Consider the following 41,286-nt stretch of genomic DNA (forward strand, 5'->3'; position numbering starts at 1 on the left):
TGCCCGACCACCTCTCCATCGACGCCAGCAGCCCGCACCACGTGGCCGCCGTGTTCGAACACGACATCGGCATCCACTTCAACGGCAAGGAACGCTTCGACGTGGTCGAGTACTGCGTCAGCGAAGGCTGGGTGAAAGTGCCTTCGGGCAAGACCCTGGACCGCAAAGGCAACCCCTTGCTCCTCAAACTCAAGGGCAAAGTGGAAGCGTTCTACAAATAGAGACGAATCGAGACGACTTGCAGAGAACCTGCGGCGCAAAGCGGGCTCCAATCTCACCATGCGACGCAGAACCTTCTTTGGCATCCTTCCCCTCGCGCTCGGCGGCCCAGGGCTTGCCCTGGCGGCCGAAGACCGCCCCAGTACACCGGCGGGTTACCCGGTGTCCCTGGAACAGCTGCAGGAAGCCGTGGGCAAACGTTTCCCGCGCCGCTACCCGGTGCAAGGCATTCTGGACCTGGACCTGCAAACGCCGCGCCTGCAACTGCTGCCCGAAGAGAACCGCTTGCGCGCCGCCATGGACGTGCAAGCCACCGGCCCTGCGCTCAACCGCACCCACCAGGGCAGCTTCGACGTGGACTTCGGCCTGCGTTACGAAGCCAGCGACCGCACCCTGCGCGCGCACCAGTTGCGCCTGGCCCGGCTCAAGTTCCCCACGCTGCAACCGCGCGTGGAAGAGATGCTCAACCTCTACGCGCCACGGCTGGCCGACCAGTCGCTGCAGGAAGTGGTGTTGCACGAACTCGAGCCCAAAGACCTCGCGATGCTCGACCGCATGGGCATGCAGCCCGGTGACATCACCGTGACGCGCAAGGGCCTGGTGATCGGCCTCGTGCCCAAACCCCTGTAGGGCGCCTGCTCACCCGCGCGGGTGGTGCTGCGCCACGATGGTCTTCAAACGCTCGCGCGCCACGTGGGTGTAGATCGTGGTGGTGGAAATGTCGGCATGGCCGAGCAGCATCTGCACCGCCCGCAAATCGGCGCCGTGGTTGAGCAAATGCGTGGCGAACGCATGGCGCAAGGTATGCGGTGACAACGGGGAGGTGATGCCGGCCTGCAGCGCGTACTTCTTCACCAGTTGCCAGAACATCGCGCGCGTCATGGCCTCGCCCGCGCGCGAGCCGCGCGAGGTGACGAACAGGTCCTCGCTCTGCAACCCATTCAGAATCTCGCCGCGCGCCTGGCCCATGTAGCGCTGCAGCCACTGCCCCGCCAACTGGCCAAACGGCACGAGCCGCTCCTTGTTGCCCTTGCCGGTGATGCGCAGCACGTGTTCGTTCATGCCCACGTGCCAGGTCTTGAGCGTCACCAGTTCGCTCACGCGCAAACCACTGGCGTAGATGAGTTCGAGCATGCAGCGGTCGCGCAGGCCCAGCGGCGTGCCCACGTCGGGCGCGTTCAGCAAGGCCTCCACCTGCGCTTCGGACATGGTCTTGGGCACGCGCAGCGGCTGGCGCGCGGGCGACAGGCGCAGGGTGGGATCGGTCGAGATGAAACGTTCGCGCAACGCCCAACGGAAGTAGCGCTTGAACACCGTGAGCCGCCGGTTGGCGGTGGTGGCGCGGGTTTGCGCGTGGCGTTCGCTGAAGTAGGCGTTGAGGTCGACCTCGCTGGTCTCGGGCAGCGTCTTGCCGCGCCCGGCCAGCCATTGGCCCAGCAACACCAGGTCGCGCCGGTAGGCGTCGAGCGTGTTGCGCGAGAGGCCCTCTTCCAGCCAGAGACTGTCGACAAAGGCCCCAGCGAGGTTCTCGCTGGTCGACGCCAGGGCCTCCTGGTCCATCAATCCAGCTTGAGCTTCTGCTTGGCCACCACTTCCTTGTAGACCTCGAACTCGGCCTTGATCTGCGCGGTGAATTCGGCCGGCGAGTTGCCCACGACCAGCGAGCCGGTGTCTTCGATCTTCTTCTTCACGGCCGGGTCGGTCAGCGCCTGCTTGGTGGCGTTGTAGACCTTGTCCACCACCTCTGGCGGCAGGCCCTTGGGGCCGATCAGGCCGTAGTAGGCCATGCGGTTCACCGGCTCCAGGCCCACTTCCTTGAACGTCGGAATGTCGGGCAGCACGGCCAGGCGCTGCGGTGCGGCCACCACGATGGCGACCAGGCGACCCGACTTGATGAAGGGCAGCGCGGAAGGCAGGTTGTCAAAGATGATCGGCACCTGACCACCCACCGTGTCGTTGAGCGCCGGGCCCGCGCCACGGTACGGAATGTGGGTGATGAAGGTGTTGGTCAGGCTCTTGAACAGCTCGGTCTGCAGGTGGCCGATGCCGCCCGTGCCCGAACTGGCGTAGCTGTACTTGCCGGGGTTCTTCTTGATCTCGGCGACGAAGGACTTGTAGTCTTTCGCCGGGAAGCTCGGGTGCACCGCGATCACGTTGGGCGTGGCGGCGATGTTGATGATGGGCGTGAAGTCCGTGAGCGTGTTGTACGGGATCTTGGCATTGATCGCCGGGTTGGCCGCCGTGGTGGACACCGTGGCCATGCCCAGGATGTAGCCATCGGGCGGCGTGCGCGCGAGTTCGGTGGCGCCCACGACGCCGCCGCCACCGGCCTTGTTCTCCACCACCATGCTCTGGCCCAACGCCTTGCCCAGCGAATCGGACATGACACGCGCAATGATGTCGGTGGTGCCGCCCGGTGCGAACGGCACCTGCAGCCGGATGATTTTGTTCGGGTAGGCCTGCGACCAGGCGCTGCCTGTGGCGACCACCGAAGCGGTGGCCAGACCGATCGCAACCCACTGACGACGAGAAACCATGACGTGTACTCCTTGGCGTTGAAATATTGAAATAAACACGGGGGTAGCCGCATCCTACTGTGTGCGGCGACCACCCATCAGCCCCGCACTTTAGACGGGGTCGCCACCGATGAACATGGGGAGAACACATACGTATTAACCCGGAAACGCCGAGGGCCAGCCGCTATGCTCACGCCGTGAACTTCGCCCAACTCCTCTTCCCCGATTTCTCGCTCATCCTCTGCGGCTACCTGGTCTGCCGTTTCACCCAACTCAACCGAAAAGTGTGGGAGCAGGTGGAGAGCCTGGTGTATTACTTCCTGTTCCCTGTGCTGCTGTTCCACAGCATCGTGAAGAGCCCACTGGATCTGGGGGCTGCCTCCAGCCTGGTGGGCGCTGGCGTCTCGTTGGGGGTCCTGGGCATCGCGCTGAGCTACTCGCTGCCGCACTGGCCTTGGCTGGGCAAGCGGCTGGATGTGCGCCTGCACGCTGCCAGCGCGCAGGTGGCGTTTCGTTTCAACTCGTTCATTGCGCTGGCGCTGGCCGAGAAAGTGGCCGGTCCGCCCGGCTTGCTGATGATCGCGGTGCTCATCGGCGTGTGCGTGCCGCTGTTCAACGTGGGCGCGGTGTGGCCGATGGCGCGGCACGCCAACCGCGGCTTCCTGCGCGAGCTGCTGCGCAACCCGCTGATCGTCGCCACGGCCTCGGGCCTGATCGCCAACCTGCTGGGCTTCACCATCCCGTTCTGGCTGGAGCCCACCGTCAACCGCATCGGCCAGGCGGCACTCGCCTTGGGTTTGCTCGCAGCCGGTGCGGGCATGCAGTTCGGCATGCTGGCCAGCGCCAAGACGCTGGGCGGGTTGATCCTGGCCTGCAAGCACCTGGGCATGCCCCTGATCGCCTTCGGCATGGCCCAGCTGTTCCGGCTGGATGCCACGCAGACCGCCATCCTGCTGATGTTCTCGGCCGTGCCCACCGCGTCGAGTTGTTATGTGCTGGCGGCGCGCATGGGCTACAACGGGCCGTACGTGGCGGGGTTGGTGACGCTGTCGACCTTGTTGGGCGTGGTGAGTCTGCCGTTTGCACTGGGGGTGCTGGCTCCGCTGCGCTGAGCGCGTGCCTTCAGGACCTTGCGGCCGCATGCGGCAGAATTCCAGACCAGTGACACGCCTCGACCCCGACTTTCTGCAAGCGATCCGCAACGAGTTCTCCAGCACTCGACACTGGATCGACCGTGCCATCGTATTGGCCTACGCCGCCGCAGCGGGTTTGGCGGTGGTCGGCTTCACCCTTCTGTCGGAGTGGGCCTTTGGCGGTTTCCACGCATTGCAATCCATCAGCCCGTGGCTGGCGTTGATCTGGACGCCGGCGCTCACTGCCGCCATCGTCTGGACCACGCGGCGCTGGTTCGCGGGTGCCGGCGGCTCAGGAATTCCGCAAGTCATGGCATCGCTCGACCCCCAGATACCACCCGAGAGCGGCCCGCGCTTCGTCTCGCTGCGGCTTTCGCTGAGCAAGATCGCGTTGTCTTCGGCCGGTCTGCTCGCAGGACTCTCGCTCGGCCGCGAAGGGCCTTCGGTGCAGGTTGCCGCCGGTGTGATGCAACACGCTCAACGCTGGCTGGGTCCACGCTCGGGCATCGACCGGCGCGCGCTGCTCGTGGCGGGCGGCGCCGCGGGTATCGCCGCGGCCTTCAACGCACCGCTGGCCGGCGTGGTGTTTGCCATCGAAGAACTCTCGCGCAAGCTCGAGTCGCGCAGCAGCGGCCTGATCATCGCGGCCATCGTGCTCGCGGGCTTGATGGGCGTCTCGGTCTTTGGCAACCTGACCTACTTCGGCCGCATCGCCGTGCCGCGCCTGGGCTGGGACGCGCTGCTGCCCGGTCTGGCGGTCACTTTGCTCTGCGGCTTGCTGGGAGGGCTCTTTTCTCGGCTGCTGATCGCTTCGTTGACCGGTGGCTCGGCCAAACGGGCCACGCGCTGGCGTGCTCGCCGCCCCGTTGCCTTTGCCGCCGTCTGCGGCCTGCTCGTCGCGGTGATCGGACTGGCCAGCGGTGGCGAGACGTTCGGTGCGGAGTCCGAGACCGTCAAGCTCATGATGGCCGGCCAGGCGGAGGTGTCACCGCTCTACGTACCGCTCAAATTCGCCGCCACCTGGCTCACGAGCTGGTCGGGCGTGCCGGCCGGCATCTTCGCGCCATCGCTGTCGATCGGCGCAGGCGTGGGCCACGACATTGCCCGGCTTGCTGGTGGCGATATCGGGCCCGCCTTGATCGCCATGGGCATGGCCGCTTTCCTGGCCGCGGTCACGCAGGCGCCGCTCACGGCCTTCATCATCGTCATGGAGATGGTGGATGGTCACGCCATGGTGCTCAGCCTGATGACGGCGGCCATGATCGCCAGCCTGGTCTCGCGCATGCTAAGCCGTTCGCTCTATGCCACGCTCGCCGAAGCGATGGTCGATGCGGTCATTGGTCAGCCCCTCGCACCGGACCCTCACAGGCGCCCGCACTGAGCGGCATCACCGCTCGCACAAGGCCTTCAACGCCTCCAGCGCCTTGGGCCACTTGTCTTCCATCATCGCCGCGTAATCTTCCAGAATGTCCTGCGTGACGGTGAGCTGCGTGCCGCCGCCCACGGTTTCGAAGCGGTAGTTTTCATAGGCCGGCGCCCATCCGGCGGCAGCCGGGCTTTCGGTATCGTCCTTGCCGTTGGCCACCACGCCCAGGTGCTTGATCGAGATGAACTCGTTCGGCACGTTGCGTTCGATGGTGGACACCATGCCGTCCTGGCCGTCCGGCGACAGGAACCGGATGGTGGCGCCCTCGTCCCATGAGCCCTCGTAGTACGAGCCTTCCATGAACGGGCGCGTCCATTCACGGTAGCTCTGGGAATCCAGCATGGTGTTCCACACCACCTCGCGGGGCGCGCGGATGGTGGTGGTGAAAGTGAGTTGTTTCATGGAATCGCTCCTCTCTGAACCAAAAGAACGGGCACAAGCCCGGGCGGTGTCAGCGCGCGGCGGCGGGGCCCAGCACGAGGTCGATGCGACGCTGCAGTCGCGCGGCCTCTTCCTGAGCGCCCGCTGCCTGCGCGCGCCGGTGTTGCAAGGTCAGCCAGGCCGCCAGCGGCCGGCGCCAACCACGGGCAGACGACGTGCCCACCGCGCGCTCGGCCACGGCATCGCTGGCGCGGCCACTGCGCAGCAACACGCCAGCGGCCACGAGTTGGGACAGCGGATCCTGAATGGCGTTGATTACTGCTGCGTCGGCTGCGCCCCCACCCACCAGCGCGCGGTGCGCCGCGGGCAACAACGCGGCGTCGGCGGGCGTGGCGGTGCCCGCGAGGTAACGCGCATAGGCCTGTTCGGCCGGGGCCGCGTCTTGCGCCAGCGCGTCGAAACCCGTGCAGGGCTCGAACACCAGTGAGGCCACGCGCGTGGCGCAGCGCAGCAGCTCCGCGCGGGCCAGCAGGTCGGCCCGGCCGGTGCTGGTGAGTTCGTGGCGCACGCGCGCGAACTCCGCCGCCTCGATGCGCGAGTCGCCCACCAACCAGGCTTCGGTGGCGCGCTCGGCGCCGCCTTTGGCATTCAACTGCCATTCGGGCGCGGGCGGCGAACTGGAGCAGGCCGACAAGGCTGCCAAGGCAGACAGGAGCAAAGTGGTGCGCAGCTTCATGGAAGTTTGATCTCCGGGTCGCTCTTGAAGGGCCACTTGCGGTTGATGTCGTTGATCATCGTGTCCACCTTGCGCAAGCTGGACTCCACCTCGCCGCGCAGGTAGCCCAGATCGGTCGTGGCCTCGCGCGTATTGCCGGCGATGCCCTGCACTTCCACCAGCACCGCGTCCACCTTCCGCAGGCTGGTGCGCGCCTCCGCCAGCAAGCCGTTGAGCTGCTGCACCGTCACGCGCGCATCGCCCGCCAGACCGGCCTCGCCCGGCTTGCCGCCCTGGCCGAACACCTGGCGATCGGCATTCGCGGCCAGGCTGTCCAGCCGCTTGGCCAGCGCGTCGGCGCGCACCAGCAAGGCGTTGGTGCGGTCGATGGTGAGCACGAGTTTCTTCGCGTCTTCGTCGTTGCCCATCAGCAGGCCCAGGCCGCCCTGCGGTCCCTTGAGGCGATCGGTCGCCACGCCCACGCCGGTGAGCGCGCCGGCCAGCGCACCGTCGCTCTTGGTGAGCGCGGCCAGGTTGTCCAGCACCTCGCGCGCGCTGGCCGTGAGCTTCGGAATCTCGGCCGCCGTGTCGCCGCGCAACACCGTGCGCTCGGCGCCGTCGGGCAGCGGTGGGTCTTCGAGCACGCCGCTGAAGGCGCGGATGCGCGTGCCCCCCACCAGGCCGCGCTCCATGGTGAAGATGCTGGAGGTGCGCAGCCATTTCGCGTCGGTGCGCGGCACGTCGACCAGGATGCGCACATTGCCGTCGGGGGCCAGCTCGATGCGCGCCACACGCCCAATGGGAAAGCCCGCAAAGGTCATGTCCATGCCAACGCCCACCCCCTCGGAGTCGTCGGAAATCAGCACCAGCCGCTGCGTCGGTTCGAGCACGCCGCGCGCGTAGAGGATGTAGGCCACCGAGCCGAGCAGCAACACGGCCATGAGCATCAGCAACAGGCCGGCCTTGAACTCCAGGTTCTTGACCGGTGGCGCGTCGGGCGATGGGGGTGGCGCGGGTGTGGGGCTCATGTTCTTTCAATAGTAGTTGCCGATCAGCGAAACCACTTCGATCAGCAGCACGACGGAAAACAGGCGCGCGAACTCGCTCATGTCGCTGCGCCGGCTGTAGCGGCCATCGCGATCGGGCTGCGCGGCCGCGGCCAGCGGCACCACGGCCACGGCCAGGCTGAAGAAGAAGGTCTTGAGCGAAAAGATCAGCGCCACCGCCGGCGAGAACACGCCGCCGACCGCACGCGTGTAACCCGGCAAGGCCCACGGCGAAAAACCGTAGACGGTGAAGTAGGTCAACACCAGCGCAACCACCGAGCTCAGCCCCGCCAGCAACAGCACCGAGAACATGCTGCCCAGGGCGCGTGGCAGCAACTGGTCCACCAGCAGCCCCTGCCGCTCGGGCAGGTTGCCTTCGCGCTGTTGCAGCGCGAGCTGCTTGCGCACCTCTTGCGCGCCAGGCATGGCGTAGCGCACCGCCACGAACAGCGCCACGTACAGCGGAATGAGTTCGAGCACCAGCGTGCGCACCAACACCTCCAGCGCGTACTGCGACAGGCCGTAGCTGTAGGCCGTGGCCACGACGATGCGGATCAACACCAGGCTCACCAGCGCCGACAGCACGAGGAACCAGGTGAGCAAGGGCGCGGTGGCGCGGTAGAGGCTGGTGAGCACCGCCTGGCGGTGTGTGCCGGCACGGTAGCTCGCGGGCGACAGGGCCAGCACCAGAATCTGCGCGCCCACGAACAGCGTGTGCCACCAGGTGTTCCAGCTCGCGCGCAGCCCATGGCCCCAGCGGCGCAGCGTGTTGTGTGTGGCGTTCACCGGATGCATGGCGCGATGATAGCCCTGGGCCTGCGCGCGGGCATCGGTGCGGCTCCCCGCAAATGTGACAGCATGCAGGCGGTGCAACGGCCAGAATCCGAAGCCACTTTTCCGCCTTTGAGGAGACACACACATGCCGACATCCGTTCACCCGGTGGTGCGCCGCCAGACCATCGCCGACGCCCTGCGCCGCACCGCGCTGCGCCTGCCGGGCAAGACCGCCATCGTCTGCGGCGACACGCAATGGACCTACGCCGAGTTCGACGCCCTGGTGAGCCGCCTCGCCGCGGGCCTGGCGGGCATGGGCGTGGCCCAGGGCGACAAGGTCGCGGTGCTCGCGCGCAATTCGCACGGCTTTGCCGCGCTGCGCTTTGCGCTCGCGCGCCGGGGCGCGGTGATGGTGCCGATCAACTTCATGCTCAAGGCCGACGAGGTCGCCTACATCCTGCGCCACGCAGGGGCGCGCACACTCGCCACCGACAGCGGGCTGGCCGAGCTGGCGCGGGCCGCTTCGGCCCAGGACACCCAGGTGACCCAAACCATCTGGCTGCCTTCGGAAGACCCGAGCGAGCCGGTGGCCGGCATGCACCGCTTCGACGACCTCGCCGCCTGCACCGACCCGCTGCCCGACGTGACGCTGAACAGCTTCGACCTTGCGCAGATCGTCTACACCAGCGGCACCGAGTCGACGCCCAAGGGCGCCATGCTCACGCACGACGCGGTGCTGTGGCAGTACGTGAGCTGCGTGATCAACGCCGAGATTGCCGAGGGCGACCGCGCGCTGCACGCGCTGCCGCTGTACCACTGCGCGCAGCTGGACGTGTTCTTCGGCCCGGCGATCTACATCGGCAGCAGCAACGTGATCACGGCCAAGCCGGTGCCGGACAACCTGATCGCGCTGATCGAAAAACACCGGATCACCAGCTTCTTCGCGCCGCCCACGGTGTGGATCGCCTTGCTGCGCTCACCCGCGTTCGATGCGGAGAAGCTGAAGAGCCTGGCCAAGGGCTACTACGGCGCCTCCATCATGCCGGTGGAGGTGCTCAAGGAACTCGCCGCGCGCCTGCCTTCGGTGCGCCTGTGGAACCTGTACGGCCAGACCGAGATCGCGCCGCTGGCCACCATGCTCGGCCCGGACGATCAGTTGCGCAAGCCCGGCTCCTGCGGCAAGGCGGTGCTCAACGTGGAAACGCGCGTGGTCAACGACGCGATGCAGGACGTGGCCGTGGGCGAGGTCGGCGAGATCGTGCACCGCTCGCCACACCTCATGCTGGGCTACTTCAACGACCCCGAGCGCACAAAGGCCGCGTTCGAGGGCGACTGGTTCCACAGCGGTGACCTGGTCGTGATCGACGGCGAAGGTTTCATCACCGTGGTCGACCGCAAGAAGGACATGATCAAGACCGGCGGCGAAAACGTGGCCAGCCGCGAAGTGGAGGAAATGGTCTACCGCCTGCCGGCCGTGAGCGAGGTGGCCGTGATCGGCCTGCCCGATGCGAAGTGGGTGGAGGCGGTGACCGCCGTGATCGTGGTCAAGGCCGGACAGGCGCTCACCGAAGCCGAGGTGGTGGCGCACTGCAACCAGCACATGGCAGCCTTCAAGAGCCCCAAGCGCGTGGTGTTCACCGACAGCCTGCCGAAGAACCCGAGCGGCAAGCTGCTCAAGCGCGAACTGCGCCAGCGCTACGCGGCCTGAGCATTCCAGCGGCCGGCATCCGGCGCTTCCGATCGGCCTCAGGGGATCGCGTACGGCTGTTCGTCCGGTGTGTTGAGCGCGACATCGCGGTAGAACGCGCGCCACGTGTCCGGCGGATAACTCGCGGGGTCGCGAGCAGCCAGGTAGTCCACCATCGCGAAATGATTGACCCGTCGGCCGACTGCCACATTGTCGAAGCGTGCCGTGCCACGGATGTGCGACATGATCGATCGGCTGAGCAGGCAATACGACCAGGGTGCAGAGCCGATGCCGTCGAGGCCGACGCTGGGGAAATACAGGTTCGGGGCATCGAGGCTGTGAAAGATGTCACCGCAGCGCGCACACAGTGCATCAAGGGTTTGAATGGAGGCGATTTCGGGCGCTTCGAAGTACGACAGGTCCACGCTATAGCCGGTTCCCCAGAGCAACAGGTCCGCTTCGATGCGGCTCCCATCCGAGAGCGTGACGGTACGGTCTGCGATGGATGCCACGCTGCCGCAATGCCGCTCGATGGCGGCAAAGTTGGCCAGCATGCCGGGGCGTCCCGGTATGAGTTGATCCCGCTCCACATCAAAGTCATGCGAGGGCATGATCTCGCTGATGCCGAATTTTTCGTAGCGAGAACGCATGTCGGCGCCTATGGCTGCGCTTTGCTGCGAGGCCGTCATACCGCTGGCTTGCAGCCGCGCAAACCCGCGCACGCTGCCTGCGATGTGTTTCGGCTTGTGTGTCGGCACAAACCAGCGCAAGCCCCGATAGACCCAGACGGCACGGCGCGCGCCGTGATGGAAGCACAGTTCCAGCAGATCGAAAGCCGATGCGCCCCCTCCGACCACGAGAACGTCGCGACCGGCAAGCATTTCGGGGTCGCGGAGCGCACTCGAGTGAAACTCTTGAACGGTGCTTCCCAAGCGAGAAACCCGGGGAACAACAGGTGTGTTGTGCGCCCCCGTCGCGGCGATGAGATGCCGCGCACGGACAGCACCTTGCGGTGTCACCAACTCCCATGCCGAGTCGCCAAAGCGGGCCCGTTGTACGGGAGCGTTCAGCCGAACGCCGTCGGCCAAGCTGAACCGCGTCAACCACGCTTCGATGTTGGCAAGAATGTGCGGCTGCGTCGCACCGTCGAGCGGCAAATCGCCCAACGCCCAGTCCAGCGGGCTGATCTGGATGTCCTGCCATGACGGGAGGTCGCGCCACAGCCCGCCAACGCGACCCTGCCTCTCGAGCACGATCGCTTCCAGGCCGGCTCGACGCGCGTAGGCCAGTGCCAAGATGCCTGCCAAGCCGCCGCCAACGATGGCTACATCAAACGGGCTATTGCGGGGGGGCATGTACGTCTCCCGAGACCGATTGCTGCACCGCGGAGTTTCCGTTGATCGTCAGCCTTCAGTCTGAACCTTGCATTGAGCGACAAATACCGGATGCCCGCAAGTGACCGCGGGCATCAGCCACCCAATGTTTCGTGGTGGCCGACGCTGCCGCGCTTCCAGTAGGCGGAAGCGCGCACACGGCTCTTGTCGAGGCCATGGCCGTTCGGGTCCACCAGCGCCTGCCGCACCGCCGCGATGCTCGCGGCCTCGCCGCCCGCCCAGGCAAAACCCTCGCCGGCAGGCAGCTTCAACGCAGCAACCGCCTTCGCGAGCGCGCCTGTGGCGCCGGTCTCCATCCAGTGCGTCTGCAGACGCGCACGGCTCTCCAATGGGCGGCGGTCCCCCGCGTCGGCGGTCTCGATCACGGTGATGGCCTGCGCGGTTTCGGGCAGCTCTTCGAGCCGCCGCGCGATGGCGGGAATGGCGGACTCGTCGCCCACCAGCAGGTGCCAGTCAAAACCCGTGGGCACCACGAAGGAGCCGCGCGGCCCGCCCAGGCCCACTTCATCCCCGACCTGGGCGGTTTCGGCCCAGAGCGAGGCCACGCCCTCGCCGTGCAACACGAATTCGATGTCGAGCGTGCCGGCGGCCAGGTCAAAGTGGCGCGGCGTGTAGTCGCGCATCGCCGGCTTCTGCGCGCCGGGCGGGAGGGCCAGGCCGTCGGGCCCGGGCTGGGGCAACACCAGGGGCTGGCCGGGCTGGGCCGGCAGCATGAGCTTGGCGTGGTCGTCGAACGAGGCGCTGACGAAATGGCGCAGGGCGTCGCCGGCGAAGCGCATGCGCAGGAAGTGCGGGCTGATCCGGTCGATGCGTTGCACCTGCAGGCGGCGCACGTGGATCTCGTGGCGCACGCGCTCCACGGCGAGGGATGGGGTGGTGCTTGTGTTCATGGCTTCTATTGGTTGATAATGTCATCAATCATGCCCACATTGGATGACACTGTCAACGACATGGATACCCCACGATGAAGAGATCCGCCAACACCGAGGTGCTGGACCACATCCACGCTCTCATGCACAGCCTGCGTCGCCAACTGCAGGAAGGAATGCGCGAAGCCGGCGAAGGCCTCGGCCCGATGGAGGCGCGTTGCCTCGGTTATTTCATGCGCAACGACGGCGCGACGCAGAGCGATCTGGTGCAGCACTCGGGGCGCGACAAGGCGCAGATTGCGCGCATCGTCAAGGCGCTGCACGAACGGGGCTTGTTGCAAAGCTGCCGCGATCCGGACGACGGCCGCAGCCAGCGCGTGAGCGTGACGGCCGAGGGACAGGCGCTGCAGCGCAAGATGCAGCAATTGCGGGTACGGTTCGAGAAGACCATGGTGGCCGGCTTGAGCGAGAGCGACCGCGCCACCCTGCTCGCCCTGCTCGACCGGCTGCAGGAGAACGTGGGCGGGTAGGCTCAGCGCGCCTGCGAGAGCGCCCAGGCCACGTGCTCGCGCACCAGCTCGCCGGGATGGTCCATGCGGCTCTGCAGCGCGCGCAGCACCTCAGCGTCAGGGCCCGCACGCAGCGCATTCCCCATCGCCACCGCAATATTGCGCAACCACCGCTCGTGCCCGATGCGCCGGATCGGGCTGCCTTCGGTGCGGCGCAGGAATTCTTCCTCGCTCCAGCCAAACAGTTCCACCAGCGTGGCGCCACTCAGGCCTTCGCGCGCGTCAAAGTCCGGCAGCGGGCTGCGTTGGGCGAACTTGTTCCAGGGGCAGATCAGCTGGCAATCGTCGCAGCCGTAGATGCGGTTACCGATCAAGGGACGCAAGTCCTCGGGAATCGGCCCCGCGTGTTCGATGGTGAGGTAACTGATGCAACGGCGCGCGTCCAGCCGGTGCGGCGCGGTGATGGCCTGCGTGGGGCAGATGTCGATGCAGGCGCTGCAGCCCCCGCAATGCGCGCTGACGGGCTCTGTCGGCGGCAGTTCCAGGTCGGTGTAGATCTCGCCGAGGAAGAACATCGAGCCCGCCTCCCGGTTCAGCAACAGCGTGTGCTTGCCGCGCCAGCCCTGGCCGCTGCGCTGCGCCAGCTCTTCTTCGAGCACGGGGGCGGAGTCGGTGAACACGCGGTGCCCCAGCGGCCCTACAGCGCCCTGGATGCGCTCGGCCAGTGTTTGCAGGCGGTTGCGCAGCACCTTGTGGTAGTCCCGGCCCCGGGCATACACCGACACGATCGCCTCGCCCGGGCGCTGCAAGCGCTGCAATTCCAGCGCCGGCCAGTCTTCGGGCGTGTCGCGCGGCAGGTAGTCCATGCGCGCGGTGATCACGCTCAAGGTGCCGGGCACCAGCTCGGCGGGGCGGGCACGCTTCATGCCATGCGAGGCCATGTAAGCCATGTCACCGTGCCATCCAGCCGACAACCAGGCCTGCAAACCGGGTTCCGCGGCCGACAAATCCACACCCGCCACGCCAATTTGGGAAAATGCGAGCTCCTGGCCCCAGGCCTGAATCTGCGAGACGAGTTGAGCGGCATCAAAAGCGAACTTCATGTGAAGCCCATTGTAGGAACCGGCCCGGTTCCTGTGGGCACTGCGTCCCCTGTCGAACGCTGGCAGGGCCGCTGGGCCAGTGAAGAGGACACGCAGTCCTTTGCCCGCCAGCTCGCCGCCTCCCCCGCCATCGCGCACGCCACCCTGACGCTGCAAGGCGACCTGGGCGCGGGCAAGACCACGCTGGTGCGCCATCTGTTGCGCGCGCTGGGGGTGCGCGGCCGCATCAAGAGCCCGACCTATGCGGTGGTCGAGCCGCACAGCGCGATCGATTGCGCGGTGATGCCCGAAGGCGAGCCGCTGCAGATCTGGCACTTCGATTTCTACCGCTTCAACGACCCGCGCGAGTGGGAAGACGCGGGCTTTCGCGAACTTTTTGCCAGCCCCGGCCTCAAGCTTGTGGAATGGCCCGAGCGCGCCGGTGATTTTCTGCCGGTGGTCGATCTGCAGATCGACATTCAACCCGACGACATGACACCAGACACTTCCAACGACCCCGACCAGGACACACAGCGCGCCGTGCACGCCACGGCGCTCACCGCCACCGGCCGCCTGCTGCTGGAGGCACTCGCATGAGCGGCACCCTCAACCGTCGCACCTTGCTGCAAACCGGCTCGCTCGTGCTGTTGCTCGGCGCGCAGCAGATCGCGCGCGGCGCGAGCGTGCTGGCCGTGCGCATCTGGCCGGCCGAGGACTACACGCGCGTGACGATCGAGTCCGACGCCCTCCTGCAGGCCAGGCACCAGTTCGTCAACGAACCGCCGCGCCTGGCGGTGGACATCGAAGGCATGGACCTGCTGCCCGGCCTGCGCGAACTCGTGGGCAAGCTCAAGTCGGACGACCCCAACATCGCCGGCATTCGCGTGGCGCAGAACGCGCCCAACGTGGTGCGCCTGGTGATCGACCTGAAGAAGCCGATCAAGCCGCAGGTGTTCAGCCTGCAGCCGGTGGCGGCCTACCAGCACCGCCTGGTGTTCGATCTGTACCCCGCCGCCCCGCCCGACCCGTTGGACCAGTTGATCGCCCAACGCATGAAGGACCTGGACGAAGCCAGCGAACGCGCCGCGCGCCTGCTGGGCCTGGAAGCCGAGAAGGTCACGCGCCCGGCCAACCAGCAAGAAGACCCCTTGGGTGCCCTGATCGCGGGACGCGAACGGCCGTCCAGGCCCGACACCGCGCCGGACACCCCCACGGTCAAGCCCCCACCCAAGGACGAAGACACGGCCGTGGCGGGCGCCGAGCCGAAAGGCAGTCCGTCCAAACAGCCGCCTGCCTCGGGCAAGGGCAAGACCGAGCGGCTCATCATCATCGCGCTCGATCCCGGCCACGGCGGCGAAGACCCGGGCGCGATCGGGCCCAACGGCACGCACGAGAAAAAGGTGGTGCTGCAGATCGCGCAGAAGCTGCGCGACCGCATCAACGACACGCGCGTCAACGGCAACCCCATGCGCGCCTACATGACGCGCGACAAGGACTTTTTCGTGCCGCTGCAGGTCCGCGTGCAGAAGGCCCAACGCGTGCAGGCCGACCTGTTCATCAGCCTGCATGCCGACGCCTTCATGACGCCCAAGCCCCAAGGCGCCAGCGTGTTTGCACTGAGCACGCGCGGCGCCAGCAGTGCGGCCGCGCGCTGGATGGCCGACAAGGAGAACGCGGCCGATCTCGTGGGCGGGCTCAACACCAAGTCGGCCGACGCACATGTGCGCCGTGCCCTGCTCGACATGAGCACCACGGCCCAAATCAACGACAGCCTCAAGCTCGGCACGGCCATGCTGGGCCACGTGAAGAAGATCGGCAAACTGCACAAGCCCAACGTGGAACAGGCCAACTTCGCCGTCCTGCGCGCGCCCGACATCCCCAGCGTGCTGGTGGAAACGGCGTTCATCAGCAACCCGGACGAAGAACGACGCCTGAACGATCCGAAGTACCAGGACGATCTGGCCGAGGCGCTGCTGCGCGGCATCGTCGCGTACTTCGGAAAGAACCCGCCACTGGCGCGGAACCGGCAGATCTGAGCGGAGCGCACTTACTCCGGCTTGATCCCCGCTGCCGTGATGACCGACTCCCATTGTTTGCGGTCGGCATCGAGGAAGGACGAGAACTCCGGCGGCGTGTTGGTCGCCACTTCAACGCCCTGGCCGGTGAAGATCTTCTGCAATTCCGGTTTTGCGGCCACTTGACGCACGGCAGCGGACAGCTGGTCGACGATGGCGGCTGGCGTGCCCGCAGGCGCGAAGAGTCCGTTCCAGCCCGACGCCTCGAAGCCCGGGAAGCCGGCCTCCGCCACGGTGGGAACGTCCGGGAGAATGCTCACACGGCGCGAGGCCGTCTGCGCCAGCGCACGCACGCGGCCCGACTGGATATTGGCCATTTCGATCATCACCGGCGAGAACATGAGTTGAACACGCCCGGCCACCAGATCGGTCGACGCCTCGGCCGGCCCTTTGTAGGTGATGCGGGCCATGTCCAGGCCGGCCCGCTGTTTCAGCATCTCGACCGCCAGGTGCGACGAGCTGCCCGTGGTGCCCACCGCGTAGTTGAGCTTGCCCGGGTGCTTTCTGGCGTAGGCCACAAACTCCTGCAGCGTGCGCGCGGGGAAATCCTTGGGAACGATCACCACGTTGCTCACCTTGGTCAGCAAGGAGATCGGCATGAAGTCCTTGCGCGCGTCGTAAGGCACACGCGCCAACAGGTAAGGGTTGGTGCTGTGCGTGCCAATGGTGCCGAGCAGCAGCGTGTAGCCATCCGCCACGGATTGCTTGACGGCCATGGTGCCGATCACGCCGGCCGCACCGGGCTTGTTCTCCACGATCACCGCGCCACCAAGAACCTTGGGCAATTCGTTGGCGAAGGCGCGCGCGACGGTATCCGTGGCCCCGCCCGCACCCACGGGCACGATGATCCTGATCGGTCTGGCAGGATACGCCTGGGCCGATGCGAGCGGGTGGATGGCAGCGGCCACCAGGCCACCGAGGGTCTGGACGGCGCAACGGCGGCTCATGAAAGTGGTGTGGAACATGGTCAAGCGTCGGAGTTGGAAATGGTGGAGGAAACCCGGGTGAGCGCGTCGGCCGCGCCGGTCAGCGCGTGGGCAATGCGGTTGGCGGCACGGCGCAGCAAGGTCCCGGTTTGCAGGCGATCAGCGTGCGGCATGCCGTGCAGTGACAGCACGGGCGTGAGGCCGGGCAAGAGCCGCAGGCTGGTGGCGCGATCGGGCTGAAATCCGGACGACGTGGCGTAGAGCACCGGCGTGAGCAAGCGCAGCACGTCCAGCACCGCCTGGTTGCCCATGTCGGGCGCCAGCCGTTCGCGCGCCGCGCGGAAGCCGGATGCAGCATGTCGGAAAGTGTCCACCGTCCGCTGGAGGTCGTCGAGCAGCGCCAGTTCCGGCGCCGCTTCGCGCAGTTCGCGCAACGCGGCGTCGAAGTCCGTGGCGATGGGTTCGAGCTCGAACGGCAACATGCTGGCTTGCAACAAGCCGTGCACCAGACCGACGTGGATGCGCGCGTCTTCCAGCAACACGCCTGCATCGACCATGTCCGCGCGATCCTCCACCGCATGCCACCAGCGGGGCAAGCCGCCACCCGCGATGCGGTCGGGATCGTCCTCGAGCAGGAAGCTGCTCACCTGCAGCGATGTGATACCGATACCCAGGAAGCTCTGGTCGGACCCTCGGTGCGGGCGTCGGCGATCCGCGTAGCGGTCGGGCCGCTTGAGCATCTCGCGCGTGCCATCTGTGGCGCCGGGGCGACCTAGCGCCCGATCGATGGCCGATGCCGCGAACGCCTCGGCTTCGGCCGTGACGTTGCGCAGCGCCTTCTTCACCGCACCGCGCGATCCGTTGATGTCGATGTTGAGGTAACCGATGCAGTGCTGGTGCAACTCGAGCCAGAACTGGTCCGCATACCAGGTAGAGCCCGCATAGCGGCCCTGCGAATGGCCCGGCCACCAGGCCATGCGCAGGCCGACTTGCGGCCTGCTGTCCGCGAACACGCGCGCGAGCTCGAGCAGGATCGCGTCGGCCGCCACGTTGTCCGTTGCGCCGTCGAACCAGGTGCAGTAGTGCGCGCCCGCCAGCAGGAACTGTGGTGATGTGCCCGCGATCTCCGCGACCGGCAGCTGGACCGTGCGCCAGCCGGTCTCCACCTCGGCGACCAGGTTCACGCGCACCGGGCCGTCCGCCAGACCGGCTCGCAGCACCTCGAAATCGGGGCGGTTCACCGAGGCCGCGGCGATGTCCGGTATCTGCCGCCGCTCATCTTCACTGGCGGGCGAGCCCCAGATCGGCGAACAGGTCATCTTGTGGCGTTGTGGTCCGCTCGATGCGCCGAGCAAGCCCACGGCGCCCGCACGCCAGGCGGCAGCGCAGGCACCGTACTCCGGTAGCGCGCCGATGAGAACGATCTTGCCGCGCACGTCCCGGCCGTCGTAGTCGGAGGGTTTGCCCTGGCCGACCCAGACGAGCTCCGCCTCGATGCCCTCGGGGCCGGTTTCTCGCGAGAATGCGACCCCCACCGCATCGATGCTGCGCGGCACGTCGCCCAGCCACCGGAGCGCCGTGTGCCTGGGATGGCTGATCAGCGCGTCGAACGCATGCACCTTCCAGGCCACGCCATAGCGGGCGAGCTGGCCCGTGATCCAGTCGCAGGCTTGCAGCTCTTCGGCCGTGCCGGAGACTTTCTCGCCCATGCAGCACAGCGCGCGCACGGTGTTCATCATCCGCTCGGGCTCCAGCCGCTCGAACAAAGCGTCGGGGGTCTGGCAGCGCTGGCTGTCGTTCATGGCATGTCCTTCGCGCGGCGGGTGCTTAAGCGACAGTGGAGGCGGCGGCGGCCATCGCCGGACGCCGCGCCCGAAGCGCCAGTAGCGTCTCGTGGAAAAAATCCTGCACGTGCCTGACGCACTGCAGGCCCGCGTGCGACACGTTGTCCACCACGTCGAGCCGCGCTTGCACGCCGCGCTGGAGCAGCGACTGGCGCAGCGTCTCGATGCGCTCACGGCGCGTGGCGCCGGCATCGTTGGCGCCCGGCATGTAATGGCGACTCGCTTCCGTGTGGGTGATCTCCCAGGTGTCGGTATCGAACTTGCCCACCACGAGTTGCAGCGGCACGCGCCGCAGCGCTTCCACATCCAGCGCCTTGCCAAAGCGCTCCTGCATGCCGCGCACGCCCACCCACCAGTCGCGGTCGTCCTCCAGCAGCGTCACCGAGCCCGGCGCGCCGATGGTGGCCGCCCACAGGTGCTCGGGATGCAGATAGGCAAACCGGTTGACGAACTGACCGCCACCCGAATACCCGAACAGCGCGAACTGGTCGAAGTCGCGCTCGTAACGCTGACCGACGGCGGCCACCATGTCCAGCAACACCTGGTCGTACCGAATGTCCCCCTCGATCAGGTGCTTGAAACCGTCACGGTTGCCGTCGCCCAACACGCCCGCCGGAAACAGCGGGCAGAGGATGACGCAGTCGTGCCAGCGGCCGAATTCGGCGAACGCGTTGCGGTAGTCGACGAACTGTCGGCCGGTGCCATGTACCACCACCACCAGGTCGATGGCGCGTGTGGCATCGGCAATCGATGGCGGCACGTAGAGCGTGTAAGCGAAGCGCGGATCCGCGGCGTGTGCATAGACCGTCGTGGCGCCAAAGTCGTAATAGCGTGTGGCGAGGCGCTGCGAGAGCGGCGCCGCAGATGCGGAAAGAGAGGTGGATGTGGCTGTCATGTTGGCGTGCTCGGGATGCAGGCAATTGTTCGACCGCCGGGCATAAAAAGCTAACGAAATCTATTTGTGTCGTCGTAAAATTTTTCTTTACCACCAGCCAGGCGCCATGACCTCCATCCGCACCCTGAAGACCTTGATCGCCGTGGCGGAAACGGGCTCGTTCGCCGCCGCCGCGCAACGGGTCGCCCTGACGCCCGCCGCCGTGGGCGTGCAGATGAAAGCGCTGGAAGACGAACTGGGCCGCGCCCTGTTCACGCGCGAGGCGCGCGGTGCGGTGCTCGCGCCTGCCGCCCACACTGTCCTGCTGCACGCGAGACGCCTGATCGCGCAGTACGAGGACATGGTGTCGGCGCGCGACGATCAATTGCAGATCGCCGGGTCCTTCGTCGTGGGGTCCATCACCTCGGCCGTTGCGCTGCTGGCGGGCTCGGTGGTCGAACTCAAGGCGCTGCATCCGGCGCTGGACATCACGCTCATCCATGGCCGCCAGGCGGACCTGCGCAACAAGGTGTTGTCTGGCGAGATGGACGCGGCGATCTTCGTGGAGACCGGCGGGCAGCGCGCGCCAGAGATGGACTGGCACCCCCTCTACACCGAGCCGCTCATGCTGGTGTGCAGTTCGCGTCTCCCTTCCTCGGCCGATGCCAGGCAACTGCTGAACGAACAGCCCATGATCCGCTTCGACCACACCGGCTCGACCGGCCCGAAGATCGAGCAGATCCTGCGCCACAGCCGTGTCCAACCCAAGGTCATCCTGGAGATGAACTCCGTCACCAGCATCGTGGAACTGGTGCGCAAGAACCTGGGCGTGAGCATCGTGCCCTTGCTGCACGGCTTCGGCTGGGAGCGCGATCCGGCCCTGCGCCTCCTGAGCCTGCCAGGGCGGCAATACGAAAGGGGCGTGGGCATGTTGGCGAACACCCAACGGGCGCACATCACCGGTGTGCTCTTCAAGCAACTTTTGCGGCAGATCGATGTCGACGCGCAGTGCCGCTGATCACGGGTGGCCGCCGGCGTTCAGTCCAGGTTGAGCACAAGACCATATTTTTAAAATATTGAAACTTGTGATTTCATATATTTGACGCTCACCCTCCCTGTCCCTATCGTCCCGCCCACCAGAGAGCCACCCAGGCATCGCTGGCCGACAACACGGAGACAACGGACATGAGCGATTCGCACCGCACGGGGCATGCCCCCAAGCTTTCCATTCCCCTCGCCCTCCTGGCCGGCAGCGCGCTGTGCCTGCTGCTCGCTGCTTGCGGTGGTGGGGGTTCGAACAACGCATCCAGCAACAACGATGACGACCCGCCCCCCGTGGTTACGCCACCGGTAGACCCGGTAGCGGCCTGCGCCGCGCTCAACGGCTTCACGCTCGCGGCGACGGACCTGTCACTGCCGACCACCGGCGCCTCGGTGACGGCAACCACCTACCTCACGGGCGGCACCCTGGGCGACCACTGCCAGGTGCGCGGCGCGATCCGCCCCGTCGACCCCGGCGCGCCCGACATCACCTTCGCCGTCAACCTGCCCTCCAACTGGAACGGCAAGGCGATCCACTTCGGCGGTGGCGGCTTCAACGGCCGCCTGATCGACGGCACCGAGCAGATCCGTTTCGGCCCACCAGACAAGCCCGCACCGCTGGCGCTGGGCTACGCCACCTTCGGCGACGACAGCGGCCACCAGAGCAGCAGCATCACCGACGGCTCCTTCGCCGCCAACGACGAGGCACTCGCCAACTACGGCGGCCTCGCGCTGAAGAAGACCCACGACGTCGCCCTGAAACTCGTGCAGCAGCGCTACGGCAGCGCGCCCCGGCAAGCCTACTTCCTCGGCACCTCCACGGGCGGGCGCGATGCGCTGGCTCATATCCAGCGCTGGCCAACCGACTACAACGGCGTGATCGCCAACGAGCCCGCGCTCAACTACAGCGGCACGCGGCTGAGCAACCTGGCCGTGGGCCGCGCGCTCTACCGCAACGGCGGCGCGGGCTGGCTCAACGTCACCAAGACGCTGCTGGTGCAGCGCACGGCCCTGAGCGCCTGCGACACGCTGGACGGCGCGGCCGACGGCATCGTCAGCAACGTGGAGAGCTGCCGCATGCTCAACACGCAGGTGCTCAACGCCCTGCGCTGCCCCGGCGGCGTGGACACCGGCAACACCTGCCTGTCGGACGCGCAGATCGACACCGTGCGCGCCATCGAGTCGCCGCTGGACTTCACCACCTACACCCTGGCCAACGGCGTGACACGCGCTGGTGGCTACAACCTGCTCGAAGGCGCGCTGGTGGCCGGCCCCTACACCTCGCGCGACCTCGGCACGCGCGCGGTGCCGGGCAACCCCGCCACCTCGGCCGACGCCAACATGTACGTCACGGGCGACCAGTGGGCCAAGTACTTCGTCACGCGCGTGGCCTCGTTCGACTCGCTCGGTTTCGACCCACTCGACCCTGGCATGTACACGGCGCGCGTGCAGGCGGCCTCGGCACAGACCGATGCCACCAACCCCGACCTGTCGGCCTTTCTCGCGCGCGGTGGCCGCCTGATCCTGCTGCACGGGCTGGCCGACGAGGTCATCAGCCCGAACTCCACCATCGACTACCACCAGCGCGTGGTCGCCACGGTGGGACAGGCCGCCGTGGACGCGGGCATCCGCTTCTACACCGTGCCCGGCATGGGCCACGGCACGGGCGTGTTCATTCCCAACTGGGACTCGCTGGCCGCGCTGGAAAACTGGGTGGAGCGCGGCCTGCCGCCCGCCACCGTGACGGCCTTCGACGCGGTCGCCGGCACCTACGGCCGCACACGCCCGTTGTGCGAGTACCCCGCGTACCCGAAGTACAAGGGCAGCGGCAGCCCGGACGCGGCGGTGAACTTCAGCTGCGTCACCGAGGTGGGAGACCCGCTGGCCTGCAGCCATCTGCCCAGCGCGGTCACCAGCTACAAAGGCGGCAACACGCGCGGCGAAGAGCTGACGCTACAGGTGGACCCGACCACGCTGGCCTACACCATCACCATCGACGCCAGCCTGCAGCGCGCGCCCGGCACGCAGCGCACGGGCACCCTGCTCGCCCAGGGGCAATGCAGTTACGCGAGCGCCGAGAACGGCGCGGCCTTCACCTTCAGCGCGGGTGGTCTGGTGCACGGCGGCGTGGCGGCGGTCAGCGGTGGCGGCCACCTGCCGCTGCTGGCGTTCCGCGACACCTTCGTCAACACCACGGCGGGCAGTGGCTTCAACACCATCGCGGGCGACTTCAATGCGGTGGGCGTGGACACCAACACGGGCGGCACGCTCACGACCTGGGCGGGCACCGGCAAGATCCGCAATGCCGGGACCTGGCAGACCTGCCAGGCCACGGGCACACCTCCGGGCTTCATGCTCTACGAGGCCAACTGCTCACCGGCCACCAAGGGCTACCTGCAATACAGCGCCGCGCGCAACGCCTACGAGCTCATGCTCACGTCCACGTGTGGCGGCGCGGGCTGCCCGTCAACGCCCACCTCGGGCGGCACCGTCACCGGCTCGGTCGTGGCGGGCATGGTCGGCGGCAACCCGGTGCCACTGGTGCTGCTGCGCGCGGCCGATGCCAGCAGCTCGGGCATGCGGCTCTATGCCAAACAGGCCACGGTGCTGCCCGGCACGGGCGATGGCCGCTACGCGATGCTCGGCACCGACGGCGGCGCGGGCGCGGACGCCACCGTGCTGGGCACCAGCCTCACGCGCGGCGCGCAGACCGACGTGCTGGACTTCGACCTGCCCGTGGTGGGCGTGGTGCAGACCCGCGCGGCGCAGCCGGCGTACTTGCTGTTCAACAACGGCGCGATCGGCCAACTGGAGGCCAACCGGTTGTTGCTGGGGGTGCGTCACTGAAAGGGCACGGGCAGGCCCGCGGCCTTGCCCACCGCGTCGAGTTCGCGGGCCAACTCGTCGGAAATCCGAAGGCCCTGTTCCCGCCCGGCGCGCGCCTGTTCGTCCGCGCGTTCACCCGGAATGCGGGCCGCGTCGCCGCCGCGCTGCCGATACGCCTGCGCCCATTCCCGCATGTACTGCGCGAACGTATCGTCACCGGCAAGCGCCGGGTTCACCAGCCAGATCAAGGTGCTCTGATGACCCGCCGCGCCGCTGCGTGGCGTGGCCTGCACCCGTTGCCGCGATTCGGACTCGCCGCCCGCGAGCGCGCCCGCGAGGCACTCGGCGATCATGGCCAGGCCCAGGCCCTTGTGCCCGGCCATCGGCATGAGCGCGCCCTGCAACGCCGCCTCGGCATCGGTCGTCGGGTGGCCATCGGCATCGAGCGCCCAGCCTTCGGGAATGGGCTGGTGTTCGCGTGCCGCGACCAGGATGTGTCCGCGCGCGGCGACGCTGCAAGCCATGTCGAACACCAGCGGCGCTCGCCCGGGAATGGGACAGCCGAACGCGATCGGGTTGTTGCCGATGGCGCGAGACTCGAAGCCGGGCAAGCCCATCAAGGGCGGCGTGCGCTGAAACACCAGCGCCATGTGGCCCGCCTCGGCGGCATGCCATGCGTAGAGGCCCAGCGCGCCGAGGTGGCCGCAATCCCGGATGCGGCAGATCACCGAAGGCGACGACGCCAGCATGTCCATGCCTTCGCGCAGAGCGACCATCGCCGCCACCTGGCCGAGCGCGCCGTCGGCGTCCAGGGTGTAGACGCCGGGCCTGCGCTCGGACGTCATGGCGGGCGAGGCGTTGATCTCGCCAGCGCGGAGCTTCTCCACGTACGAACCCAGCCGCGCCAGGCCATGGGTGCGGACACCGCGCAACTCGGTGCAGACGATGGCGTCGGCGGCGATGCCGGCGTGATCCCCCGGCACGCCGGCTTGTTCGAGCACGGCCCGCACCCAGGCGGTCAACGGCGCGCTGTGAAGAACGGCCGAACTCATGCCGACGTTCCCGCCGCCTGCTCGCGCAGGTGCCGCACAAAACCGAGTTCGACGCGGGAGATGGAGATCTCGGTGTCGTCGAGGATTTCGCTGCGCGTCATGCGCCCGTTGGCCACCGCGAGCATGGCGCCGCGAAGCGCCAGCGCGGCATCGTCCACGCTCTGGCTTCCCTGGAGGATGCCGCTGACGTCGACGTCGATGTTGTCGCCGAAGTGCTGCGCCGTGCGCGGGTTGCCGGTGAGCTTGACGGTCGGCGACAGCGGGTGCCCGATGGGGTTGCCGACACCCGTGTTGAACAGGATCAGGTGCGCCCCACCGGCCGCGAGCGCGGCGATGTTCTCCACACCCGGCGCTGGCGCGTCCATGAAGACCAGCCCGTTTCGGCTCGGCTTCTCGCCGTAGCCGACCACCTGCTGCAGCGCCGAGGTGCCGCCCTTGCGCACCGCGCCAAGCGATTTTTCTTCCACCGTGGTCAGGCCCCCGGCGATGTTGTCCTGCCCGAGCGGCCACAGCTGAATGCCCTGGAACTGCGACAACTGCTCGAGCCGGGCGACGGCGTCGAGCACCTGTCGGGCCACGGCCGGATCGGCCGCGCGTTGCGCCAGCGCGTGCTCGGCGCCGACGATCTCGTCGGTTTCGGACAGGATCACGGTGCCACCCGCCTCGACCAGCCAGTCGGCGACCCGACCGGTGGTGGTGTTGGCCGTGAGACCCGATGTCGCGTCCGAGGCGCCGCATTCGACGCCGACCACGAGCTCACCGGCGGGCACGGGCACCCGAACCATCCCGGAGGTCTCGATCACCAAGGCCGCCGCGGCGCGCGTGCCTTGCGCCACGGCCTGCACCGTGCCGCCCAGTCCCTGCACGTCCAGCGACTGCACGGGCCGTCCCGTTGCCGCCACCGCATCGGCCAGGCGTTGCGTGGTGACGGGTTCAAGGCCGACGATCAGCGCCGCCGCCACATTGGGGTGGGTTGCGTAGCCGAGCAGCACGCGGTCGTGCTGTTCGAGGTCGGCGCCGAACTGGCCCCGGCCGTAGGCGACGCACACGGGAACGGTTCCCTTCACGGCGTCGCAGATGCGGCGCACCACCGGGTTGACGTTGTCCATCGCGGCGATGACCACCACATGGTTGCGGATGCCGAAGCTGCCATCGGCCCGCCGGAAGCCCCAGATGGACTCGGTCATTTTCTGTCTCCTCGGCCGCGCAGGCTTTCCAGGTTGTGAAGATGCACGTGCTCGCCCGCGCGAACGGCGCAGGTCGCTCGGCCGATGGACGCGGCGTACTTGCGGATCGGCGCGCCCGCGGCGACGTCGACGACCGCGAACTTGTGTCCGGCGGGAATGTCCGCCAGCAGCACCACGCAATGGCGCGCTTCGCCGCTGCGCAGCGTGACGGATGCGCCGGCCTTCAGGGGCGCGAACGCGGTCGCGACATCGTCGGCGGGATCGATGAGGATGGCCAGGTTGTTTTCCATCACTGAACCTTGTAGGCAACCACGGCGTGCCGGTAATAGTCGGATTCGGCCTGGAGGGCCGGGCGGAATTTCGCGCCGTTCAGGGCGGTGACGCGCATGCCCAGGTCGTGCAGCCGCTTGCGCACCGCGTCCTGGCGCATCAGCGTGTTGAACGCGTCCTCGATCCGGCTCTTTTCGTCGGCCGACGTCGTCGAGGGTGCGAAGAAGCCGTACCACACCTCGGGCAGGCTCTGGCCGAGGGCGACCTTCTCGGCAACGGCCGGTGTGTTCGGCAACAGGTCCGAGCGCGTCTGGGAAAGGACCGAGACGGGCACCAGCCGCCCGCTCTCGAGCAGGTTGCGCGCGGCGGGAAAGCCCACGGCGCCATAGGGTGTGGCACCCGACAACACGCCGGCCAGCACGTCGGGCGCGCCCTTGTAGGGCACGTGAAGGAACTTGCCGCCGGAGCGGCGCGCCACGTCCTCCAGCGCGATGTGCATGGGCGTGCCCACGCCTGGCGTGCCGATCGCGGCGCTGCCGCCGGCGAGCGCACGAACGAAGGCGTCCTGGTTCGCGTGCGCACCGGCCGCTGCCACGACGACCGAAGGGACGGTGCCGACCTGCAGCAAGGGCGCCAGCGCGTCCATCGGCCGGTAGGCCGGATCGGCCAGCAGGTGCGGTGCGATCGTGATCTCCTGGTTGCCACCGGTCAGCAGGACCGTCTGGTTCTTCGGCGCGCCGATCACGGCCTTGGCGGCGATGGTGCCGCTGCCGCCCGGCCGGTTCTCGATCACGACCGTGCGGCCGAGCGCTTCGCCCAACTGCTGGCCGAGGTAGCGCGCTACCGTGTCGACGCCGCCGCCCGCCGGCAACGAAACAATGATGCGGATCGGCAGGTCCTGCGCCAGTGCCGCACCGGCGGGCGCGAAGCCCGCCAGCACCGCGGCGATCAGCGTCCTGCGCCGCAGCGCGGCACGGGGATCGTCACCCAAGGTCGTGGAAGTCATGAGGTCTCCAGTTAACGTTCCGCGAACGGTCGCGCCGTGCGGTCAAAGAAAGCGGATTCGGATGTCAGCTGTCGCGCAAACGGTTCGGCCGCCAGCGGACTCGGCTCAAGGCCCGCGCGCCGCAGCGCGTCCTGGACCGTGGGCTCGTTGGCCACGGCCTGCAGCTCGGCGGACAGCCTTGCGCGGATCGCGGGCGGCGTGCGCGCGGGGGCGAACCAGGCGAACCACACGGACGGCAGATCGGGCACGTCGCTCCCGGCAGCTTCCTTCCAGGTGGGGACGTCGGGCAGCAACGGGCTGCGCCGTGCCTGCAGCACCGCCAGCGCCTTCAACTGGCCGGACTGCAACTGGCCCATCACCGTCGACAGCGTGATCGCCAGCATGTCGATCTGGCCACCCATCAGGTCGATGGTGGCGCGCGCGCCACCGTTGTAGGGCACGTGGTGCAAGCGCACGCCCGCGGCCCGGGAGACCCCTTCCATCATCAGGTGCATCGGCGTCCCGACACCGGGCGTGGCATAGGACAACCGGTCCGGCGCCGCGCGGGCGCGTTCCAGCAGCTGGTTCAGGTTCGCGGTGGCGGCATCGCCCGCGCGCGTCACGAGCACCACCGGCGCCACGGACGTGCGCAGCAAGGGCACGAGGTCGCTGTCGGCGTCGTAGGGAACGGAGGCGCGCAGGTGCCGCACGATCGTGATCTCAGGGTTGGTCGCGGCCAGCAGGGTGTGGCCATCCGGCGCAGCCCGTGCGACCAGGGTTGCGCCGATGGTGCCCACCGCGCCGGGGTGGTTGTCTGGCACGAGCGGCTGCCCGAGCCGCGCGGCCAACGCCTGGCCGACGATGCGCGCGGCCATGTCCGCGGCGCCGGCCGGTGGATAGGGGATCACGGCGCGCACGGGCTTGGTCGGCCAGGCCGGCGCCGGTGTCTGCGCGTGCACGCTTGCGGCGAGAAGGGTGGCGCAGAGCAGGCCCAGGCCGTGTCGCCCAAGCCCGGTCCATCGCACGCGGGCGGCGCCAGCCCGTGGACCGCTGCGCAAGGGGTGTGGTTCGCTCTTGTTCATGTGCGGGCGGCGGTCACGCCGTTCGTGTCGAAAACCGGTTTGACCGTGCGGTGCACGATCTGCCAGCCACCGTCGTGCCAGGCGAGTTCGTCGTGGTATTCGGCCACCGTTTCAGGTGCACGGGCGGCGACCGGCAGCTGCACGTCCGAACCCGCGGCCCCCAGATGCCGGTAGACGCTCACGTAGCAGAAGGCCTTGGCCCGGCCCTCGCCATTCGGCTCCACCAGCACGTTGGTCACGATGTGGCGCGTCAGCCGATGCGAAGGCCGCGCCTCGAACGACGAGCGCAGCGCCTCGCGGCCGTTGATCTGTTCGTCAGGGCGCCGCAGGACGCCTTCTGCGGCGAAGAGCGCCGCGGCCTCGTCATAGCGGCCGGCGTCCACCAGCACGGAGAAGCGCTGGACAGTCGCCACGCAGGCGATGTGGTCCTGAAGTGAAAGAGCGGGTAGCGACAACGACGATCTCCTGGTGCAACGATGCCCGCATTGTTCATTTGCTTTCGCTAAAACAATGGGCCTTCGTGAATAGAATTACTAATGGCATGTTCACACTGGCTACGGCACCCGCGCCGGCAAACCCGCGGCGCGGAGAGCACTTGATGGGCCGCAACCTCCCACCCCTCAAGGCACTGCGCGCATTCGAGGCGGCGGCGCGCCAGCGCAGCCTGGCGGACGCGGCGCGCGAACTGCACGTCACACCCGCGGCCATCAGTCAGCAGGTGAAGCTGCTGGAAGAGTGGCTCGGTTTTCTCGTCTTCCACCGGTCGCGCCAGGGGGTGGAACTGACCGAGCGCGGCCAGTCCTTGTTGCCCGCGCTCAAGGGTGCGTTCGACCTGATCCAGTCGGTCACCGACGACGTGCGCAGCCCGGAGATCGGTGCCACGCTGGTCGTGAGCGTGCTGCCCAACTTCGCCATGCGCTGGCTGGTACCGCGCCTGCCGGACTTCGTGGCGCGCCACCCGTGGATCGACCTGAAACTGCTGTCCGTCACCGGCGCGCTCGGCGACCTGCACGAGAACTGCGACCTGGCCATCCGGGCCTACGAACACGATCCGAAATTTCATTTCGAACCGATCGCCACGGCCGACATGGTGCCCATGCTGCATCCGCGGCTGCTGCGGCGCGGCAAGCTGAAACAGCCGGATGAACTGCTTCGCTTTCCGCTGCTCCACATCACGACCTCACCCGAGGACTGGCCGCGCTGGTACCGCGAGACCTGGCGCAGCGGCGAGCGCAGGCCCGACCCGCAGCTGCTCGCCCGCGGGCATCGCTTCGATTCGTACGTGGTCGCCATGGAAGCCGCCGTGGCAGGCATGGGGGTTGCGCTGGGCCGCCCGTCCTTCGTCGTGGATGTCGTGCGGCGCAAGGAGCTGGTCATCCCGTTCGAGCGCCCCATTCCAAGCAACAGGAGCTGGTACCTGGTCTACCCGCGGGCCGAACTCCCGCGCAAATGCGAGCTTTTCAGGACATGGCTCATGCAGCAGGCGAGCCTGTGACGGGTGCCGTGCCGCGGGCCGCTCAGACCGCGTTGTGCTTGGCCTCGCGGCTGGCCTTCCAGGCGCCGAAAATCGCGATCAGGCCGGGCACGAGGATCAGGGCCCAGATGATGACGCTCAGGTTTTCCTGCACCCACGGCAAGTTGCCGAACAGGTAACCCGCGCCCGTCAGCCCCACCACCCAGATCAGCGCCCCGATCACGTTGTAGGCGGTGAACTTGGTGCGCGTCATCTCGGCCACACCGGCCACGAAGGGTGCGAAGGTGCGGATGAAGGGCATGAAACGCGCCAGGATGATGGTGATGCCACCGTACTTTTCGTAGAACGCGTGCGCCTGGTTGAAGGCATTGCGGTTGAACAGGCGCGAGTTCTCCCACTGGAACACCTTCGGCCCGAAGTAGCGGCCGATGCTGTAGTTGGTCTGATCGCCCAGGACCGCGGCCACCACCAGCAAGGCCATCGCCAGCGGCAGGCTCATCAGGCCCACGCCGCACAGCGCGCCTACCACGAACAACAGCGAGTCGCCCGGCAGGAACGGCATGACCACCACGCCGGTCTCGGTGAAGATGATCAGGAACAACAGGGCATACACCCATGCTCCATAGTTCTGCACGAAGGTCTGCAGATGCTGGTCGATGTTCAGGATGAAGTCGATGAAAAAGGCAATGAGTTCCATGGGGGCGCATTATCCCTGCCACCTACAATTTGCCCGTGACAAGCCTACCTACCCTCAGCACGCCCCCCCGCCGACCCATTCGCGAACTGCCCGATGAGCTGATCAGCCAGATCGCCGCGGGTGAAGTGGTGGAGCGCCCGGCCTCGGTCGTGCGCGAGCTGGTGGACAACGCGCTGGACGCCGGCGCCACGCAGATCACGCTGCGCCTGCAGGCCGGTGGCGTGCGGCTCATCAGCGTGGAAGACAACGGCTGCGGCATTCTGCGCAGCGAGTTGCCCAACGCCTTGAAGCGCCATGCCACGAGCAAGATCGCGAGCCTGTCGGATCTTGAATCGGTCGGCACCATGGGCTTTCGGGGCGAGGCGCTGGCCGCCATCTGTTCGATTGCCGAGGTCTCGGTGCTCACGCGCGTGGACACGCCCGACGAACCACACGGCTGGTTGTTCGATGGCCGCACCGGCGAGCTGCAACCCACGGCACGCGCCACCGGCACCACAGTGGAAGTGCGCGAGCTGTTCTACGCCACCCCAGCGCGGCGCAAATTCCTCAAGACCGATGCCACCGAACTGGGCCACTGCATCGAGGCGGTGCGCCGCCACGCGCTCGCGCGGCCCGACGTGGGCTTTGCCATCTGGCACGAAGGCAAGCTGGTCGCGCAATGGCGCGCGGTGGCCGGTGGTGGCATGGACGCGCTGCGCCAGCGCCTGGCCGATGTGCTGGGCGAAGACTTCATCGAACAGGCCGTGGCGGTGAGCTGGCCCGTGGACCCACCCGACGACGGCCTGGAGCGCTTGCGCGTCTGGGGCTTCGCCGGCGTGCCCGACGCCGCGCGTTCGCGCGCCGATTGGCAATTTGCCTACGTGAACGGCCGCTACGTGCGCGATAAGGTCATCACCCATGCCGCGCGCAGCGCGTATGAAGACGTGTTGCACGGCCACCGCCAACCGGTGTACGCGCTGTTCGTCTCGCTCGACCCGGCGCGGGTGGACGTGAACGTGCACCCGACCAAGATCGAGGTGCGCTTTCGCAACAGCCGCGAAGTGCACCAGGGCGTGCACCACGCGGTGGAAGGCGCGCTGGCCGTGCCGCGTTCGGGCAGCAATGCCGCTGAAGCCACCACACCCGTGGCTTCACCGGCGGCACCCGCCTGGACACCACCGGCGCGGCAAGCCCCCTTCTCGTTCGCGCCACGCGAGGCCGAGGTGGGGCATCGGGTCAGCGATGTGGGGGCCTTGTGGGGCTTTGGGTCGGGAGGGGCTTCGACAGGCTCTGCCCGAACGGATGTTTTCGCCAGCCCGCCAGTGAGCGCCAGCGCGGCTTACGCACCCGACACCGTGCGGGCGGAGCCCGTCGCAGCCCTCGCCGCACCGCAGCCGCTGCCCGAAGGCGACTGGCCACTCGGCCGCGCCATCGCCCAACTGCAAGGCGTCTACATCCTGGCCGAAAACGCCCATGGCCTGGTGGTGGTCGACATGCATGCCGCCCACGAACGCATCGTCTACGAGCGCCTCAAGCAGCAGCTCGACGACCAGCAGGTGGCCAGCCAGCCGCTGCTGATTCCGGCCACCTTCTCCGCCACGCCGGACGAAGTGGCCACCGCCGAAGACTGCGCCGGCGTGCTGGCCGAGCTGGGTCTGGAAGTGAGCATGCTGTCGCCCAAGACCCTCGCCGTGCGCGCCGTGCCCACCACCCTCGCCCAGGGCGACCCGGTGGAACTCGCGCGCAGCGTGCTGGCCGAACTGGGCCAGCACGAGGCCAGCACCGTGGTGCAACGCGCGCGCAACGAACTGCTGGCCACCATGGCCTGCCACGGTGCGGTGCGCGCCAACCGCCGTCTCACGCTCGACGAGATGAACGCGCTCTTGCGTCAGATGGAAGTGACCGAGCGCTCCGACCAATGCAACCATGGCCGCCCGACCTGGCGGCAAATGGGCATGAAGGAACTGGACGCCTTGTTCCTGCGCGGCCGCTAAGCGATCGCACCAAAAACACACCTGACACGCCCGAAATCGGGCATGCAGGCGTTTTGTCGCGCCAAAAACGGGCGTTTTGCGACACGAAATGCAGGTTGCGCATAATCTCATGCACTTTTTTGAAGCATACGGTTAATGAAAACGCAATGAAATACACCTCGGCCCATCACTTCCTGGAACACGTCGCACAACAAAATCCCGGCCAACCTGAGTTCCACCAGGCCGTCTCGGAAGTGATGGAAAGCCTCTGGCCCTTCATCGCCGCCCACCCGAAATACGCCGAACACGGCCTGCTGGACCGCCTGGTCGAGCCGGAGCGCGTGGTGATGTTCCGCATTTCCTGGGTCAACGACCACGGCGACGTGCAGGTCAACCGCGGCTACCGCATCCAGCACAGCTCGGCCATCGGCCCCTACAAGGGCGGCATGCGCTTCCACCCCTCGGTGAACCTGTCGATCCTGAAATTCCTGGCCTTCGAGCAGACCTTCAAGAACGCCTTGACCACGCTGCCCATGGGCGGCGGCAAGGGCGGCTCCGACTTCGACCCCAAGGGCAAGAGCCCCGGCGAGGTGATGCGTTTCTGCCAGGCGCTGGTGACCGAACTGTTCCGCCACATCGGCGGCGACACCGACGTACCGGCGGGCGACATCGGCGTGGGTGGGCGTGAAGTCGGCTTCATGGCCGGCATGATGAAAAAGCTCAGCAACCGCGCCGACTGCGTGTTCACCGGCAAGGGCCTGGCTTTCGGCGGCTCGCTGATCCGCCCCGAAGCCACCGGCTACGGCACGGTGTACTTCGCCGAAGAAATGCTCAAGCAACAGGGCAAGAGCTTCCAGGGCATGCGCGTGAGCGTGTCCGGCTCGGGCAACGTCGCGCAATACGCGGTGGAGAAGGCCATGGCGCTGGGCGCCAAGGTGGTCACGGTGTCCGACTCCAGCGGCACGGTGATCGACGAAGACGGCTTCAGCCCCGCCAAGCTGGCCGAACTCATGGAAGTGAAGAACCACCTCTACGGCCGCGTGAGCGACTACGCGGCGCGCACGAAGACGCGCTTCGAAGCCGGCAAGACCCCGTGGGCGGTGCCGGTGGACGTGGCCCTGCCCTGCGCCACGCAAAACGAGCTCAATGCGGAAGACGCCGCCATGCTGATCAAGAACGGCGTGATCTGCGTGGCCGAGGGCGCCAACATGCCCACCACCATGGAAGCCGTCACGCGCTTCGAGCAGGCCGGCGTGCTGTACGCCCCCGGCAAGGCCAGCAACGCCGGTGGCGTGGCCACCTCGGGCCTGGAGATGAGCCAGAACGCGATGCGCCTGTCCTGGCCGCGCGACGAGGTCGATGCGCGCCTGCACACCATCATGACCGGCATCCACGAAGCCTGCCTGCAACACGGCCGCCGCGCCGATGGCACGGTGAGCTACGTGGACGGCGCGAACATCGCCGGTTTCGTGAAAGTGGCCGACGCGATGTTGGCGCAGGGTGTCATCTGAGTCTTGAAGCAGACGCGCGGCTAGACTGACCGCATGCCTGTCAGTCCCATCCAGCACCTCCCTGCTCCCCTGCCGCGCCGCACGTTCCTGTTCGGCGCGGCAGCGTCTCTCGCCCTGCCGGCGCTGCCTGTCGGCGCGGCCCGTTCCCCCGCCCACACGGCACCGCCCGGTGTTCGCCCGCGCGCCTTGCCCGTACCCGGCGGCGTCGCCCGGCTCTCGCTGGGCCCGGCGGCCACGCGCCCGGTGGCACTTCAGAACGACGTCCGCCTGCTCGTGCTCGGCGACCCGATCGAATGGACCGCGCTGGTCGGCATTCCCCTGAGCGCCGAGCCGGGTGAGGCCCATATCACCGTCACGCAGTCCGGCGAAACGCGGAACATGGCCTATACGGTCACGCCCAAGCGCTACGCCGAACAGCGGCTCAAGGTCGCGCCCGGCACGGTGGACCTCTCTGCCGAGGACGAGGCGCGCTACAACCGCGAGCGCGCGCACCTGGCCACGGTCATGGCCACCTTCAGCGAAGCGCCACCGACCTCGCACGATCTGGTGATGCGCGCGCCAGTCGCGGGCCGTCGCTCGGGCTCCTTCGGTTTGCGGCGCGTGTTCAACGGGCAGTCGCGCAATCCGCACAGTGGCATGGACATCGCGGCCCCCACCGGCACGCCCGTGCGCGCACCCCTGGCGGGCCGCGTGATCGACACCGGCGACTACTTCTTCAACGGCAACACGGTCTGGCTCGACCACGGCAGCGGCCTGCTCACGATGGTCTGCCACCTGAGCGCGATCGACGTGAAACCCGGCGACACGGTCCGGGCCGGGGACGTTTTCTGCGCCGTGGGCGCCACGGGACGCGTGACGGGGCCGCACCTGCATTGGTCGGTGATGCTGAACCGCGCGATGGTGGACCCAGCCCTGTTTCTCGCCTGAACGCCTGTTACCTCGCGTGACACAACGCGGTGGCATGGAACCTGCACAGGGAAAACCCCTGCTGAACTTTTCCCGGTTCAGGTGCATCCATCACCGCCATGAGCCGTCTTTTTGTCGCTTTGTTCACCGCCCTGGCCCTGATGGCCGGTTGCGCCACATTGGACGAGAAGCAACGGGTCTGGATCTTCCAGCCGTCCGACCGCACCTGGGCCGGCGGCCTCAGCGCCGCCGAGGGCATGGAAGACGTCTGGATCGATTTCAACTCCCCCAAGACCGACAAGCCCGTGAAGCTGCACGGCCTGTGGGCCGCGCACGCGAACTTTGAACAGCGCAAGGACGCCCCCGTGCTGCTCTACCTGCACGGCGCGCGATTCAACGTCACCGGTTCGGCCTTCCGCGCCCGCCGCATGGAAGAGCTGGGCTTCTCGGTGCTGGCCATCGACTACCGCGGCTTTGGCAAGAGCACGAACGAACTGCCGTCGGAAACCACGGCTTACGAAGACGCCCGCGCCGCCTGGGACTGGCTGGGCGAAAAATACCCGGGGCGCCCGCGTTACATCTTCGGACACTCGCTGGGCGGCGCGATCGCCATCGAACTCGCGGCCGCGGTGAACGACGAAGCCGGCACCGTGGTCGAAGGCACCTTCACCTCCATCCCCGACGTGGTCAGCACCTTCAAGTGGGGCTGGCTGCCGATCTCGCTGCTGATCACCCAGCGCTTCGAGGCCGTCAAGCGCGTGGCCGAAATCGGCTCGCCGCTGCTGGTGGTGCACGGCGGCGAGGACCGCCTGATCCAGCCCGAACTCGGGCGCAAGTTGTACAACGCGGCCCAGGGCCGCAAGGCCTTCGTGCTGGTGGAAGGCGGCTCGCACCACAACACCAACTCGGTCGGACAGGCGCAGTACCGCGCAGCGCTCACCAGCCTGTTCGGCCTGCGCGACGACAGCACGCAAGCCGTGAAGCTGGTCCAGCAGTAAAGCCCCACGCCGCGCGGCGGGCGCTCAATGCTGCACCGCCTGGGCCAGCGCCGCCCAGGCCTTCAGGTTCAAGGGCATCGTGGCCGCCGCCGCCGCGATCGGGTGCGACGACAGTTTCACCACCACCATCTCGGCCTTGGGGTTGATGTGGATGAACTGGTTGTGCACGCCGGCCGCTTCCCACGCGCCATCGGCGTTGTGCAACGCCCACCACTGGTTGCGGTAGCTGTAGCCGGCGCGCGCCTGCTGGCCCGGCGCCTTGGCGAACTTGTCGCGGTCGCCGCCGCGCGCGGTGTCTTCGATCACGTCGCGGGCCAGGATGCGCTGGCCGTTGAACTCGCCGCCACGGCGCAGCATCTCGCCAAAGCGCGCGAGGTCACGCAGCGTGGCGCTCATGCCCGAGCCCTGCAGCGGCGTGCCCACGGCGTCCACCATCACGCTCGCGTCCTCCTCCGCGCCCAGCTTCTGCCAGATGCGTTCGCTCAACAGGTCGGTGAAATGCTGCCCCGTCACGCGCGAGACGATCCAGCCCAACACCTCGGAGTGCACCGTGCGGTAGACAAAGGCGTCGCCGTGCTCGCCTTCCTTCTTCAGCGTCTTGAGGAAGCTGTAGATGTCCTTCGGGCCGGTGTAGGTGGCCGGCGCGGGCAGCATGCCGCTGGAGAACAGGTACGGGAACACCTCGGTCGTGGGGTCGGTGTAGACCTCGCGGTAGCGCACCGCGCCGGTCATGTCCATCACCTGGCGCACGCTCATGTCGTCCCAGGCACTGCCCGCGAGTTCGGGCACGTACTGCGTCACGCGCGCATTCGGGTCGATCCTGCCTTCGTGCGCGAGCTGCGCGGCCAGCAGGCCGGTGAAGCTCTTGGTGATGGAGAACAGCAGGTGCGGCGTCTCGGGTTTCATGTTGCGGTAGCGCTCGTAGACCACGCGGCCGCGGTGCAGCACGATCAGCGCGTCGGTGTAGGTGTTGCGCTGCCACTCGGCGACGGTGGTGCGCCCACCCTTGTCGTCGGCGAAAGCCCAGTCGTCCAGGTTCTTCTCGCGGCGCGGCAGCACGACCACCGGCGCGGGGCCGCGGCGGATGTTGCGCGTGGGGAGCAACTCGCGCACGTGCTGCAGCGACCACGTCATCTGCGGGTAACGCGTGCGGTTGCTGTTGTCCACCAGCTTGTCGGGCGCGGGCGGAAAGCTCTCCATGTAACCCAGCTTGTCGAGCAGCACGCTGTCGGGTGGCGGCAGTTGCGGGGCCTGGGCCCAGGCGGCGGGCAGCGCCAGCAGCAGGCCGCAGAGCGCGGCGGTGGTGAATCGAACGCGGTGGCGCACGGGCATGGTCTTGTCTCCTGTTGTGGTTCGGGAATACCGGGGTCTCGCAACGGGCAAGTTACCGGGACAATGGCGCGCAATCTTGATGAGAACCTGATGCCCAGTCCCGCACGCGACGACGACGACGAAGCGCCACCCGGCACCAGCCCTGCCCAGCTGGGCTACACCGCCGACGACGATGGCGACGTGTGCCACCACGGCCGCCCGCTCGCGCTGCCACCCAAGGAGCGCGCCGTGCTGCACCTGCTGCTGCGGCAGTGGCCGCGCACCGTGCCCAAGGAAGCGTTCGCGCGCCAGGTGTGGGCCGGCCAGGCCATGTCGGACGAAAGCCTGGCGCGCTGCATCGCGCAACTGCGCCAGGCCCTGCCACCTGCCACGGGCCTGGCCTTGCGCGCGGAGTACCGGCGCGGCTACCGGCTGCACGTGGCGGCGCACGAGCCCGCCCCCCAGGCACCCCCAGCGCCGGCGCACTGGCGGCTGGTGCACGCGGCCATGGCGCCGCCGCACCAGGTCGAAACGCTCACGCACGCGCGCCAGCTCGTACAGCAGCGCACCGCCGCCTCGCTCGCGCGCGCCGAAGGCCTGCTGCGTGCGCTGATCGACGAAGCGCCGGACTACCCCGCCGCCCAGCTCGCCCTGGCCGAGTGCCTCGCGGCCACCGTGAGCTGTGGCCTGGCGGTGCGGCGCGAGCGCATCGACGAAGCGCTCGCGCACCTGGGCCGCGTGCAAGCCCATGCACCGCAGATGCCCGGCCTGCTGGCCGAAACGGCCCACCTGCTCGACTGCGCATGGCGCTTCGAAGACGCCGCCGCATTGCACGCACGCGCGCTGGCCAGTTCGCCGCTGGACGCCGCCACGCACTACTACCGCGGCTGGCACCTGCTGGCCACCGACCGGCCGCGCGAGGCCGTGCAGGCGCTGGAACAGGCCCTGCGCTTGAACCCCTTCTCGGTCTACATGGCGATCCTGCTGGCGCGCGCACTCGCCACCGCGGGAGATCACGAAGCCGCGCTGGCACGCGCGCAGCGCACGCGCGAGAACGCGCCCGAACACCGCGCGGCCGCGCTGCACCTGCTCGGCGTTCAGGCGCTGGTTGCACCGTCGCCCACGCTGGCATCACAAGCGCTGGCGATGTTGTCGGACCCGGCATCGTGGGTGTTCGCGGCGTCCACGCTGGGCTACGTGCTCGCGCGTTGCGGCGAAGCCGGGGCGGCCATGCGCGTGATAGCCGGCACGGACCCGGGCAACCCCAGCGAGCAGGCCACGCATGCCGCGGCTCTCACGCTGTTGGGTCGCCGCGACGAAGCGCTGGACCGACTGGAACGCGCAGCCGTAGAAGGCTGCGGCCACCTGCCGCTGGTGCTGCTCGCCACCGAGAACCACAGCCTGCGCGCCGACCCGCGCTGGCCCGCCGTGGCCGCGCGCGTCTGGCCACCGCGTTAGGGACGTTCTGCTACCCTCGACCGGATGCCCGCCCCGCCCCCCACTTCCGCCATGTCGCCCGGCCTGATCGTGCTGGTGCTCTCGTTGCTGCTGGGCCTGCAGCCCATCGCGACCGACCTGTACCTGCCCGCGCTGCCCGCGCTCACCGCCGGCTTTGGCGCGCCCATGTCGCAGGCGCAGCTCACGCTCACGGCCTTGCTGCTGTCCTTCGGTGTGTCGCAACTGGTGTGGGGGCCGCTGTCCGACCGCTTCGGCCGCCGGCCGGTGCTGATCGTGGGTCTGTCCGCTTTCGTCGCCGCCTCGGTGTGCGCCACCTTCGCCGCGACGATGGAGCAGCTCATCGTCTGGCGCGCCATCCAGGGCGTGGCCATGGGCGCGGGCGTGATGTGCGCTCGCGCCATCGTGCGCGACCTGTACGCACCCACCGACGGCGCGCGCGTCATGTCCAAGGGCCTCACCGGTTTGGGCCTGATCGCCTGCACCGCATCGCCCGTGGGCGGTCTGCTGGCCGACTTGTTCGGCTGGCGCATCTCGCTGTTGGCGCTCGCGGTGTTCGGCGCCCTCGCGCTGGCCGTGGTCGTCTGGCGTTTTGAAGAAACGCTGGCGCAGAAAAACCCGCGCGCGCTCGAACCGCGGACCTTGTTCAGCAACTGGGTGCAGATCGCGCGCCACCCGACGTTCTGGGCCTTTGCGCTGCTGTCGACCGCGTCGTACGGCGGGCTGTTCACCTTCCTCGCGGCCTCGTCCTTCGTGTTCATCCGCGTGCTCGGCGTGTCCACCACGGTCTATGGCCTGTTGATGTTCAGCATGTCGCTGGTCTACATCATGGGCACCTTCCTCTGCCGCTACCTGCTGCCACGCCACGGGCTGCGGCGCACGGTGGCCATCGCCGGTGTCATGACGCTCACGGCCGGCACCACCATGGGCGTGCTCGGGCTGCTGGGCCTGCACAAGGTGTGGGCCATTCTGTTGCCGTTCTGGTTGTTCATGCTGGCCCATGGCGTGCACCAGCCGTGCGGGCAGAGTGGCGCGGTCGGCCCGTTTCCGCAGGCCGCGGGCGCAGCCTCTGCGCTCAGCGGTTTTCTGTCGATGGCGGCCGCCTTCGCCATGGGGGGCTGGCTCGGCATCAGCCTGGCCGGCGCCGACAGCGTGCTGCCCCTGACCAACGGCGTGTGGTTCTGGAGCGTGGTCATCGCCGCCGTCGCGTGGACGCTGGTGCAGCGCCACGGTGAATCCCACGGCGCGCCCCAGCGCCTCGCGGCGGCCGATACCCCGTGAAGCCGATACCCCGTTGCATCGCCCTGGCCGGCCCGACGGCCAGCGGCAAGAGCGCCGCTTCGATGGCCATCGCGCAGCGCTGGCCGGTGGAGATCATCAGCGTCGACTCGGCCCTGGTCTACTGCGGCATGGACATCGGCAGCGCCAAGCCGAGCGCGGCCGAGCGCGCGCTCGTGCCGCACCACCTGATCGACATCCTCGACCCGCTGCAGAGCTACAACGCGGCCGACTTCGTGCGCGACACGCTCCGCCTGGTGGACGAGATTGCCGCGCGCGGGCGCACCGCGCTGCTGGTGGGCGGCACCATGCTGTACTTCAAGGCGCTGCTGGTGGGCCTGGACGACATGCCCCAAGCCGATGCCGCCGTGCGTGAGCGCATCGAAGCGCGCGCGCGCGAACACGGCTGGCCCGCGCTGCACGCCGAGCTCGCGCGCCTGGACCCGACCACCGCCGCGCGCCTGCCGCCCAACGACGCACAACGCATCCAGCGCGCACTGGAGGTGGTCGAAGTGTCGGGCCGACCGATCTCCAGCTTCCAGACCGGGCGCACCCACAACCCGGCCAGCCCGCTCGCGCCCGAGCACCTGATCTCGCTGGAGCCGCACGACCGTGCCTGGCTGCACGCGCGCATCGCTCAGCGATTCGACGACATGCTGGCCGCCGGTTTTCTCGACGAGGTGCGCACCCTGCGCGCGCGCGGCGATCTTTCCACCGAACTGCCTTCCATGCGCTGCGTGGGCTACCGCCAGGCGTGGGATTTGATGGCCGCGCACGGCGATGCGCTCACGCCCGAGCTGCTCGACGACCTGCGCACCCTCGGCACCGCCGCCACGCGCCAGCTCGGCAAGCGCCAGCTCACCTGGCTGCGCTCGATGCCGCAGCGCCGCGTGATCGCCTGCGACGCACCCGATGCGCTGGTGCAGGTGCTGCACACCGTGGAGCACCTACTGGGTCCACCCGCATGAGCGACACGCTGGCCCTTGAAGTCACCCGACTGGGCAAGCGCTATGGCAGCACGCCGGTGTTCAGCGGCGTGAGCTTCAGCGTCGCACCGGGCGAGTTCGTCGCGATCGTGGGCGAGTCGGGCGTGGGCAAGAGCAGCCTGCTCAACTGCCTGGCCGCGCTCGACGACTGGAGCGAAGGACGCATCACCCACCAGGGCGTGGACCTCGGCACGCTGCACGAAACGCAGCGCGCGCACTGGCGGCGCGAGCACCTGGGCTTCGTGTTCCAGGCCTTCCACGTGCTGCCGCACCTGGACGTGGCGCAGAACGTCGGCCTGCCCCTGTTGTTGCTGGGCCGCCCCGACACCGCGCGCGTGCAGCAGATGCTCGACGCCGTGGGCCTGGGTGACCTCGGCGCGCGGCTGCCGGCCGAGCTGTCGGGCGGGCAGCTGCAGCGCGTGGCGATCGCGCGTGCCCTGGTGCACCGCCCCGGCCTGCTGCTGGCCGACGAGCCCACCGGCAACCTCGACCCCACCACCGCCGCGCAGGTGATGGACGTGCTGCAGCAACAGGCCACCGACAGTGGCGCGGCACTGGTGCTCGTCACGCACTCCAGCGCGGCCGCCGCGCGCGCCCAGCGCGTGCTGCACCTCACCGCCTCGGGCCTGCAGGCTGCGTGAATCCGCCCGCCGGGGCGCTCACGCTCTGACACGTTTTCCGTGTGCGCGCGGTGGTTCATCGGGGTAAGGTCTGCATGCCGGTGCAAAAAGAACCGGCCATGTAACTGGATTACGATAACATCAACAAAAACAGGTAACTAAATTAGATCATGGCCCTCCCGACC

General features: G+C 68.1%; 39 protein-coding genes. 19 read left to right on the plus strand and 20 right to left on the minus strand.

What is annotated here, in order from left to right:
- Both FFS09_RS24610 and FFS09_RS24615 read left to right on the plus strand, forming a co-directional pair.
- On the plus strand, positions 1-221 hold a 221-nt coding region (locus tag FFS09_RS24610), incomplete at its 5' end, for a DUF3297 family protein (protein ID WP_137921578.1).
- Between the two features lie 58 nt (positions 222-279).
- On the plus strand, positions 280-849 hold the full coding sequence (locus FFS09_RS24615) for a DUF1439 domain-containing protein (RefSeq protein ID WP_137921579.1): 570 nt from the start codon (positions 280-282) through the stop codon (positions 847-849).
- A gap of 9 nt (positions 850-858) precedes the next feature.
- On the opposite strand, the gene xerD is transcribed toward FFS09_RS24615, so the two are convergent.
- A complete protein-coding gene (xerD, locus tag FFS09_RS24620; RefSeq protein ID WP_137921580.1) occupies positions 859-1,779 on the minus strand; it encodes a site-specific tyrosine recombinase XerD in 921 nt (306 codons plus the stop codon).
- Complete coding sequence (locus FFS09_RS24625; RefSeq protein ID WP_137921581.1) at positions 1,779-2,756, minus strand: tripartite tricarboxylate transporter substrate binding protein BugE; 978 nt, start codon at positions 2,754-2,756, stop codon at positions 1,779-1,781. The genes xerD and FFS09_RS24625 overlap by 1 nt, the downstream gene beginning before the upstream one ends.
- Positions 2,757-2,932: 176 nt before the next feature.
- Here FFS09_RS24625 and FFS09_RS24630 point away from each other — a divergent pair, with 176 nt between their 5' ends.
- A complete protein-coding gene (locus tag FFS09_RS24630) occupies positions 2,933-3,847 on the plus strand; it encodes an AEC family transporter (protein WP_137921582.1) in 915 nt (304 codons plus the stop codon).
- A gap of 28 nt (positions 3,848-3,875) precedes the next feature.
- Positions 3,876-5,249, plus strand: coding sequence for a chloride channel protein (locus FFS09_RS24635; RefSeq protein ID WP_137921583.1), 1,374 nt, complete (start codon positions 3,876-3,878; stop codon positions 5,247-5,249).
- Between the two features lie 6 nt (positions 5,250-5,255).
- Here the strand turns inward: FFS09_RS24635 and FFS09_RS24640 are convergent, their stop codons facing one another.
- From FFS09_RS24640 to FFS09_RS24655, 4 genes are read right to left on the minus strand one after another with little or no spacing between them, the layout of a single operon-like run.
- On the minus strand, positions 5,256-5,696 hold the full coding sequence (locus FFS09_RS24640) for an SRPBCC family protein (RefSeq protein WP_137921584.1): 441 nt from the start codon (positions 5,694-5,696) through the stop codon (positions 5,256-5,258).
- A 49-nt stretch (positions 5,697-5,745) separates the two neighbouring features.
- Positions 5,746-6,411 (minus strand): hypothetical protein, encoded by a 666-nt coding sequence (locus tag FFS09_RS24645; RefSeq protein ID WP_137921585.1) that lies wholly within the window; start codon positions 6,409-6,411, stop codon positions 5,746-5,748.
- Complete coding sequence (locus tag FFS09_RS24650) at positions 6,408-7,418, minus strand: MlaD family protein (RefSeq protein ID WP_137921586.1); 1,011 nt, start codon at positions 7,416-7,418, stop codon at positions 6,408-6,410. Before FFS09_RS24650 ends, FFS09_RS24645 begins: the two co-directional genes overlap by 4 nt.
- A gap of 6 nt (positions 7,419-7,424) precedes the next feature.
- Positions 7,425-8,231: an ABC transporter permease gene (locus FFS09_RS24655; protein ID WP_137921587.1), complete on the minus strand. Its 807-nt coding sequence runs from the start codon at positions 8,229-8,231 to the stop codon at positions 7,425-7,427.
- Between the two features lie 124 nt (positions 8,232-8,355).
- Here FFS09_RS24655 and FFS09_RS24660 point away from each other — a divergent pair, with 124 nt between their 5' ends.
- On the plus strand, positions 8,356-9,918 hold the full coding sequence (locus tag FFS09_RS24660; RefSeq protein ID WP_137921588.1) for an acyl-CoA synthetase: 1,563 nt from the start codon (positions 8,356-8,358) through the stop codon (positions 9,916-9,918).
- A 38-nt stretch (positions 9,919-9,956) separates the two neighbouring features.
- On the opposite strand, the gene FFS09_RS24665 is transcribed toward FFS09_RS24660, so the two are convergent.
- Positions 9,957-11,252 carry a flavin-containing monooxygenase gene (locus FFS09_RS24665; RefSeq protein WP_137921589.1) on the minus strand — a complete coding sequence of 432 codons (1,296 nt, stop codon included), beginning with the start codon at positions 11,250-11,252 and terminating at the stop codon, positions 9,957-9,959.
- Between the two features lie 113 nt (positions 11,253-11,365).
- Positions 11,366-12,181: a siderophore-interacting protein gene (locus FFS09_RS24670; RefSeq protein WP_137921590.1), complete on the minus strand. Its 816-nt coding sequence runs from the start codon at positions 12,179-12,181 to the stop codon at positions 11,366-11,368.
- Between the two features lie 74 nt (positions 12,182-12,255).
- Between FFS09_RS24670 and FFS09_RS24675 the strand changes: the two genes are divergently transcribed.
- Complete coding sequence (locus FFS09_RS24675; protein ID WP_137921591.1) at positions 12,256-12,690, plus strand: MarR family winged helix-turn-helix transcriptional regulator; 435 nt, start codon at positions 12,256-12,258, stop codon at positions 12,688-12,690.
- A 2-nt stretch (positions 12,691-12,692) separates the two neighbouring features.
- Here FFS09_RS24675 and queG read toward each other — a convergent pair whose 3' ends face one another.
- Positions 12,693-13,772 (minus strand): tRNA epoxyqueuosine(34) reductase QueG, encoded by a 1,080-nt coding sequence (gene queG, locus FFS09_RS24680; RefSeq protein WP_137921592.1) that lies wholly within the window; start codon positions 13,770-13,772, stop codon positions 12,693-12,695.
- A gap of 33 nt (positions 13,773-13,805) precedes the next feature.
- On the opposite strand from queG, the gene tsaE reads away from it, so the two are divergent.
- Positions 13,806-14,348, plus strand: a complete 543-nt coding sequence (tsaE, locus tag FFS09_RS24685; protein ID WP_252374505.1) for a tRNA (adenosine(37)-N6)-threonylcarbamoyltransferase complex ATPase subunit type 1 TsaE — start codon at positions 13,806-13,808, stop codon at positions 14,346-14,348.
- On the plus strand, positions 14,345-15,787 hold the full coding sequence (locus FFS09_RS24690; protein WP_137921593.1) for an N-acetylmuramoyl-L-alanine amidase: 1,443 nt from the start codon (positions 14,345-14,347) through the stop codon (positions 15,785-15,787). The genes tsaE and FFS09_RS24690 overlap by 4 nt, the downstream gene beginning before the upstream one ends.
- Positions 15,788-15,798: 11 nt before the next feature.
- Here the strand turns inward: FFS09_RS24690 and FFS09_RS24695 are convergent, their stop codons facing one another.
- The 3 genes from FFS09_RS24695 to FFS09_RS24705 are packed head-to-tail and all read right to left on the minus strand — an operon-like array spanning position 15,799 to position 19,491.
- On the minus strand, positions 15,799-16,791 hold the full coding sequence (locus FFS09_RS24695; RefSeq protein WP_137921594.1) for a Bug family tripartite tricarboxylate transporter substrate binding protein: 993 nt from the start codon (positions 16,789-16,791) through the stop codon (positions 15,799-15,801).
- 2 nt (positions 16,792-16,793) lie between these two features.
- Positions 16,794-18,554, minus strand: coding sequence for a M28 family peptidase (locus FFS09_RS24700; RefSeq protein WP_137921595.1), 1,761 nt, complete (start codon positions 18,552-18,554; stop codon positions 16,794-16,796).
- Positions 18,555-18,579: 25 nt separating this feature from the next.
- Entirely contained in the window at positions 18,580-19,491 is a 912-nt protein-coding gene (locus FFS09_RS24705; protein WP_137921596.1) for an alpha/beta hydrolase family protein, read from the minus strand.
- 106 nt (positions 19,492-19,597) lie between these two features.
- On the opposite strand from FFS09_RS24705, the gene FFS09_RS24710 reads away from it, so the two are divergent.
- Entirely contained in the window at positions 19,598-20,488 is an 891-nt protein-coding gene (locus FFS09_RS24710; RefSeq protein WP_137921597.1) for a LysR family transcriptional regulator, read from the plus strand.
- A 167-nt stretch (positions 20,489-20,655) separates the two neighbouring features.
- On the plus strand, positions 20,656-23,358 hold the full coding sequence (locus FFS09_RS24715) for a tannase/feruloyl esterase family alpha/beta hydrolase (RefSeq protein ID WP_137921598.1): 2,703 nt from the start codon (positions 20,656-20,658) through the stop codon (positions 23,356-23,358).
- On the opposite strand, the gene FFS09_RS24720 is transcribed toward FFS09_RS24715, so the two are convergent.
- From FFS09_RS24720 to FFS09_RS24745, 6 genes are read right to left on the minus strand one after another with little or no spacing between them, the layout of a single operon-like run.
- Positions 23,352-24,389, minus strand: a complete 1,038-nt coding sequence (locus FFS09_RS24720; protein ID WP_137921599.1) for an Ldh family oxidoreductase — start codon at positions 24,387-24,389, stop codon at positions 23,352-23,354. The genes FFS09_RS24715 and FFS09_RS24720 overlap by 7 nt on opposite strands.
- A complete protein-coding gene (locus tag FFS09_RS24725) occupies positions 24,386-25,576 on the minus strand; it encodes a UxaA family hydrolase (protein ID WP_137921600.1) in 1,191 nt (396 codons plus the stop codon). Before FFS09_RS24725 ends, FFS09_RS24720 begins: the two co-directional genes overlap by 4 nt.
- Positions 25,573-25,866 (minus strand): UxaA family hydrolase, encoded by a 294-nt coding sequence (locus tag FFS09_RS24730; protein ID WP_137921601.1) that lies wholly within the window; start codon positions 25,864-25,866, stop codon positions 25,573-25,575. Before FFS09_RS24730 ends, FFS09_RS24725 begins: the two co-directional genes overlap by 4 nt.
- Positions 25,866-26,852 (minus strand): Bug family tripartite tricarboxylate transporter substrate binding protein, encoded by a 987-nt coding sequence (locus tag FFS09_RS24735; protein WP_137921602.1) that lies wholly within the window; start codon positions 26,850-26,852, stop codon positions 25,866-25,868. Before FFS09_RS24735 ends, FFS09_RS24730 begins: the two co-directional genes overlap by 1 nt.
- 11 nt (positions 26,853-26,863) lie before the next feature.
- Entirely contained in the window at positions 26,864-27,913 is a 1,050-nt protein-coding gene (locus FFS09_RS24740) for a tripartite tricarboxylate transporter substrate binding protein (RefSeq protein ID WP_137921603.1), read from the minus strand.
- Positions 27,910-28,368, minus strand: coding sequence for a nuclear transport factor 2 family protein (locus tag FFS09_RS24745; protein ID WP_171020167.1), 459 nt, complete (start codon positions 28,366-28,368; stop codon positions 27,910-27,912). The genes FFS09_RS24740 and FFS09_RS24745 overlap by 4 nt, the downstream gene beginning before the upstream one ends.
- A 143-nt stretch (positions 28,369-28,511) precedes the next feature.
- Between FFS09_RS24745 and FFS09_RS24750 the strand changes: the two genes are divergently transcribed.
- Positions 28,512-29,408, plus strand: coding sequence for a LysR substrate-binding domain-containing protein (locus FFS09_RS24750; protein WP_171020168.1), 897 nt, complete (start codon positions 28,512-28,514; stop codon positions 29,406-29,408).
- 22 nt (positions 29,409-29,430) lie between these two features.
- Here the strand turns inward: FFS09_RS24750 and FFS09_RS24755 are convergent, their stop codons facing one another.
- Complete coding sequence (locus FFS09_RS24755) at positions 29,431-30,084, minus strand: DedA family protein (protein WP_137921606.1); 654 nt, start codon at positions 30,082-30,084, stop codon at positions 29,431-29,433.
- A gap of 35 nt (positions 30,085-30,119) precedes the next feature.
- On the opposite strand from FFS09_RS24755, the gene mutL reads away from it, so the two are divergent.
- From mutL to FFS09_RS24775, 4 genes are all read left to right on the plus strand, one after another.
- Positions 30,120-32,057 (plus strand): DNA mismatch repair endonuclease MutL, encoded by a 1,938-nt coding sequence (gene mutL / locus FFS09_RS24760; RefSeq protein ID WP_137921607.1) that lies wholly within the window; start codon positions 30,120-30,122, stop codon positions 32,055-32,057.
- A gap of 146 nt (positions 32,058-32,203) precedes the next feature.
- Positions 32,204-33,547, plus strand: coding sequence for an NADP-specific glutamate dehydrogenase (gene gdhA / locus FFS09_RS24765; RefSeq protein WP_137921608.1), 1,344 nt, complete (start codon positions 32,204-32,206; stop codon positions 33,545-33,547).
- A 33-nt stretch (positions 33,548-33,580) separates the two neighbouring features.
- The gene (locus FFS09_RS24770; protein ID WP_137921609.1) at positions 33,581-34,474 is read left to right on the plus strand and encodes a M23 family metallopeptidase; all 894 of its coding nucleotides are present in this window, start codon (positions 33,581-33,583) and stop codon (positions 34,472-34,474) included.
- 98 nt (positions 34,475-34,572) lie between these two features.
- Positions 34,573-35,451: an alpha/beta hydrolase gene (locus FFS09_RS24775; protein ID WP_137921610.1), complete on the plus strand. Its 879-nt coding sequence runs from the start codon at positions 34,573-34,575 to the stop codon at positions 35,449-35,451.
- 24 nt (positions 35,452-35,475) lie between these two features.
- Here the strand turns inward: FFS09_RS24775 and FFS09_RS24780 are convergent, their stop codons facing one another.
- On the minus strand, positions 35,476-36,783 hold the full coding sequence (locus FFS09_RS24780; RefSeq protein ID WP_137921611.1) for a serine hydrolase domain-containing protein: 1,308 nt from the start codon (positions 36,781-36,783) through the stop codon (positions 35,476-35,478).
- A gap of 90 nt (positions 36,784-36,873) precedes the next feature.
- On the opposite strand from FFS09_RS24780, the gene FFS09_RS24785 reads away from it, so the two are divergent.
- From FFS09_RS24785 to FFS09_RS24800, 4 genes are read left to right on the plus strand one after another with little or no spacing between them, the layout of a single operon-like run.
- On the plus strand, positions 36,874-38,220 hold the full coding sequence (locus tag FFS09_RS24785; protein ID WP_171020169.1) for a tetratricopeptide repeat protein: 1,347 nt from the start codon (positions 36,874-36,876) through the stop codon (positions 38,218-38,220).
- A gap of 24 nt (positions 38,221-38,244) precedes the next feature.
- A complete protein-coding gene (locus tag FFS09_RS24790) occupies positions 38,245-39,498 on the plus strand; it encodes a multidrug effflux MFS transporter (RefSeq protein WP_252374506.1) in 1,254 nt (417 codons plus the stop codon).
- The gene (miaA, locus tag FFS09_RS24795; RefSeq protein WP_137921613.1) at positions 39,495-40,463 is read left to right on the plus strand and encodes a tRNA (adenosine(37)-N6)-dimethylallyltransferase MiaA; all 969 of its coding nucleotides are present in this window, start codon (positions 39,495-39,497) and stop codon (positions 40,461-40,463) included. The genes FFS09_RS24790 and miaA overlap by 4 nt, the downstream gene beginning before the upstream one ends.
- Positions 40,460-41,122: an ABC transporter ATP-binding protein gene (locus FFS09_RS24800; protein WP_137921614.1), complete on the plus strand. Its 663-nt coding sequence runs from the start codon at positions 40,460-40,462 to the stop codon at positions 41,120-41,122. Before miaA ends, FFS09_RS24800 begins: the two co-directional genes overlap by 4 nt.
- Positions 41,123-41,286 lie beyond the last annotated feature (164 nt).

Source organism: Hydrogenophaga sp. 2FB (assembly GCF_005503365.1).
GTDB lineage: Bacteria > Pseudomonadota > Gammaproteobacteria > Burkholderiales > Burkholderiaceae_C > Hydrogenophaga.

Excerpts from the sequence above, each read along its gene's own strand:
- FFS09_RS24705 (WP_137921596.1), bottom strand. The coding sequence starts at position 19,491 with ATGACAGCCACATCCACCTCTCTTTCCGCATCTGCGGCGCCGCTCTCG.
- FFS09_RS24670 (WP_137921590.1), bottom strand. The coding sequence starts at position 12,181 with ATGAACACAAGCACCACCCCATCCCTCGCCGTGGAGCGCGTGCGCCAC.
- FFS09_RS24775 (WP_137921610.1), top strand. The coding sequence starts at position 34,573 with ATGAGCCGTCTTTTTGTCGCTTTGTTCACCGCCCTGGCCCTGATGGCC.
- FFS09_RS24675 (WP_137921591.1), top strand. The coding sequence starts at position 12,256 with ATGAAGAGATCCGCCAACACCGAGGTGCTGGACCACATCCACGCTCTC.
- FFS09_RS24650 (WP_137921586.1), bottom strand. The coding sequence starts at position 7,418 with ATGAGCCCCACACCCGCGCCACCCCCATCGCCCGACGCGCCACCGGTC.
- xerD (WP_137921580.1), bottom strand. The coding sequence starts at position 1,779 with ATGGACCAGGAGGCCCTGGCGTCGACCAGCGAGAACCTCGCTGGGGCC.
- FFS09_RS24740 (WP_137921603.1), bottom strand. The coding sequence starts at position 27,913 with ATGAACAAGAGCGAACCACACCCCTTGCGCAGCGGTCCACGGGCTGGC.
- FFS09_RS24755 (WP_137921606.1), bottom strand. The coding sequence starts at position 30,084 with ATGGAACTCATTGCCTTTTTCATCGACTTCATCCTGAACATCGACCAG.
- FFS09_RS24790 (WP_252374506.1), top strand. The coding sequence starts at position 38,245 with ATGCCCGCCCCGCCCCCCACTTCCGCCATGTCGCCCGGCCTGATCGTG.
- FFS09_RS24770 (WP_137921609.1), top strand. The coding sequence starts at position 33,581 with ATGCCTGTCAGTCCCATCCAGCACCTCCCTGCTCCCCTGCCGCGCCGC.
- FFS09_RS24660 (WP_137921588.1), top strand. The coding sequence starts at position 8,356 with ATGCCGACATCCGTTCACCCGGTGGTGCGCCGCCAGACCATCGCCGAC.
- FFS09_RS24645 (WP_137921585.1), bottom strand. The coding sequence starts at position 6,411 with ATGAAGCTGCGCACCACTTTGCTCCTGTCTGCCTTGGCAGCCTTGTCG.
- FFS09_RS24635 (WP_137921583.1), top strand. The coding sequence starts at position 3,876 with ATGCGGCAGAATTCCAGACCAGTGACACGCCTCGACCCCGACTTTCTG.
- FFS09_RS24695 (WP_137921594.1), bottom strand. The coding sequence starts at position 16,791 with ATGTTCCACACCACTTTCATGAGCCGCCGTTGCGCCGTCCAGACCCTC.
- FFS09_RS24655 (WP_137921587.1), bottom strand. The coding sequence starts at position 8,231 with ATGCATCCGGTGAACGCCACACACAACACGCTGCGCCGCTGGGGCCAT.
- FFS09_RS24715 (WP_137921598.1), top strand. The coding sequence starts at position 20,656 with ATGAGCGATTCGCACCGCACGGGGCATGCCCCCAAGCTTTCCATTCCC.
- FFS09_RS24615 (WP_137921579.1), top strand. The coding sequence starts at position 280 with ATGCGACGCAGAACCTTCTTTGGCATCCTTCCCCTCGCGCTCGGCGGC.
- FFS09_RS24625 (WP_137921581.1), bottom strand. The coding sequence starts at position 2,756 with ATGGTTTCTCGTCGTCAGTGGGTTGCGATCGGTCTGGCCACCGCTTCG.
- FFS09_RS24750 (WP_171020168.1), top strand. The coding sequence starts at position 28,512 with ATGGGCCGCAACCTCCCACCCCTCAAGGCACTGCGCGCATTCGAGGCG.
- FFS09_RS24800 (WP_137921614.1), top strand. The coding sequence starts at position 40,460 with ATGAGCGACACGCTGGCCCTTGAAGTCACCCGACTGGGCAAGCGCTAT.
- FFS09_RS24780 (WP_137921611.1), bottom strand. The coding sequence starts at position 36,783 with ATGCCCGTGCGCCACCGCGTTCGATTCACCACCGCCGCGCTCTGCGGC.
- FFS09_RS24735 (WP_137921602.1), bottom strand. The coding sequence starts at position 26,852 with ATGACTTCCACGACCTTGGGTGACGATCCCCGTGCCGCGCTGCGGCGC.
- FFS09_RS24720 (WP_137921599.1), bottom strand. The coding sequence starts at position 24,389 with ATGAGTTCGGCCGTTCTTCACAGCGCGCCGTTGACCGCCTGGGTGCGG.
- FFS09_RS24725 (WP_137921600.1), bottom strand. The coding sequence starts at position 25,576 with ATGACCGAGTCCATCTGGGGCTTCCGGCGGGCCGATGGCAGCTTCGGC.
- FFS09_RS24690 (WP_137921593.1), top strand. The coding sequence starts at position 14,345 with ATGAGCGGCACCCTCAACCGTCGCACCTTGCTGCAAACCGGCTCGCTC.
- gdhA (WP_137921608.1), top strand. The coding sequence starts at position 32,204 with ATGAAATACACCTCGGCCCATCACTTCCTGGAACACGTCGCACAACAA.
- FFS09_RS24665 (WP_137921589.1), bottom strand. The coding sequence starts at position 11,252 with ATGCCCCCCCGCAATAGCCCGTTTGATGTAGCCATCGTTGGCGGCGGC.
- FFS09_RS24640 (WP_137921584.1), bottom strand. The coding sequence starts at position 5,696 with ATGAAACAACTCACTTTCACCACCACCATCCGCGCGCCCCGCGAGGTG.
- FFS09_RS24700 (WP_137921595.1), bottom strand. The coding sequence starts at position 18,554 with ATGAACGACAGCCAGCGCTGCCAGACCCCCGACGCTTTGTTCGAGCGG.
- FFS09_RS24730 (WP_137921601.1), bottom strand. The coding sequence starts at position 25,866 with ATGGAAAACAACCTGGCCATCCTCATCGATCCCGCCGACGATGTCGCG.
- FFS09_RS24785 (WP_171020169.1), top strand. The coding sequence starts at position 36,874 with ATGCCCAGTCCCGCACGCGACGACGACGACGAAGCGCCACCCGGCACC.
- queG (WP_137921592.1), bottom strand. The coding sequence starts at position 13,772 with ATGAAGTTCGCTTTTGATGCCGCTCAACTCGTCTCGCAGATTCAGGCC.
- FFS09_RS24710 (WP_137921597.1), top strand. The coding sequence starts at position 19,598 with ATGACCTCCATCCGCACCCTGAAGACCTTGATCGCCGTGGCGGAAACG.